Source organism: Tardiphaga sp. 37S4 (assembly GCF_021044645.1).
Taxonomy (GTDB): Bacteria; Pseudomonadota; Alphaproteobacteria; order Rhizobiales; family Xanthobacteraceae; genus Tardiphaga; species Tardiphaga robiniae.
This window is the reverse complement of sequence record NZ_CP088008.1, coordinates 520536-577697: the sequence shown is the minus strand read 5'-3', so window position 1 is coordinate 577697 and position 57162 is coordinate 520536. Positions and strand designations below refer to the sequence as shown.

The window sequence follows — 57162 nt, the reverse complement described above, 5'->3', positions numbered from 1 at the left end:
CGCGGGATCCTTGACTGAACTACGCGCGCTCGAAGCCGCCAAGGCCTGCTGCACCGAGCTGCCACGGACGGCGTCCGCCAAGCTGAATGTTTCGACACCGATATCTGCGGACCGGCTCTTCTGCCTGGCCAACATTCTGAAATAGGCTTCTATGATCGCCTGGAAGCGTTGATTCTTGGCCGCAACGACGGTTGTGTCGTCACCGTCTGTATTCTCTCGCGACGATGCGACTAGGATTGGTATTGCGGTCTTGAATTCGCGAATAGCTTCCTCATCGCGTCCTGCTCGCATCAAGCCGATAGCAAGGGTTCCGCGCGCCGACGCCGTATCAAAATGGCTCTCGCCTACGCGTGCGATCTGCTTCTTGACCAACTGGTCAGCCGCGGAAATGCCCGCCTCGATCTGGCCCGAAGCATAGAGCGATGCGATACGCGAGCCGTTCAGTTCGAATACCTGACGCCGCATCGGCTCCCAGTTGGCGATTGCCCTGTCTATCTGGGCATAAACTGCGACGGCGTCACGACTCTTGCGCTGCAAGTTAAGGACGCCGCCAAGCTGTGAAAGCATCTGTACGGTTTGTGGCGCTTCATCCGGAACGCCCGTTGTCTTGCCGATATCGAGTGCCACGCGCAGCAGCTTTTCGGCGTCGGAATGGCGCCCCTGTTCGACCAGGATGCCCGCAAGACCTGCAATGAAACGCGGCGTCGCGTAATGATATTTGCCTTGGTCCTTCAACCGGGACAACAGCGCGCGACGTGCATCGGATTCGGCCTCCGCAAGACGGCCCTGCCGGGCCTTAGTGCGTGCAAGACTGAGCGTGATAAAATCGATGGATTGAAGCAATGCCGACTCCGTCGGCGGATTCTCGCCACTGAGAAGGCCCTTCATGCCTGCGCGCTTGCGGGCTTCCGCAATGCGAAGCGAAGCCTCAGCCTCCTTAAACTGTCCACGTGCCTCGAAAATGGCAGCATTCCCGAGCTCGATCTCCGCCTCCCAATTCTGGCCGTAACGCGCATACGCTGCGCGCATGGAAGGATGGCCACTCGTTCGCGCCTCCTCGATCGCCGGGCGGCTGCGGCGCATGTAGCCTTCTGCCTGAACGATATCGCCCATCTGGATCAGCGAATTGGCAATCGAGCGATTAGCTGTATGTACGAACCCCTTCGCACCCGGCGTGTTCGCGGTGTCGCGCAGTAGCCGCTGATATGTTTCGAGCGCCTTCTTCGGATCGCCCGCACTGCCGTACTGGACAGCCACTAGTTGAACCAGGCGCGCCATCAGTCCGGGCGGAGCAGCACCGCGGCCCGCCTCAATCCCTTTTTCAAGATCGGAGATGGAATCCGTTAGCCGACCGAGCTGGCTTCTTGCGCCCGCACGGTCGAGATAGAACTGCGCAAGCGAGACGCGCGAAGCTCCGCCGGGAGGCTTCACGTCTGCTTCGGCCCTCAGTTGCTCGATCTTTTTCTCGTCCGGCTTCTCGGTATCGAGGATCGCCGTGATATCGGAGATCGAGCGCGGCGGTGCGACAAAGCCGACCGGCAATGCCGTTTCCGGAGCGATCTTCGGCGTGACATCGGCGGGGACGGCGACGGCGACATTGGCACGCCCGTTTGCCGCGTTCAGTCTCGACATCACACAAGAGCGTACTGCGGGAGTGGCCTTCGTCCGGCATGCCTCCAGGCTGCCGCCGCCACCGCGCATGCAGGACATCACAATTGGCTTTCCAACCGACATCCGGCACTGCTCGATCGCAGCTTCCTGCGTGAGCGCAAATGCCGCCTGCGACAACACCGCGAGCGCTGCGCTGATGAAGAGCGTCGCCGATGCGCATAAAGCCACATGCCAAATTATCAATCGCTTGGAAATGACCGCTTGCATGATCACGGCTCCAAAATAACTTATCAAAATATGACGTGATCCTAGCCGCAAACCAATTTGATCGACAAGCGCGTTGAGGCAGGTTCCGCATGGAACCAGGGTTCATTGTAGTAAAGCTCGGAGACGAGATGGCGACCATTTGCCGAGTGTCTTACGTTGCACTAGTGTTGATCGCAGGTACCGCCGGCCTGTTGACGAGCTCTCTGGCGGAAGATTTTGTCCCGCCGTTACGTATGCTTCCTTCTGAAATCGCCAGCCGCGCCGCGTCATTCGCGAAGGATCTCACCTATCCGCAGCCGGTCAAGGCGGGAGATGAACCGACTTCGTCCCAAGCTGCGTTTCTGAAGCCTGACGGCGATGGCCCGTTTCCTGCGCTGGTGATGGTCCATCAGTGCGCAGGTGTGAACCAAGCGATCGTCCTCTGGGCGCGCGAAGCTGTCAGCCTTGGCTATGTCGTTCTCCTGATCGACAGTCTGACGCCTCGGCAGGTTAGCACGTTGTGCTTCGGGCCGCGAAACGGCGTCAATCTATTCCGCGGAGCAAAGGACGCATTTCAAGCGGCGGACCATCTCCGTCAATATCCGTTCGTGGACCCGACTCGGCTATCATTCGTCGGGTTCTCTTGGGGAGCGATGGTTGGCCTTATCGTCTCCAGCGCAAGGTACGCGGAGGCGCTGGGCGGTCGCCCGTTCGCATCCGTTGCAAGTTTCTATCCCGGGTGCTTCCGCGTTTCGCGGCCAAATACGCCGAGCTTTGACATCGTCAGCGATGACATGAACCAGCCGACACTGGTTCTCATGGGCGCCACCGACAATGAAACCCCCGCCAGCGAATGCGTTGAAAAACTGCATGAAGCCAAGTCAGCTGGCTCAGCCGTAGAATGGCATGTCTACCCTGACACTGGCCACTGCTGGGACTGCCGGCAACTCGACGGTCGTAGCAAGACGGATTTACGCGGGAACCTAATTTCTTATAAGTTTAGACAGGACGTCACGACAGACTCATCCAAGCGGTTATTTCAATTCCTAGCCGCTCCGCACCGGGGCAAATAACTGTGGTGACAGACTCTCTCCACAGGAATAGACCCCCGCTCCTCCGACACTGAAGGACTGGCATCTGCGAGGCGCCCTGACTGCAACCGTTCAGGATTGGCGAGAGGCGGTAGTTAGAACGATTTCCTTTCAATACAACCGGATCTTAAAGGACCTACCCGCTCTGGCGGGACAGTTCCGGTACGGTTAATTACAGCGGTATCTGGTTAATCCCATTAGCGGCGATCGCCACGGAGGTTGATGGTGAACGCAGAAACGCCCGTCGCTATCTTTTTTTTGTTGCCTGCCAGGTAGTCCAAGCTAACCAGACGAATTTTACGCTACCCAACAGGTGGCTTCTGTAGCAATCTAAGTTATACTTTTTGGAATTTTGATAGTGACCGTCATACGCCTTTTGATCGCGGCTGGGCTCTACTGCACGTTGGTTACAGCGGCTGCGGCAGAAAAACGAGTCGCGTTGATCGTGGGAAACTCCGCCTACAGTCATGTCGGAAGACTTGCGAATCCGGCGAATGACGCGGCCGCCATCGAAACAGTGTTGAGAAAAGCCGGTTTCGATACGGTCGATTCGCGTCGTGATCTTTCCATAAGTGACACGAGAAAAGTACTGCGGGACTTCACGGCAAAGACGCGTGATGCAGACGTAGCCGTTATCTATTACGCGGGACACGGTATTGAAGTCGACGGCATCAATTACATTATTCCGATCGACGCGACTCTTGAGCAGGACACGGATATCTACGATGAAGCGGTCTCGCTCGACCGTATCCTTGTCGCTGTTGAGCCCGCCAAAAAGCTGCGGCTGGTAATCCTTGATGCTTGTCGCGACAACCCGTTCGCCAAGACCATGAAGCGTACGTTGGGTTCTCGCGCGATTGGCCGAGGCTTGGCAAAGGTTGAGCCTACCACGCCCAATACCATGATTGCGTTCGCCGCCAAAGCAGGTTCGACCGCTTCAGACGGCGCGAGCCGCAATAGCCCGTTTGCCACCGCACTCGTGGATCACCTGCCTAAACCCGGACTGGACCTGCGTAAGGCTTTCGGCTTCATTCGCGACGATGTGATGAAAGCTACCGACAACAAGCAAGAGCCCTATGTTTACGGGTCCCTCGGCGGCAACGACGTGTCGCTAGTGCCGTCGGGTGCGGTTCTATTACCGACTGCAGTTGCCCCCCCATCTTCATTGCCAGGCTCCACCAATGCCGATGCCCGGCGTGACTACGACGCCGCAGTGACGATCGGTACCCAAGCGGTTTGGGAGGCGTTTATTGTCGATTATCCGAGAGGCCTATACACGGAGCTCGCCAAGGCGCAGCGCGCAAAGTTATTGGCCGAGGAAGCTCGCAGCGCCGCGGCCGAGCGATCACGTATCGCTGACGAAGAGAAAGCCCGGCTCGCTGCCGACGGTGCGCGTGCGGCGGAACAAGCGAAAGCAGCGAAAGCCGCGAAGGCAGCCGACGAGGTTCGGATCGCTGCAGAAAAGAAAAAAGCAGCGGAAGACGCCAAGCTAGCCGAAGCAGAGCGTGCCAAGACCGCCGCCGTAGCGAAGGCTGCAGAAGAGGCGCGCGTTGCAGCGGAAAAGAAAAAAGCGGCGGAAGACGCCAAGCTGGCCCAAGCAGAGCGCGCCAAGATCGCCGCGGTAGCGAAGGCTGCGGAAGAAGCACGCGTTGCGGCGGAGAAGAAACACGCTACCGATGGCCCAAATCTACCGGAGAGGAAGCGCGAAGCTGACGGACGCCAGGCGATCTCGCCGAATTTGGATACGGACAGACCTACTGGGCCGGTGGCCAGCGTTGCATCCGATTCGAAGTTCGAAACTTCATCACGATCTGCCGAAAATGCAATTGATATACCTCGTCAAGTACAAGCAGAGCTGCGTAGAGTTGGTTGCAACACCGGAGCCGTTACCAGCGAGTGGAACGGCGCCGCCCAGCGCGCACTCGGTCTCTTTAACAAGCACGCCGGCACCACCCTAGATGTGAAACTTGCAAGTCTTGATGCGCTCGATCTAGTCAAAAGTAAAACCGGCCGCATCTGTCCGCTGGTCTGCGAAAGCGGCTACAAGGCCGATGGCGATCGCTGCACGAAAGTAACATGCCGCGCCGGCTATGAGGTTGGAGACAACAACGCTTGCGAAAAAATCGAAGTCAAGAAGCCGCCGACAAAGCGCGCCCCTTCAACGACCCAGGTAGCGGCGCCCGCAGCGCCGTCCGCGCAAATCATTTGTGGTAATGGTGGCTGCCGCCCAATCGGCAAGGGATGCAAACTAGTGCAGACGCGCAATGGATACGCCGGAAACTTCGAAGTCTGTAACTGAGCACAAATCCGAAATTCCTGTACGCGCCGCGCCGGCGCTGGAGATGTGTCAATCGCTTCGCCGCAGGAGGTGTTCACAATTCACACACGAGCGCGAGCATGAACGTCCGTTTTGCGCCATAAGCGGTCATGGAAATCTTGCATTCGTTCCGTGCGAGACGCGCGCCGCCGACGCTCTGGCCAACAGATTGCGCGTCTCTCTACTATCTCTTATCAGGCAATATTATAGCGCGGAGCTGGCTTGCCGGTTTGAGTCGCGGCGAAAAGTGCCGAGCGTGCCTCGTCGTACCTATCCCAGAGAGTCGCGTCGGCGACCGACGGCCAAGTAACCTTCTCGCCGTTGTCTAGGCCCGACAATGCCGCATCAACCATGTTCTCAGTCGTCATCACCGCTTCCTGGTTGAGTGCCGAGAGAGGAATTCCGGAGTTGTCCCATATCTCAGTTGCGGTTGTAGCCGGGTTGACCAACTGAACCCTGACACCGGTGCTGGCGAGCTCTTCTTGAAGGCCGCGCGTAAAATTTATAACAAAGCCCTTCGTGCCGCTGTAAACAGCGCTGACCGGCAGCGCGTGAATCCCGAGCACCGAAGCAATGTTGATGATCAAGCCGTCATTCGCCTTCACGAAGGCCGGCAGAACGGCATGGGTGAGGCGCGTCAAAGACGTCATGTTGAGCGCAATCTGCGCGAGCGAGTCTTGAAGGAGAGACTGTGCAAGCGGTTTCAGCCGAGCCAAACCAGCATTGTTTACCAGGATTCGGACTGTCGGATTGGTTGATAGAACGCGCTCAACCTTGGCGATGTCATTATCCTTTTCGAGGTCAGCTTGAAGCGATTCTACGTTTACGCCGTGAGCTTTCCGGATCTGGTCGGCTAACCTGCGTACCGTCCGGGAGAAAAGTCAGGATCAGCTTGATCTGCAGGCCTGCCACCGGGTTCGCTCTCGGCTGGTCTCCCGCCGAACAGCGACCATCAACCAGATTCGAGCCTTCCTCATCGAACAGGGCATTGCCGTGCGAACCGGCTCGCGCGCCTTGCGCACCTCACTATTCGAGATTCTGAAGAACCGCAAAGACGAGATATCGCCGCGCATGAGCGATCTGATCATCGGGCTCCATGAGGACTGGCTCCGGCTCGACGAGCGCATAGAGACGACCACGCGCGAGATCGAGGAGATCAGCGAGCACGAGGAGAACTGCACCCGCCTCATGAGTGTGCCTGGCGTTGGGCCATTAATCTCGACGGCCATTGTCGGAGCGATCGGCACGGGTGAGGCTTTCAACCGAGGCCGGGATTTTGGCGCCTGGCTTGGGCTGGTGCCGCGACAGTACAGCACCGGAGGGCGCTCGATCCTGGGCGGCATCTCCAAGCGCGGCAGCCGATACCTGCGAACCCTCTTCATCCAGGCTGCCAAGGTCCTTTTGATGCGACCTCAAAACTGGGCGAAGTTCAGCTTCGGAGAGTGGCTGACCAATGCCGCGCCGAGGATGCATCGCAACAAGCTCGCCGCCGCTCTGGCCAACAAGCTCGCCCGCATTGCCTGGAGCGTGCTCTATAGCGGAAAGGCCTTCGACACCCACAGACTTGAGGCCGAAACCATCTAGGCTCTCGACCTCCAAATCAGTTCGCGATTGAAAAGCTGCATGGACCGGATCGATCGACGTGCTCAGAGCCTGGTGGCGCAAATGGTTACTCGAAAACCTGTCCGCTAATGAGGCCAAAGGTGCGTGCGTATCCCCATCAAGGCCACGGCCCGCGAGCCGATCAACAGGCCGGATACATATCAGCGACTTCCGCTATCCACGCAAACTTTCACTTGCGATCAGCTGCCGGTCCATACATTTGCGCCATGAGCTACCAGCCAAGCGTGGTTCAGACTGTATAGAAAATTCATGTTTCTTATACAGTCGTCGTCTGGATAGCTTTTGCGTATTTCTTATACAGTCAGAAACCGGGTAGATCTTCCATATTCTCCATAACAGTCGGCCTGCCCCCAGCACAGGCACCGATCTTTCGCCATCGGCATCGAGATTATTTAGAAGTCCGCTTTGCGCCAAGAGCCGCCCTCGCGTCACACCTCTAGTCCTTTAGGCCGTATGACCTGAGCCGGCCAATTTGCGGCGCTCGAAGCCCAAATTTCCCCGCGGGAAGAAATGTGCGGCCGCGCGCCAACTTGGAGGAAGCGCGCGGCCGCGGCGCCGCGAGAGCTACGACAGCCTCGTGGCGGACTACTTGCGGCGAACCGCTATCGTATTTTGCGGGCGAAGCCGGCTTCGCTACCCAATGATCGCTTTGACCTCCAGATATTCCTCGAAGCCGAAAACCCCGAACTCGCGCCCGTTGCCAGACTGCTTGTATCCTCCAAACGGCAGGCTGCGGTCGAATGCAGCGCCGTTGAGGTAAACACGCCCTGCGCGGATGCGATTGGCGACGGTGCGCGCTCGGTTGCGATCACGCGATTGCACGAAGCCCGCCAGCCCGAACGGCGTATCATTGGCGATCTCGATGGCCTCATCCTCGCTGTCATAGCTCATGATGGACAGTACGGGACCGAACACCTCCTCGCGCGCGATTCTCATTTGGGACGTCACGTCGCCGAACACGGTGGGGCGAATGTAATATCCGCGATTGAGACCAGCCGGCCGGCCCGTTCCACCCGTTACCAGGGTCGCGCCCTCGTCGATGCCGGACTGGATCAGGTCCTGCACTTTCTCGAACTGTGACTGGCTCACCAAAGGTCCCATGGTGGACGCCGGATCGAGCGGATCGCCAAGACGAATGCTGCCGACGGCTTCACTTGCCGCGGCGAAGGCTGCGTCGCGCTGTGCGCGCGGAATCAGCATGCGCGTGGGCGACTGGCAGTTCTGGCCAGCATTTGTGTAGCAGGCGTGAACGCCCTGTATCACGGCAGCTTTCAGATCGGCATCCGGAAGGATGATATTGGCGGACTTGCCGCCCAGTTCCTGCGCGACACGCTTGACCGTATCCGCGGCCAGCTTGGCCACCCGGACGCCGGCCGTTGTCGATCCGGTGAACGACACCATGTCGATCTCGGGATGGCCGGCGATTGCCTCACCCACCGTCGGACCATCGCCGTTCACCACATTGAACACACCCGCTGGGATGCCGGCCTCATGCACAATCTCGGCGAACAGCATGGAGCTGAGCGGCGCGATCTCGCTGGGCTTGAGAATGACCGTGCAGCCGGCCGCCAGCGCCGGCGCAACCTTGGACGCCACCTGGTTCAACGGCCAGTTCCAAGGCGTGATCAGGCCGCAGACGCCGATCGGCTCGCGACGAACGACCCCGCCTCCCATCGGTTCTTCGAACCTGTAGTCCGCAAGCACGCGCGCAGCTTCCTCGAAATGAAACAGCGCAACGGTCGCCTGGCGCTCCGTCGCAAAGGTGATCGGTGATCCCATTTCCAGCGTCATCATCCGCGCCAGTTCCGGCAGACGTGCCCTGAATCCCTCGATGATCTTCTGAAGATAGACGAGGCGATCTTTCACGCTCACTTCGGAATATGTCGCGAAGGCGCGGCGGGCGGCCTGCGCGGCCCGGTCCACATCCCGGCGAGAGCCCAGGCTAATCCGCGCGAAGGCCTCCTCCGTCGCAGGATTGAAAACTTCAAGAGTTGACGGTGTGACGGGATTCACCCAGGCGCCGTCGATATAGAATTTCAGCTTGTCCATCTTCTCCATCCGTAACGCCTACATAGCCATTGTGTTTGGAGCTCGCGGCCCCGCCGTAGCTATCTCGCCGCAACTCCCGCCGCCGAGTGCTTTAGAGGTGCCTGCCCTCGTCCACGGGCACGACGATCCCCGTCGAGCTAGTCAGGCTGACGATGCAGGCCATCACCGCTCTTGCGACATCGTCGGGCGTCGTGATGCGGGCAAGCGGGAGTTTTTCGGCGACCCACTGCAACTGTTCCCGCGTCCGGCCGGCGACGAAATCCGTATCCACGCCGGCCGGCGAAATGGAAAATACCCGGATTTTCGGTGCGAGCACTTTCGCGAGCGCGATCGTCAACGCGTCGACGCCCGCCTTGGCGGAGAGATAAGCGAGGCTGCTTCCCAGCCCCGTGCGGGCGGCAATGGACGAAATGTTCACAATGGCAGCGCCGCTGCCGCGCTCCAGCAATGGACGGAAAGCGCGCACCATGGCGAAAGGCCCCCGCAGGTTGACGGTCACGGTCCGGTCGAAGATCTCGTCGGTCAGTGCGTCAAGATCGTTGGCGGGCACTGGCGTCGTGGCGCCTCCACAATTGACCAGTACATCGAGCCGGCCGTACTCCTTCTCCACCCGCGCCGCGGCTTCGGCGATAGAGGATGGATCGTCGATCGCGATGCGCAGAGCGAGATGCCCGGTACCCTGCAGCCCGCTCACGACATCTTCCGCCAGCTCCTTGCGGCTGTTGTAGCCGACCACGACAGCCGATCCGCTGGCGGCGAGCCGCGCCGCTGTCGCCTTGCCAATCCCGCTGCCGCCGCCCGTGACGAGCGCCACTGTGGGAGTCGATAGCGCGGGAACATCGATGCGGATCATGTCGGTCACTCAATCACTCCCGATCGTCAGACGACGAGCCCGGACCAGCGCAAGCAGGATAACGCTGCACTGCGCGGTGCCGGCCTCGCCCTTGCTACATTGCAATTTTTGCCGCCTCGATTACCGGCCGCCACTTGGCGAGTTCGGCCGCGACGAATGCCTTGAGATCGTCCGGCGATCCACCGACGCCCAGCAATGCATTCTGCCCGAGAATAGCCTTTCCCTTTTCACTCTGAAGAAAGCCGTTCACGATGCTGTTCAACTTGGCGACGATCTCTGGCGACGTCCCGGTCGGCGCGACCATGGCGTACCACGCTGATGCCTCGAAGCCCTTGAAGCCCGTCTCCTGCACCGTCGGCACGGCCGGCAGTTGCGCGGCCCGCTGGCTGGTCGTGACGGCAAGCGCCTGAACTTTTCCGGAGGTAACCAGCGGTACATAGGTCGGCATGAAGTCGATGACGATATCGATCTGACCGCCAAGCAAATCTGTCATCAGCGGTGATGTGCCGCGATACGGCACGTTGGTCATCTTGACGCCGACGGACCTCTGCACCAATTCCGACGTGATGTGCCCGAGCGTGCCGTTACCGGGATGTCCCACATTGACCTTGTCGGGGTTCTGCTTCGCATAAGCGATCAGCTCTTCGAACGTCTTCGCTGGAAAGTCGGCGCGCGCGGTCACGATGAGCGGGGACTTAGCGACGAGAACGACCGGCGTGAAATCCTTTTCGGAATCATAGGCCAGCCCCTTATACATCAGCTTGTTGAGCGCAATCGGCGCAGGCGTGCCAAACAGGAGCGTGTAGCCGTCAGCGCTCGCCTTGGCCACGGCCGCACCGCCAATGCTACCGCCTGCCCCCGCACGATTGTCGACGATGAACTGCTTGCCGAGCGCCTCGCTCAGTGCCTGGCCGACCGCGCGCGCGAGCGTATCGACGGCGGATCCTGCCGGAAACGGCACGATCATGGTGACGGTCCGTTCCGGCCACCCTTGCGCGGCGGCGTTGTGAATGGGCGTCAGGGCGAGCACGAGACCGCACAGGCCGACTAGCAATGCACGCATGTTTCCTCCGATTTTTAAGATGCAGGCTGTGCCCACTTGTTCAGCGCCATCTTCCGCAGCGCTTTCCCTGTTCGATGTCCTACAATCAAACCGCTATCGAAGTTGCGGAATGTGCCGCCGTTCCGCTGTACGGCATGGCTCGCTCACGCGCTTGCGTGAACAGTCCCCCGGCACGTCTGCCGGGGGCTCTTGTTTTCAACACCGCCCCAGTGGTCGATCAGGCTCAGAACGATCGCAGGATCTGAACCGCGCCGTTGTAGAGGTTCTGATCGCGCACGGCGTAGGATGTGCCCGCCGGCTTGCCCACGACGTTGCCGGTGTAGGTGCCACCCAGGCTCTGATCCATGCGGCTGTAGATGAATTCCGCCGAGAGCGTCAGATTTTGAACGGGCGTCCAGGCTGTTCTGGTGCCGACCTGCGTGGTGGCAAAGTCGAAGTTGTTGCTGGTCCCGGACAGAACGCCGGCGGACGAAGCCGCTGCCGAGGACGAACTGGTGCCGAAGCCCCGCGTGGTCGAGGCGAATGCCCCTGCCAACAGAGCATTGCCCGCGTCGCCGTAAGAGATGTGGCTGTAGTTGGCGAAGAGAGAGGTGCGCCACGCCGGGTTCCAGTAATGCTCGAAGAAGCCGCTGACTTCCCAGGCCGAGCTCTGCACGATCTGGCCGCCGGGCGCATAGACACCATCGAGAACGTAGCCGAAGCCGACCGTGTTGCCATCGAACTTGGCGAACCGCCCGCCACCCAGCGTATCCACCGTCCCAGCGAAGACGTATTTCGCGGCGCCCTTGGCGTAGGAGGCTTCCAGCTTGAGGCTGTCGCCCGCGCCCGTCGGCAGGTTCTTGAACTCGACAGCGCCGCTTACGGCGAAGCCATAGGCATCGTCAGGGTGGCCGGAGGGTTCATTGGTGTAGTATTGCGCCGTCGCCTGATGAAGGGCTGCAGCGAGATGCAGCGTGCCCCATGCCTGATCGAGGCGCAGGTTGCCGACAACGTCCGGCATATGGTTGCCGCCCGTGGCATTGCCGAGGAACGTGTTCGACGACGAACCGTAGAATGCGCCGGTGAACTGCGAGGCACCGGGCGCCACGATGAACGTGTTCACGTTCCACAGGCCGGCATTGCGATAGGGCGACGCATTCTCGAGCGAGATGGTGCCGGAGACGCCGTTGCCGAACGACGCCGTATAGGCCAGCTGCGGGATGCCGGTCGCGTTGTTGGAGCCCGCGAAAAAGCCGGAGGCGATCGTCGGCTTGGCGAGCGCCCATTGCGGGTCGAACTGCGAGACGGCCTTGCCGAAGGTGAAGCCTGCGAACTGGATGAACGCGAAATCCACTTCGACGTAGCCACCGGCGATGCTTTCACGTCCTTGCGCGAAATCGAAATGAATGTTGGAGAATGTGCGGAGCAGACCGTATTCGGTCGCTGTGCGCGTATCGGTGGTCAGCGTCAGGCGCGGCTTGGTGTTGAAATAGTCCTTCGTGTAGAGATTGTTGCCGCCGGCGCCGCCGAACCAGTACGGCACGTCATAATTGCTCGCAGCATTGAAGGCGGTATCGATGCGAAGTGCACCGCCGATCTTGATGCAGGTGTCGGTGCCCGGGATGTAATAGAAGCCCGCGCCGTAAAGCGAACAGATCTTCACATACTCGACCGCCTTGGCCTTCACCGGAAGATCGGCTGCGTATGCACCGCCGATCGCGAGAATCCCTGCCGCCGAGCCGAGAACAAGAGTCTTGATAGTCGTCGTCATTATAGCCCTCCGAATTGCCGTCGTTTCCTCAGTGAAATGTTACTTGGCCGCCCACCGCCGGCTCGCGTTCGTTGTACGCGAGGGCGTAACGCTGTTTTGATATAGGATATTGATGGAGAGATCGGCCTGTCAACGATGGCGGCGAATTTCGGGCCAATGATGAACGGAGTGTGTCATTCGCGTTGCATTGACGCACAAACGAAGGGTACCGTTTCGTCATCGCGAACAACTATCAAAACGCATGCGCGCCGCACGTCGAGAACGATGATAGCGAGCCCGCCAATGGAGCTCGTATCGCCTCGCTGCGAACTGCCGGCGATCGATTTAGTGAGTCGCTCCGCAAGATGCCGCGCGCTGCGGCTCGCGCGCGCGGCGATATCATTGGGCGTGTAGGGCAGCGCATCCATGGTCGGCGTATGAATGCCGCCGAACTATTGTCGAACCGGCGTCGTTCGATCCCGCAGCGGATGCGGACTGCTGTTTGGCGCGCTCCGTCAGCTCACGCCGCCATCGGCGATGATCGTACGCCCGGTGAGCCATTTCGCCTCCGGCGACGCGAGGAATAGCGCAACACCGGCGATGTCGTCGGTCTGCCCGACGCGACCGAGCGGCGTCATCGCCGCGATCCCTGCGCCGCGCTCGGCCAGGATCTGCGTCGTCATGTCGGTCTCGATCACGCCGGGCGCGATCGTGTTGACTGTGATCCCGCGCGGGCCGAATTCCTTGGCGAGCGCATGCGACAGGGCAGCAACCGCCGCCTTGGAGGCCGCATAGATCGAGGTGGTCGGGATCGGCCGGGTAGCGAGTGCGGAGGAGAAATTGATGATCCGTCCTCCCGGCGCGGTCAGATGCGGGAGCGCCGCCTGAATAACAGCGATCGTGCCGAGGACATTGGTATCGAAGGTGGCGCGGAACAGCTCGGGGTCGACCGCCTCGAACGGCCGATATTCCGCGATACCGGCGCAGTTGACCAGAATGTCGAGATGCCCGAACCGCGCAATGACCTGTGCGACCATCGTCCGCGCCTCGTGCGGATTGGAAATGTCACCAGCAACGCCGATGCCTTGTGCCCCCAACTCGGCGATATCACCGAGTACCGCATGCGCCGCCGCGGACTCATTGCGGTAGCCGATCGCCACACGACAGCCCGCGCCGGCAAAACGCCGTGCGATCGCAGCTCCCATCCCGCGCGACCCGCCCGTGACCAGCACGACCTTGTTGCTCAACGAATCCCGGTCGGGCCGCCCTTGATCGCTGGTGCTCATGACCTGCCTCTTTCCGTGGGAGTGACTACTGCGATGCCGGCGTGCGGCGCCATGTCTTCGACTGCCTTTTGCAATCGCAGGCTCCATTGCCTCAGATACACTTCGCGGCCTTCGGCATCGACGCGCGGCGCGGCGTAAGCGACGAAGGGTTCAAGAGCTGTCATGCCAAGATACTCGATCATCAGGCGCTGTGCCGGCCACAGCACAGTCTGGATATCGCCATAAGCGTCGCCAGCCGAGAACCGTTGCCGGGTGCCGCCGGTGCTGAGGCACAGCAGACCGCGCTTGTCGGGAAAGAAGCCGCTGTCGAAGCGGCGGCCATCGGCATAGGCGAAGCCAAAGGCAAGGACGCGGTCGAACCAGCCCTTCAGAATGGCCGGCATGCCGCCCCACCAGATCGGATAGAGCCAGACGACAAGATCGGCGTCGCGAAGGCGCTGCTGCTCACGCACGAGGTCGGCCGCGAAACCGCCGGTGCCATGCGCATGGGCCTGTTCGGTCTGATAGTGAAAACGTCCCGCGTCCGCCACGGCATTGAAGTCGTGTCGGCCGGCGACCGGATCGAACCGTTCGGCATACAGATCGGACACCACCACCGCGTGGCCGGCCTGCCGCAATGTCGCGACACCGGCATCCTTCAGGGCACCCGTGAAGGAGGTCGGCTCGGGATGCGCATAGATCATCAGGACGTTCATCGCGATACTCTCGCAAGCGACATCATTGGATCAGGCGCTCTTAGCCCGGCCGGCGAACAACCCACTGGGGAAAAACAGCAGCACGATGAGCAGCACCGTCAGCGCCACGATGTTCTTGAAGCCCGCGCCGAAGAACACGATGGCACCGGACTGGATGACGCCAAGGAAGATGCCGCCGATCAGCGCCGCCGGCGCACTGCCGAAGCCCCCGATGATCGCCGCGATGAAGCCGTTGATGCCGAACGGCCCGCCGACGCTGTACGCCGTATATTGCGTTGGCGTGATGAGAATGCCGGCTGCGGCGCCCAGCGCTGCACTGAGTGCGAAGGACACGATCAGCATGCGCTCGACGGGAATGCCGAGCAATGCGGCGGCCTCGCGGTTCTGCGAACAGGCCCGCAAAGCGCGTCCCATCCGCGTGCGGTTGAAGAATTGCGTCAGAGCGAACACCATCAGGGCGCCGCAGCCGAGCACCCAGAACAACTGATAGCCGATCGCGATCGGCCCGATCTTCAACGGCCCGCCGGATGTGAATTCAGGGTAGGTCCGCGGCTGATCGCCCAGCGTGAGAATGACGACCTGTTCGATCAGAAGCTGGATAGCCAGAGTCGCGAGAATGATCGCGAACAGCGGCGCTTTGCGACGCCACATCGGATTGATGATGGTGATCTGGACGAGAACACCGATGCCCGCGACCAGGATTGTCGACAGCACCGCCGAGACATAGATCGGCAGGCCGAATTGCGTCAGCAGCGTATGTGCGAACATGCCGCCGAGCATGACGAACACGCCCTGCGCGAAATTGACGATACCGCTGGCGTTGTAGATGACGCAAAATCCGATCGCGACCAGTCCGTAGATTAGTCCGATACCGACGCCGTTGACCAGACTCTGAACGAGTTCGACTGCGCTAGGCATTGGCTGCCTCCTCTACGCCGAGATAGGCGGCAATGACTTCGGGATGGACCTTGATTTCGTCCGGCGTGCCTTCGGCGATCTTTCGTCCGAAATCGAGCACCGCGATCCGGTGCGCGATCCGTGTGACCAGTCCGACATCGTGTTCGATCAGCAGCACCGTGGTGCCTTGGCGGTTGATCTTCTGGATGATGTGCGCGAGCGCGTCGGTCTCCTGCGTATTGAGACCGGCGGCGGGCTCGTCGAGCAGTAGCAGCCGCGGCTTGGATGCGAGCGCGCGTGCGACTTCGAGCAGTCGTTGTTGACCATAGGGCAGCAATTCGGCATCGAGATCGGCCTGCGCGCCAAGCCCGACGAAATCGAGCAGTTCGCGCGCCCGCTCGTGAACCTCGGCTTCCTGCCGGCGAAACCAGGATGGCCGCAGCAGTGCCGCGGCGACGCCGCCGCGGGTCGCGAGGTGGCAACCGACCTCGACATTCTCGGCGACGGACATGCCCTTGAACAGCTGCACGAGCTGAAACGTCCGGATCAACCCCATAGCGGCGATCTGATCCTGGCGCATGCGGGTGGTGTCGCGGCCATCGAATGCGATGCTTCCCGAGGTCGAACTCAGGAAACCGGAGATCATGCTGAAGAACGTCGTCTTGCCCGCACCGTTCGGGCCGATGACCGCGAACAGGCTGCCTTGCGGCACGTCGAGATCGATCTCGTTATTGGCGAGCAGCCCGCCGAAACGCTTGGTCAGACCCTTGACCTTGAGGAGCGCCATGGTCACGCCTCCCCTTTGTCTTTGCGCGGGCGAAACAGTCCACCGAGCGCCGACAGGCCCGTGGGCGCATAGATCAGCATCAGCAGCAGCACCAGCGCATAGGCGATGTCCTGGAAGCGGCCGGTGCTGCGGAAGATCTCCGGCAGCAGAGATGCAACAATGGCGCCGACGACCGGACCGATCAGCGTGCCGACGCCTCCGACATAGAGCATCGTAAAGGTCACGATGACCATCTGCGGGCCGAACACTTCGGGACTGATGAAGCCAACCGTATGCGCGAACAGCGATCCGGCGGCCGACGCATACAATCCGGCGATGACGAAGGCGATAAGCTTGAAGCGCGAAATCCGAATGCCGAGCGCAGCGGCGCCGTTCTCGCTTCCGGAAATGGCGCGCAGTCCGCGGCCGAAACGGGAATCGCGCAGGCGCTGCGAGATCCAGAAACCGACCAGCAGCAGCCCACCGAGGCAGAGCAGCTTCAGCCGTTCGTCCTCGACGGTCAGGCTGCCGATGCCGAGCGGTGGAATGCCAGCATAGCCCATATAGCCCTGGGTCAGGCTGGTCCACTGGACCGAGATGTCATAAGTAATGAGGCCCAGCGCGAAGGTCGCCATCGCGAGATAGTGGCCGCGCAGACGCAGCGTCGGATAGCCAATCACCAGCGCGGCTATTCCCGCCACGCCCATCGAGGCGATCAGGGCAAGCACAGGCTCCCAGTTGTACTGCACACAGAGAATGGCGCTGCCATAGCCGCCGATGCAGGCGAAGGCGTTCTGGCCGAACGAGGCCTGCCCCGTATAGCCCATGAAGAAATTCAATCCGAGGCAGAAGATGCCATAGATCATCGCGAGCTGCATCACCGTCAGCAGATAGCCGCCATAGATCAGCACGGCGACAAACAGCAGCGCGCCTGCCCCAAGCAGGCCGATGGAGAACCGGTCGAGACGCGCAACCGGCTTAGGTGAAGTAATAGCGAGCAAGGTCATGGTGCGATTCAATCTCGTGCGTCGGCAACTCGGCCCGAACGCTTCCAGAGGCAAGAATGTAAACGCGCTGGGCGAGTTTGAGCGCCAGCGGCGCTTTCTGCTCGACCAGCAAGATACCCAGACCCCCCTTGTTGAGGGCGCCGAGCGTCGACAGGATTTCGGAAGCGACGCGCGGCGCAAGGCCGAGCGACGGCTCGTCGAGAATGAGCAGTTTTGGATCGGCCATCAGTGCCCGGCCGACAGCCAGCATCTGCTGCTCACCGCCGGACATGGACGATGCGGTCTGGTCGATACGCTCGCGCAGCCGTGGAAACAGGGAGAACACCTTCTCCAGCTGCCGCTCGCTGTGGGCCTGCGGTCCGGACAGTTTGTAGGCGCCGAGTTGCAGATTCTCCCGCACGCTCATGTCACCGAACAGGCCCCGCCCTTCCTGCACCATGATGATACCGAGCCCGGCCAGCTCATGGGTGCGTAGATGAGTGACATCCCGGCCGTTGAACACAATCTGCCCGGTGCTGGCGATCAGCCGCGTGATGGCGCGAAGCAAGGTGGTCTTGCCGGCTCCGTTCGGTCCCAGAATGGTCACGAACTCACCGGGCGCCACATGGAGCGCGGTCGACCGCAGCGCTTCGATATGACCGTAGCGGGCCGTCAGATCGCGGACAGCGATCAGGGGGACAATGTCCGCCATCGCCGTCACTTCTTGAGAACCAGAACGCCGTCCTTCACGAAGGCGATCACGTAGGGATTCTTGATAATCCCGATATGGTTCTCCGCGCTGAAGTCGTAGGACGCGCCCGCACCGTCGTAATGGCCGAGTTTCTCGAATGCATCGCGTACGGCCGTCCCATCGGTCGAATTCGCCTTCTTCATGGCGGCAGCCATCATCATGATCGAGTCCCAGGCGCGCGAGGCCTGTGCGTTGTCGGACTTGCCGAACTTCGCCTTCATCGCCCTGACGAACGGCTCCGCAGCCGCGCGGGCGGTGGGATCTGTGATAACGTTGATGTCGTCGGCTGCCACCTGAATAAGCGGCGACGGGATCAGATACTGGTCGCCAAGCACCTTGCCCGCCGAGAGCAGAATATCGAGCTCGTTGATACTGCCCAACATCAGCATCTTGGTCAGGCCGAGGCTGCGGATGTTGTTGACGACGGTTACCACCGCATTGCCTTGCCCCAGCATGATGATCGCCCCGGCGCCAGCCGCATTGATGCGCCCGATCTGAACGCTGAAGTCGGCGTCGTCCTGCTGGTAGGACTCGTTGGCCACGACGGTCAGTCCGAATTCCTCGGCGCCCTTTTCCGCTAGGCCGCGCATCAAAAGGCTGTACGGGCTCGGATCGGAGAGGATTCCGACCTTACGGATATCGGTCTTGTCCTTGAGATACCGATAGCGCGCATCCACCTCGAATTTGGGTGGCGGCAGGAACTGGAAGGCCCACTTCTGCTCATCCGGCTGGCGCGGCAGAATGGAACAGAGAAACATCGGCAACTTGGCTCTGGAGACGAAGCTCGCGGCGGCAAAGTTGCCGGCCGAGATGCAGCCGCTGTCGAAGGCGGCGACCTTGTCGTCTGTCATCATTTTCCGATAGACGACCACTGCCTGCTGCGGCGTCGACTTGTTGTCTTCGATCACCAGTTCGAGCTTCTTGCCCAGGACGCCGCCTTGCGCATTGACCGCCTCAATGGCGATCTGCATCCCGTCACGCCAGTGACCGTCGGTCGCCGACCCGTATCCCGTCAAACCCAGCGACGATCCGATCTTGATCGTCTGCTGCGCTGACGCCGGCAGTGCCAGCGCGAGCGCGAACAGCGTGGCGCAAATTGACGCCTTGTGTGGTCTCATGTCTCCGTCCCCCTGTCTGTTTTTTCAGCTTGAGCGCTGATTGCAGATTGATCGATCTAACGCGTGCTCATCCAACCTTGTCCCGGACATCGCGCAGGGCGGCAGTCGCCGCCTGGCGCAGAAAGCCCTGATCCGACGAGAGCACGAAGACGTTGGCGCCGAGCGAATTCAACCAGGCGGCCTCGCTCGCATTGCCAACATAGACGCTGATCGGCTTGTTGGCCTTGCGTGCTGCCTCCGAGATGCGTTCGACTGCGCGCAACACATCGGGCGGATCTTTCGATTCATCGCCAAAGGCCGCGGTCAGGTCGCCCCGCCCAATAAACAGCGAGTCAACGCCGTCGACGGCGGCGATGGCGTCAATCTCGTCCAGCGCCACCGGATCCTCGATCTGGGCTACGAACACCATCCGGGCATCCGAATCCGCAATGTGCCGCCACATCGGTATGCCGGAATAGCGACCCGCACGTGTGCTGGTCGCAAAGCCGCGGCTGCCGCCACGATACCGCAACATTGCCGCCACCTCGCGCGCATAGGCCGCGCTCTTCACATGGGGGACCAGGACGCCGGTGGCGCCGCAATCCAGCACCGAGAGAATGGCCTCCGGTCCCGGCACCCGAACCAGCGCCGGCGTGTCGGTTGCCCGCGCAGCCATCAGCGCGATGTCGCTGCTGGTGCGATCGAATGGACCGTGCTCCTGATCGATCACGACGAAATCATAGCCGATATCGCCGAGGATTTCGGTGCCGTGACCGGTCGGTGTCTTCAGAAACGTGCCGACAAGTTTCTGGCCACCAAGCATGCGTTGCCGGAATGTGGAAGCAGTTGTCATCTTTGATAATCCTGTTGCCGTTGCTGGGTGGACTGCCGGTTACGGCATCGGATATTCATCGGCGTTCAGAATCCAGCCGGGCTTCTGCGAGAAGTCGAGCCGCGGCGGACAGAAGATGTCGACGAGCTGGTTGAAGTCACTTCCACAGGCCTCGGTGGTGTGAATCGAGGGCGGCGGAATGACGGCGATGGACGGCGTCTTGCACAGTTCGTGATCGTCCTTGCGCCAGTTCTTCTTGTTGATCGTCCAGGGCCAGCGCAAATGGTGAATGAACTCCCCCTCAACCGCGAGCGAGCACTGCTCGAAGTCGTCGTGATGGTGCGGCGACAGTTTGCTGGGATCGCGGGGGCCGTTATAGCCGTCGAGATAGTTCACCATGATGGTGGTGCAGCGCCAGATACGACCGAAGCGGCCCGGCTCCGGCGGCACGTCGAGGCTGTAGACGCGCAGACGAAAGCCATCTTTCGGCGCGGGCCACGGCTCCAGCGGTGCGACGTAGGGCTTGGCCGTGGCATATGATGCTGCATTGGCGCATTTCGCCGCAAGATCCTCCGACCGCGTGGTGAAGATGCGAACGATCTTGCCGGCTTCAATGATCTTGATGCTTGACCGTCCTGGCGGCACGAAGGCCAGCGACCGGCCGTTGACACGCTTGGTGCCCTCCGCCGTGGTGATCTCCACGACCACCTTGGGGTCGGACAACAGCACGACGTATTCGTCCGGCTGCTCCTCACGCGCCAGCACACCGCCGGCTTTTCCCTCCGTATGCACGAGTAGGAAGTTCTGCCCGCGCCCATACCAGCTCCTGCCTGACGGCCCATCCTCCTGCGGCGGCTCGTCGTAGAAGCGGAGATATTCGGCCTGACCGAAAGGACCTGCCGGCGCGGCGCCTGCGGCTGCGGGCGCAAGCTTGGCCCTCGGATCGGTGGTGTCGTACATGTGGAATCTCCCTTGGTGTCAATTCTGGGAGCCGGCGTTTCACGATGCGCCGGCCTGAGCCTGTATCTTGTCCGGAAGGCTAACTGGCCCGCGCCGCAGCTACATCCGCTTCGATGCCAAGCGCGCGCGCGGTGTTGCCGGAGACCATCTTGCGGATCTGATCGTCGTCGTAGCCCAGATCCATACAGAGCCTGATGCCGCGGCGGAATCCGTCGAGCGGGCTGAAGGTTCCGGTCTGGCCAAGGTCGGAGCACAGCATCGTCTGCTCCACGCCCGCGGCCTCAATCTGGTCGCGCAGATCCTCGGCCTCACGGCTCTTAAACTTGCAGCCGTCGAGGAACATGCAGAGCGAGTGCTCGACGAAGGCCCCCATCGCCGCGATGCCTTTAACGTCGTTCAACGACGCGTCGACGATGTCCTCCGGATGAGTGAACACCAGACGCTTGACACCGCGGCGCTGCGCTTCTTCGAAGATCAGCCAGGTCTCGCTGACGTGCAGGTGACCGCTGGCCAGCACCATGTCGTTGCGCGCGACGATATCGAGAATTTCCTTCATGTCGTCGCGTACCGACTTGTCGTCGTTCAGCACCGGAATGGCGGTAACCGGTCGCATCCGCTCGGTGGAAGCCGGGTGCACCCATTGAGCAGACGCCTGCCATCGCAGATGGTTTGCGGCGGCCAGCGTGGGAAGCCAGACGATCCTGCCACCCAACGCAGCGGTGTGCTCAACCGCGTAGGGGTTGAGACCGCCCACCACATTATTGAGCACGATGCTGGAATAGATCTTCGTCTTCAGCTCGGGAAAGTGCTGCCGGATCAGCTCGGCCGTCATGACACCGCTGTAGTCGTGATCCTTGGTAACGACCGCGGCGAAACCCGCCTGCGAGGCCTGCCGAAGCAACGTGACGTGGTCGATGCCGCGCGGCGCGATGGACGGCCCGCTATGCACATGCGGATCAATCGCGCCTTTCAACAACGCGTCGATGCGCGCCTCGACCTTGGGATCAGCTAACTCTGTCATTCCCTCACCGCATTTTGTCCCGACTGCCTTGAAGACCGTCGATCTCGTTGACGTTCTCGAGCGCGGAACGCTGTTTCATTTAAAGATAGTGGTCGGCGCACGGTCGTGTCAATAGTTTCGGGGCATATGTCCGCGACGCTCAACGCATCAATCACATTGCACTTGCATTCCAGTTCGCTACGTTGTTCAGCACAGGCGAACACGAATTTGAGAAACGATGAGCGATTCAGCATCAACCGGCGTCCACTCCGTGCAACTGGCCATCGACGTACTGGAAGCCGTTGCATTCTCGGACGATGAACTGGGCGTGACGCAGATCGCCGACCGTCTGGGCATGACTAAGGGATCGGTGCATCGGCATCTGCAGACGCTGGTCGACCGCGGGTATCTCACGCAGAACTCCAGCACCTCGCGCTACAGCATCGGTCCGAAGGGCCGGTTGCTCGCCCGGCACGCGCCTGATGCGGATCTCATTCAGCTCGCGGAAGGACCGATGCGGCAGTTGCGCGATGCCCTTGGCCATTTCGTCGTTCTTTCCGAGATGACGCCGCGCGGCGCATTGATCCTGCACAAGCTGTCGGGCACGGCGGCGATTGAACTCGGCGTTCGCCCGGGGAGCGAATTGACCTTCCATGCGTCGGCGCAGGGAAAGGTCCTGCTGGCTTTCGCCCCCAGCCCCATGAGGGCGCGCGTCCTCGCGCAGCCCTTGCAGCGTTTCACCGACAAGACCATTGTTTCCGTCCGCAAGCTCGAACAGGAATATCTGGAGATCGTGCGTCTTGGTTTTGCCACGGCCCCAGAGCAGAGCTTGATCGGGATGAATGCGGTGGCCGCGCCGATCTTCGACGCGCAGGATGCCTGCATCGCCTCGGTCGCCATCGTGGCATCGATTCAGGTCCTGCCGGAGAAGACACGGCCGTCCGACGTCGCCCAGCTCATCGAGGCGGCACGCCAGATCTCGCACAAGCTCGGGCACGGCCGCGGCGCTCATCAGCCACCACCCGTCAAGCGCAGCGCGCGGACGGCGCGCCCGCGTTAAAGCTGATCGGCAATGTATTTTCTCCAGTTGTCGGTGCGCAGCGGCATGTCGGCAAATGTCTTGCGCTGGTCTGCAGCCCTGCCAACCAGTTCGGCAGCGGTCATCCGCTTGCCGCGCAGGTAAGCGTCGAGTTCATCCAGCGCGGATGACAGCACGGCCGCGCCGCGCAGCATCACGGCCGATGCCATCTCCACCGCGCTGGCGCCAGCGAGCATCATGCGCGCGACATCGAGACCGTTGCGTGCGCCATTGGTCGCAATCAGCGGCTTGTCGGCGCCAAGCTGTTGCCGCGACACAGCCAGCCAGTGACACGTCAGCGGCAGATTCCAGTATCCTCCGACGCCCAGCGTCGTTCCCAGAAACGGCTGCATCGTCTCGACGTCAGGCACGAAGCCGAGCAGCCGCCCGGCCATCACCACGGTTTCGCCGCCCGCGAGACATGCGGCATCCGCCAGGTCCGGCACGCGCTCGCTCTGTCCGGTGATCTTGACCCATAGCGGGATGCCGATCGCCTGCCGTACCGCAGACACGATCATGGACACCCGCTCGGGATCGAGTTCGGTGGACACCACACCTTTTGCCTGGCTGGCATAGGGCGTGCCGATATTCAGCTCGAGGACGCGCAGGCCCGCCTGCTCGACCTGCCTGGCCATCTCGACCGTTCGCGCGAGGTCCGCAACGATCAGGCTCGCGACCGCATAGGATTCGACCTGGCTGGCCTCGCGATCGAGCTGGACCGTCTGATCGAGCCACGCATCGAAGCTCTGCGGCGTCAGGCCAGAGCGACAGGCGATGAATGCCGTGTCAGGCGCGTTCGGCGTCCACGCCATTTCGCGCCACTCGCTGTCGAGCAGCATGTATTCGGCGCGCTGCAGCTGGTCACGGCCGCGCTCGGATTCGTTGATGGACTTGACCACCACCGCGCCAACGCCGGCGCGCAGCGCACGACGTACGCCTTCGGGGTCGATATGGTGCTCCGCGGATCCGGCGATCAGCGGATTCTTGAGGGCCGTTCGGCCGACGGTAACGTTGAGACGCGTCATCCAGCAGACCTCCGTCAGCTTGCCGCTAGGCGAGTGGGAAGGCCGATGATCTCCCGCGCCTCGCGTGGCGATGCGATCGCTCCGCCGAGTTCCTCGACGATGCGACGGGCCTTCTCCACCATGGCAGCATTCGATGGCGCGAGTTGTCCGCGCGACAGATAGACGGCGTCTTCCAGACCAACGCGAACGTGTCCGCCGCACAGATAGGATTGCGCGACATTGTGGAATGACGTCTTGCCGATGCCGATGGCGGTGAACTGAGCATCCGGCGGCAGCATGTTGCGGGCGTAGATGACCGTCTCGGGACTTGGCTGGAAGCCATAACGAACCCCCATGACGAAGGAACAGAGTACGGGCCCGTCGAGTGTGTTGTCCTTCAGCAGATCATTCATCAGCGCAATATCGCCGGAATCGAACAGCTCGATCTCCGGCTTTACCCCGGCCTCACGGATCACCTTCGCCATCCGCCTAACATTGCCGGGCGTATTGATGACGACTTCCCTGCCCGAATTCATGGTGTTGAGATCGAGGGTACAGATATCCGGGCGAAGCGCGGCGATGTGCTCGACACGTTTTTCAGGTGCAATCAGCGTCGTTCCCGCCGCTGCGACGCGTGGCTGGTCCGTGGATGGAACGAAACGGCCGCCGGGGCCCGTGGTGATGTTGAGGATCAGCTGGGTGTTTTTCGCGCGTATCCGGTCGACCACGTCCCGGTAATATTCGAGCTCCATCGAAGGCTTCCCGGTGGAAGGCTCCCTCACATGGATATGCACGATGGCGGCGCCGGCCTCGGCCGCCCCGAGACAGGCCTCGGCGATTTCCGCCGGCGTGATCGGCAGATGCGGTGTCTGCTCCGGCGTGGTCAGATTGCCGGTGACGGCGCAAGTGATGAAAACCTTTTGACGCGGCGCCTGCATCGCCCGTGCTCCTGTTCATTCTGCGGCCGTCGACATGACGGCCGGTCTCATTTTAATTCTTACGGTGATGCTCTTTGGCAGCGCGTACCGTTAAGACGGCAGACGCTCTGGCGATCCGATTTCCTCTGCCAGCGCGTTCAACGTCGCGGACAGTGCGCGTGGAATATCTATCCGGCCGCCATCGCTCTGGCGCTTCGTCCAACTGCGTTCACCCGGCGTACGCGGCGGCGCCTGCGCGCGCGACGCGCGAATTTTCGCGAGCTCGGCGGACGCTTCATTGCGGAAGTCTTCGACCGAACGGAAGTGTTCGATATCGATCGCCAGAAACAGCAGCGAACACAGAAACGGCTTCGAAAGGTCGCCATAGAGCGGCGCAACCTCGTCGCCGCCGGGCCCCTGCGACAGCAGGCTGCACATCAGATTGATCGCCAGCGACAGGCCGAAGCCCTTCGCGCCGCCCGACGGCAACAGCATGCCGTCGATAGCGGCCTTGGCATCCGTCGTAGGCTCCCCGTTGCGGTCGACGGCCCATGTCGGCGGGAGCGGCTTCCCTTCCCGCTCATAGACACGGATCTTGCCGAGCGCAGCTTCACTCAGCGCCATGTCCAGCACAAACTCGGGCCCGTCGGACACCGGAAGAGCGATCGAGAGAGGATTGTTACCGACCAGTTTCTCCAGACCGCCAGGAACCGGCATCATCGGCTTGGTGTTGCACATGGCGATGCCGATGCAATCACGGGCACTTGCCTGGCGTGTATACCGGGCCGCCGCGCCGAAGTGAAAACTGTTGCGAACCGCCACGACACCGACACCCATCTCTTTACTGCGCTCAATGGCCATCTGCATGGCCGCGTCACCCGCCAGATGGCCGAACATGCCCCGCGCATCCAGCACAGCCATTGCCGCGCGACTCTCAACCACGATCGGCTTCACAACGGACGACACACTCCCGAGGCGAAGCCGGCGAATATACATGTCGGCCTGCGACAGACCGTGCGACGGCAGGCCGGCCACATCGGCATCGACCAGCGCGCACGCCATCTGCCCGGACGCCAGCGACGGAAGACCGGCGCGCTCGAACAGATCGGCGAGAAACTCCTCGGCCGCCGCGACCGGCATTGACAGGACATCACTCATCACGTCGTCTTTCGTGCTCTAGTTCGGTCGACCGTCCGGCACCACATAGGCAAGGGCCGGATCGACGATCAGCACGACCTTGCCGATCTGCTCATTGGCATCCATCAGGGCATGCGCCTTGGCCATGTCCTCCAGCGGAAATGCCGCACAGATGCTGAGCCGCATCCGCCGATCCTCGAGCAATGGCCAGACCTCGCGCATCAGGGCCTTGGCAATCCAGCCCTTGTATTCCGGCGGACGCGGCCGGATCGTCGACCCCGTCAGCGTCAGCCGGCGGCGCACGATCTGCCGGACATTGATGTCGGCGCGTTCACCGAGGTGGCTCGCGATCAGGACAAGGCGACCATCGAAGGCCAGCAGTTCCAGCTCCAGATTGGTGTAAGGACCAGCCTGCGAGTCGAGGATGACGTTGATGCCCTGCCCCTGCGTCGCTTCCACCAGCGGCTTGACCCAATCGCAGCGATAGTCGAGCGCGATCTCCGCGCCGAGATCGCGACAGATCTGACGCTTGGTTTCCGACCCGGCCGTGGCGAAGACACGCGCCGATCGCAGCAGCTTTGCGATCTGGATGGTCGCCATGCCGACACCGCTGGTGCCGCCCTGTACGAGGATGCTCTCACCCTCCGCCAGCTTGCCGAGAAGAATGACGTTGTTCCAGCAGGTGAACAGCACCTCGGGAAGTACCGCCGCTTGTGCGAAGTCGTATCCCCGAGGGACCGACATGCATTGCACGGCAGGCACGCTGCAATACTCCGCATAGCCGCCGCCGGTGACGAGCGCGCAGACCGCACTGCCGACCCGCGGCCAGTTCACATCCGGCGCTGTCGCGACCACAATACCGGCAATATCGAGGCCTGGAATCTCCGTTGCGCCGGGCGGCGGCGGATAGAGTCCGCGGCGCTGCTGGATGTCTGGCCGGTTCACGCCGGCCGCCACCACACGCACCAGCACTTCGCCGCGCGCCAGAGTCGGCAAGGCCTCTTCGCCAAGCGCCAGCACCTCGGGACCGCCGAAGCGGGCGATCCTGACCGCCCGCATGTCCGACGGAAGCGCCGTCATGACACGACCTGCCGGCGAGCGGCAGCAGCCGCAACAGTGACCTCACTCTCGCCGTCCGTCTTCGGCAGGACGCGCCATGTCAGCAACATCGCGAATGCGCTGGCGGCCAGCAGACCCAGGCTGAGGGCGGGTACCGACATCGCAGCCAGCGCACTGCCCGACAAGCCCGCGACCCAGGGCATGAGATTCTGCGCGGCAAAGCCCCCGAGACTGCCGATCGTGCTGATGGCTGCAATCGCCGCCGCCGCATGCGCTCCCTTGAAGATCTGCGACGGCAAATACCAGAAGCATGGAAACATGAGCGAGACGCATGGGGTGCCAACCGCGAGCGCCACATAACGCATCCAGTTCTCGGTCAGCAGGGTCGAGGTGAAGAACGCCCCCATCCCGCACAAAGCGATCACCGCCATGCCGATCAGCACTGTGCGGTGCTCGCGCAGATGGCGCGGGAGCCAGACCAGGACCGCGGCAGCCACAGCCCATGGCAGTGCATTCAAGATACCATTCTGCGTGCCGGTCGTGCCGAATCCTTTGACGACCGTTGGCAACCAATAGATGATTCCGTAGAGTGACAGCGTGATCAGCGTGTAGACGAACGAAAACCACCACACCCTCGCGTCGATCAGGACGCGGAGCGGACTGGTATGCATGGTGGTGGCGATTTCATCGCGGCCGAGCGCGGCCGCCAGCCGCTCCTTCTCCTCGGACGACAGGAAACCGGCCGTCTGCGGATTGTCGGGGAGATAGCGCATCACCAAAACGAACAGGATGGCCGCGGGCGCACCGGTGGCGATGAAGACCCACTGCCAGCCGGCGAGGCCAAGCATGCCATCGAAATCCAGCAGGATGCCGCCAAACAGCGAGCCGAACATGTTGCCGAGCGGACTGCCGATGGTGAGAAGCGCCACGGCCTGCACGCGGTAGCGCTTGGGAAACCAGAGCGTGAGGTAGAAGATGATGCCCGGATACGCCCCCGCCTCGGCCACGCCGACCAGAAAGCGCACCGCCGCAAACATCGAGCCGGTCATGCTGAAACCCAGCAGCACCGTCAGCATGCCCCATGTCAGCAGGATACGCGCAAACCAGAGCCGCGCGCCGAACTTATGCGCGGCCAAGGCGCTCGGGATTTCAAAGAACGAATAGCCGATAAAGAACAGCGAGGACGCCAGTCCGTACATGGTCTCGGACATGCCCAGGCTGCTGGCCATCTGCAGTTTGGCGTAGCCGACATTCGACCGGTCGATCACGGCCAGCATCATCATCGCCATCACAAGCGGCATGACCCGCCACATGATGCGATTCATCAGGGCTTCTTCGCTTTCGCGATCCACGTTCATGGTTTCCTCGTCGATCTTGTTGGCCGACCTTCCCCGGTCGTTCTTGTCAGGATTCTATTGAGCGGCGCGCTTCGCCGGCAGATCGAGAAATGCCGCCGCGTTCTCGCTGATCAGTTTCTTGATCGTGGCGCGCGGCATCTGCAGATCGAGCAGCATCTGCGTGATGCTACGGAAACCATCCACCGGACGCTGCGAACCGAGCAGGCCCAGATCGGACGACAGAATGGTGCTCTCCACGCCGGCGACCTCGATGAGGTGGGCCAGATCGTCTCCGCTGAACTTCTTCGACTTGCCTTCGATGAACATGCAGATGGAATGTTCCATCGTCACGCCGAGCGCGACCAACTGGCGGATATCGCTATCGGCAAAGCCGACCACGTAGGTCGGATGATTGACCATCATCTTCTTGACGCCGCGGCGTTTGGCCTCCTCGAAGAGGACGTGCTGTTCCGAGACGTGGAGGTGACCGCCAGCCAGGATGATGTTTGCCTCCGCGATCAGATCGATGACCTTCTTCGTGTCATCCGTGAGCTTGCCGTTGGCGTCCAGCGCCGTGAGCGGGATCGGATCCAGCATCTTCTGGGATGTCTTCGGGAATGTCTTGGCCTGACCGCTGGCCTGAACGTTGATATGGTTCGCCGCCGAAAGCGTCGGCATCCAGACGATCTTGCCGCCGAGCTTGATCGCATGATCGACCGCGTGCGGGTTGATGCCGCCCGACGCATTGTTCAGCGCCACGCCCGAATACAGGCGGACGCCGGACTGCGGAAACAGTTTTTCCAGAATGATGGCATGCGCCATCCCGGGATAGAAGTGATCCTTGTACAGCACCGCGCGAAAACCCGCCGCGGCAGCGTCCTGCATCTCCTCATAGTGATCAAGTATCCGCGGCATCGCGGCAGGCCCGCTGTGGCAATGCAGATCGATCGCATCGACCAGCAGCTCCTCGACCTCCTTCGGACGCGAGAGCGGCGGGAGCGCGACAGTGTCAGGATATGAAACGGAATTCTCGGCCATGATGGCTGCCCTTCAGTGGATGCTGGTTCTGAGAAAATGGCGATCTGCCGATGAATGGCGGGGCCGCAGCCCACGCCTCATCGAGCGGCACTCCCGCGTCGGCGCGTACGCGAAAGATCGCAATAGCGCCCGACGTTTTCCGGATATGGCAGGTGAACTAATTGCCACGCGATACTGGTGGGGCGCGACGACGCCATTGGCGCGCTGACCTCTCCGCAAGACACGGCACTTCCTCCCACGACACGGTTGCGCTTCGGTGGCCTGAACGACACCGGCACATTCTGTTGGGCCGATATTGCAACCAGCCGGGCCATTTGCCATATCTATTCGCCAGCGTTCCGCAGAGTGGAATCTTGGTATGGCCCCCCGTTCACCGAAGGTCGAAGCAGCAGCCCGCACGCTCATCCTGCTGGAGGAGTTGAACCGGCATCGCGTCGCCTCGATCCAGATCCTTCATCTCGCGACCGGCCTGCCTAAATCGACCATCGTTCGGCTGATGAAATCGCTGTGCGCCATGGGCTATGCCGCCAATGACCGCAGGCAAGGCGGCTACACGGTGGCGTCGCGCGTCAAATCCCTGAGCAACGGCTTTCACGGCGACCCACTGGTGGTCGAAGCCGCGCGACCCTGGGCGCTGTCCTTTACGTCACAGCATCAGTGGCCGTTGGCGATTGGCGTTCTCGACCACACGTCCGTGGTCGTGCGCTTCAGCACTATTGCGGACAGTCCGGTGTCGCCGTTCCACGGAACGATCAACATGCATCTCAGCCTGCTGCGCCGCGCGCTCGGTCGTGCCTATCTGGCATTCTGCCCCATCGGGGAGCGCCTGATGCTGCTCGACCTACTTTCACGATCGACGATTGATGAAGATCAACTCATCGGCGATCGTGCTCAGACATTGTTGATGCTGAGATCAATCCGGAAGCAAGGCTATGCCGAGCGGGATCGCGCCGTCGACCCTCGCTCATCCGGGACGATCGCCATCCCGATCATGAGTGGCGACAAGGTGCTTGCGACGGTTGGTATGACTTATTTCATCTCTGCAATCGATCGACGTGAGTTGCTCAAAACCTTCCTGCCCAGCCTTCAGACCTTGGCAGAGAACATTTCTCGAAGCGCAGCTGCCCTCAAGTGAATACGATCAATAGCACCGAGATTTCCACGAAGGTCGCTGGACCCGATGATGGCGACGCCACGTCAAGTACGGGTCAGATCAAATAGGTCAAATTTGCATCTCGACGTCAGCTTTGCGCCAAGAGCGGTCCAGTTGGGTTTCTGAGAGCTTCGACTAGCTTTTCATGGGCTAATCATTCCGCATATTAACGTTGTCTTGAGCCAAAATTTCTTCGTTCTCGGCTATCCCGGTCCAGGCTAGTGCATCCCGAAAGCAGAAGTGCCGATTTATCGGGCTCAGGCTCGGCTTGGGCCTGCCGCGCCAGTTGCGCGGCTTTATATCGAAAGGCGAAGGATTGCTTCGTGGTCTGCACGCGCAACATTCTGTTTGTTCGGGTACCTAGGCTTTTTCGGCGATGACATGATTATGCAGCACACCGATTCCGCTGATCTCTACTTCAACAGTGTCGCCGTCTTTCATCCACAGCGGCGGAAAGCGCTTCGCACCCACACCGCCGGGCGTGCCGGTGACGATCACGTCGCCCGGCTCGAGAGTCATGATCGTGGAACAATATTTAATCAGCGCTGGGATGCCCGTGATCAGCAGATCCGTCGTTGATCTCTGAACGACCTCGCCGTTGAGCCGGGTCTGCAATGACAGTTTCGACGGGTCGGGAATCTCGTCGGCCGTCACTAGCCACGGTCCGAACGACCCGGTTCGCGCGAACGTTTTTCCTGCAATGAATTGCGACGTATGGCGCTGCCAGTCCCGGATGCTGCCTTCATTGTAGCAAGCGTATCCGGCAATCGCGGCCAACGCGAGATCTTCTGCGATGCGACGACCTCCGCTGCCTATCACCACGGCCAATTCGCCCTCGTAATCGAAATGATCGGATTCCAGCGGCTTCACGATCGGTTGCAGATGACCGACCTGGCTTTCGGGGAAACGGACGAAGATCGACGGATTTTCAGTGACCGTACGCCCGGTTTCCGCGACATGATCGCGATAGTTGAGACCGATGCAGATGATCTTACCCGGGTCGGGGATCACTGGAAGGAAGGCGACATCATCGAGTTTCCAGTTCGGCGCAGCCTGCTCGACAATGCGCTTCGCTTCGCCGAGCGCATCCGCCGCGAGTAGCTGCCGTAACGACGCGATGCCGCGCTCCCTGAAATGCGGGCCGAGTTCGACGATGCCCTGGTTCTTTATGCCGCCGAAGCGAGTGACGTTGTCGGCTTGGAACGATACGAGTTTCATGATCGGTCTCTCTGAGTTGAATGAAAAAATGATCTGGAGCGCTCATGCGGCGCAGGATTCCCGGTGCAGTGAAGGCGGAAGGTGGAGCGCGTGGGTGAGCAGGCTTGCTGCATCACCCGGAGTCGCGGCCACGGCGAGCACGTATCGATCCGGCCGGATGAGCGCGGCGCTGATATTGCCCTGATCCAGCCAGTCCCGAAGCGGACCGTCGTCATCGGCCGCCACGAATGCCACGCCCTGCTGCCGGCATCGCCGCCGCAGCGTTTCCTCGGCGCCGATGTCGCCGGCACGCGCGATCAGGGCGAATCCATATCCGACGTGATCGTCGAGAAGGCGGCCGTCCGACATGCGCGGTTGCGGCCCGGGCATCCCGATCGGGCAAACGCCGTCCGGCGCCAGACCCGGGCCCAGACGGGGCTTGATCGAACTCATGCGGACCGGCTCGGCGGTGGCCGACGCGCCCGGCAACGCGCGCTCGACGGCGCGGGTATTGATCAATCCGCCGAGACGCACGGCAAGCTCGATATATTCGGTGACATGCGGCACGCGTTCGCTGGCGTAGGTATCGAGCAACGCATCGTCAGCGCAGCCCCCGATCACTGCGATCAGTTTCCACGCCAGATTGCTCACATCGCGGATCCCCGCACAAAGCCCCTGACCAAGAAACGGCGGCGTCTGATGGGCGGAATCGCCGGCAATCAGCAAGCGGTCCCGTCGCCACCTGCGCGCCACCACCGAATGGAACATGTACACGGCGGCGCGTTCGATGTCGGCATCGTCCGGCGTGATCCAGCGCGACAGCAGTTGCCAGATCTTTGCGGGCTCGATCAGCGCGGCGTTGCTTTCGTCATCGCGCGCCGTGATCTCCCAGCGGCGGCGTTGTCCCACACCGCGCACATAGGTCGCGGGCCGCTCCGGTTCACAAAACTGGATGCTGTGATCGCCGAGATCCGGCCTGTCGCGCTTCAACAGGCAATCCACCACCAGCCAGCGCTCGTGAAAACCCAGATCGGTCGATGTCGAACCGATCAGACGCCGAACCAACGAGCGCGCCCCGTCGCAGCCGACCACATAGCGCGCACGGATTTGTTCAAGTTGGCCCGAGGCAAGATCCTCGAAGCGCAACGTTGCGCCGTCCGCGTCCTGATCGATCGCGAACACATCGCGACGGGTGAGCACCGTCGCCTCGGGCAGCGTCTCAAGCTTGTGGCGCAGCACGCGCTCGAGGTCCGGCTGATGAAAGCGGTAGCTTTCGTGCCAACCCTGCGGCCCGATCGTCGCCGGCCGAGACCAATCGAGCATGCACCGGCCATCGGCATCGACGAACAGCATGCCGGGGGACAGGCAGGTGGACGGCAGGACGTCGGCGGCGATGCCGATCGTCTGAAAGACACGCATCACTTCGTCGTCGAAGTGAACCGCGCGCGGCAGCGGATACGGTTCGGCCTCGCGTTCCAGCACGGTGATGGAGAGACCGGCCTGGGTTAGCAGCAGCGCAAGCGTGGCGCCGACCGGCCCGAGGCCAACAATTGCCACATCGACGGTTTTATCGCTGACGGACATTCCGCTACTCCGCCCGCACCACGGAGTCGAGCCAGGCGCAGTTTGCCGGGTTGGGAACGCGGACGCCGCGGCGGGCAGCATCCAGCCGCATGTCCCGCATGCGCTTGCGTTGTTCCTCCGCCATGTAGAGCCGCTCGTGGCCCCACAGGCTCGGGCCGTCATGGGTCTCGAACGGCTCCCAGGTGTTGGGATCGATGACCTGCGCGCCCCAGCCGTATTCGACAAAAAAGTCCGACGGCGAGTGCGCATAGAACGACGTCATGTGATCGTTGGTGTGGCGTCCCAGCGTATAGGCGACGCGGCCCTCGTCGAGTTGGGCCAGATCGTAGCCCTGCCCGACATCGTCGAGGCTCTGCAGTTCAACCATGAAATGGTGGAAGCTCTGCCTGCCGGACCCGACCATCGCAAAGGAGTGATGGCGCCCGTTGATGTGGAAGAAATATAGCGGATAGGGCTTCAAGCCATAGTCCGTCACACTGAAACCGAGGACATCGCGATAGAACAACATCGCCTGCTCGATATTGTCGACGTTCAGGACCACGTGGCCCATGCCCAGCGGTCCGGTCTTGAACCCGGAAATCGGCCGGCCGGGACTGAACGGGTCGCTCGCGATCTCTGGCGTGTGGAAGATCTCGACGCGGTGCCCGTTGGGATCGGTGAAGACGATCAAGTCGGCGACGCGGCGTTCGTCCGCGAGCGCCCGCGTGCCGCGCCTGACCCGGACGCCATGCGCATCAAGCCGCGTAGCCATCGCTTCCAGGTCGTCGTGATGATCGACCTCCCAGCCCATGAAGCCGAGCCCTTCGTTGTCCGCTCCGGTCACCACAAGTCGCTGCTTGCGATCGTCCATCCTGAAGGTTCGCACGGCCCCGCCCCGGTCGACCGGCTGCATGCCTAGAAGACTGGTGGCAAAGCCACTCCAGTCCTCGAGTTTGGTGGACTGAATGCCGATATAGCCGAGAGACTTGAGAGCCATTGAATATCTCCTGCCGGAAATGCGGTCGGTACCGCTACTGACGCTCGATGCCCCGGGCATCGATGACCTTGTTAAATTCTGCGATCTCCCGCCTCACGCGACCGGCGAATTCCGATGCGGTGCTCGGTGTCGCGTTGGCCCCCAGAGCCCGCATCTCCTTCTGGAATTCCTCCGATTTGACGATCGCGACGACGTCTTGCCGCAACCGGTCGGCGACCTTGGGCGGGATGCCTTTCCGGCCCGCGATACCGAGCCAGGATTCGTATTCGAGCCCCGGCACGACATTGCCAGAAAAGGCAACGTCTCTCATCTCGGCGGGCACCTCTCGGGTCGTGACTGCAAGCGGCCGAACGGTGCCGGCCAAGGTCTGCGGATAGGCGAACGTCATGGTATCGATCATCACGTCGACCCGGCCGCCGAGAAAGTCCGTGAGTGCGGGCGTGCTTCCGCGATACGGCACGTGGAGCAATGACGCACCGGTGGCGGCATTTATCCATTCGCCGAGCAGGTGGTGGCCCGTACCGAACCCCACAGAATAGAAACTGATCGACCCCGGCTTTGCCTTGGCTGCCGCAATCAGTTCATCTAGCGAGTTGTAGGGCGACGCCGGCCGAACGCCGACTACCATGCCGTAGGTCGACACCGTGGAGATCCATTCCAGATCTGCGACGGGATCGAACGGGAGCCTGGCGCGCATCGCAGCTGCCACAGAATGCGCACTCGCCAGCAGCAGCAGCGAATAGCCGTCCGCCGGCTCGTTCATGACCTGCGTTGTCGCGAGCATGCCGCCTGCGCCGGGCTTGTTCTCGACCACCACGGTCTGGCCAAGCCGCCTGGACAGCCGTTCGCCGACCAACCGCGCCGCCGTATCGGAACTACCGCCGGGCGCAAACCCCACCACGATGCGGACCGGCTTATTCGGATACTCGTCCGCCGCCTGCCCGCCCGCCGTCGAAAGAACAGTGGCAAGCACGGCCGCGACCGACCCAATCCATCGTCTTGACGGACAGCGCCACGTCATAGCGCGATCCCTTCTTCCGCGAACACGCGCGTCGCTGCTTCGGTCGACTTCAAGGTGGCGTAGCGCTCGGCACAGGCTGACGGGACCTCGAGCTTGACGCGGTCGACGGCCCAGAACAGCACGTAGAACAGGGCCGCATCCGCGAAGGTCGCCTCGCCGTGCAAAGCGCCGCCCGTTCTTAAATCGCGTTCGGCAACGGCGAGCCCGGCTCTGACCACGTCGCAGCCTTGCTGCTGGATGGCATCATGCGTGGCTGGATCTTCGCAAAATTTGGCCGGACGAAAGATACGCGAGAAGCCCTGCATATGAAGGGTCGAGACCAGGTAATCGGTCAGCTCGGCCGCCCGCAACGTACGCTCGGGATCCGACGGCAACAAACCAGTGCACGGCGCCGACGCAGCGATGTGTTGCGCGATCACCGGAAATTCCGTCAGCACCGATCCATCGTCACGCTGCAGCGTGGGCACCTTGGCCTTCGGGTTGAGAGCTAGATACCAGGGCTGGCGGTTCTCGCCCGTCTTGATGTCGATCTTCTGCCGGTCGTAGGGGTGTCCGATGGTCTCTAGCAGATAGTGGATGCCGATCGAACACGCGCCGGGTGCGTAAAACAATTTCATGCTCGTCCTCTAATGAAGAGTTTGATCTGCGTTGTCGGGACGCCAGGCTAGGGCACGGCGCTGAAACAGGCGCAGCACGGCGTCGGCGAGCAGCACCAGTGCTGCGGTAATGACCATGCCGGCATAAACACCGGTGATATCGGCAACGTTGTAGGAATGGTGGATGTAGTAACCGATGCCGTTTTCGGCCGCGAGGAATTCACCGACCAGCGCCGCATTGATCGCCCACGGCAGCGCCGCCCGCAGCGCCGCCCAGACGAAGGGCTGGGACGAATTCCACAGAACCTCGCGCGCGATCTCGCGCTTGCCGGCGCCGAAGATCGCAACCGTCCGAATCAGGTTCGGTCCGACCGACCGAATGCCTACAAAGGTGGCGACGAAGACAAGGAAGAACGTCATCAGAGCCACAAGCACGATCTTCGACGTCAGGCCGATCCCGAACCACATGATCAGGATCGGGCTTAGCGCGAGTTTCGGAATCCCGACCGTCGTCTTGGCAAACGGCTCGATGACGGCTGACAGCCGCGGCGACATTTGCACGACAAACGGAAGCACTACCCCGAGGCCTGCGCCGATCAGAAGTCCGCCGATGGCTTCCAGCGTCGTTGCCCAGACCATGGAGACGATCTCGCCGGTCCGAACCAGATCGATCACACGTAGTAGGGTCGGCAACGGCCCGGCAATCAAATCCGGAACCCAGCGGGCGAATGCTTCCCACATCAACAGCAAGCCGATTGCAACGCCGCCGCGGGCCAGCGCGAGCCAGGGCATAACGGAGCGACGCAGCTGGGGCTGCGCGATCTCTGGAACGATATGGCTGATGGACTGGCTCATCAGACCTCCGCCCGGATGCGGCTGAAGATGCCAGGATAGTTCGGCTCGGTGACGAGGCTATCGACCGAGCGTGGGCGTGAAATGTCGATTAGGTGCTCGCCGCGAATACAAGCCGGCGACCTCGTCAACGTCAGCGTCCGGTCGCCGAGCGCGATGGCCTCGGTGATGTCGTGCGTCACGAATAGGATGCTCTTGCGACCGAGTTCCCACAGCCGGACCAGATCCTCCTGAATGTGCAGGCGCGACTCCGCATCGAGTGCGCCGAATGGTTCGTCCATCAGAATCACAGGCGGATCGTAGGCCAGCGTGCGGATGATCGACGCGCGTTTGCGCATGCCGCCCGACAATTCGTGCGGATAGTGGTTCTCAAAACCGTTCAGGCCGACAGCGGCGATCAACTCATCGACCCGCTTGCGAAACGAGGCATCGAGCCGGCCCTGGATCTGCAGCGGGTATTCGACATTGGCGCGCAGCGTGCGCCACGGCAGCAGGTTGTCGTCCTGCATGATGTAGCCGATGCGTCCATTTGCGCCCGCGCTCTGACCCGGCCGCGACGGCGCGCTTATGACCTCACCGTGGAGCCGGATCTCGCCCGCCGAAGGCCTATCGATCTGGGCGAGCAGATTCAGAAGCGTCGACTTTCCCGATCCCGATGGGCCAACCAGCGTGACGAACTCGCCTTCGTGCAGCGCAAATGAGAGCCCCTTGATGATCCAGCGCTCGCTCTGCGTCGCTCTGTCGCTAAAGAACCTGCCAAGATCGCGGGCTTCGAGAACGGGTTCACAAGTCATGTCAGGCCGCCTTCGGAGTGCTGGGGTTCATCTGCGGACGCCATGCCAGTAGCTGCGCTTCTGCAGCGGCCACGGCGACATTGGTCAGCGCCACGATCAGCGTCAGCGCCGCGACGGCGGCCAGCGCGCCGGTGATCTCGAAGTTGCCGGCCGAGGACTGGATCAAGTAGCCGAGGCCGCGGTTTGAGGAGATCAATTCGGCGATCGCCGCACCGCCGATCGACAGCGGCAGGGCAATCTGGACCGCCTGGAAGACGAACGGCGTCGCTGAGGGCAGCACGATGGTGCGCAGCAATTGCGCTTCGCTGGCGCCGGCGACCTTTGCCATCCGCAGCAGGCGTGGATCGACGGCTCGCACTCCCTCAGAAGTACTGAAGAAAACCAGGAAGAAACTAACGCTCGCGACCAGCGCGACCTTGCTCCAAATACCGATCCCGAACCAGACGATGAAAAGCGGAATGAACGCGATTTTTGGCAGCCCGTAGCCGATCATGATGAAGGGATCGAGCACGGCGGCGAGGAACACGTGCCGCCGCAGCACCAACGGCAGCAGCAAGCCGGGCACCGCTCCGATTAAGAAGCCGAGCGCCGCCTCGAGCACGGTGTAGCCGACATGACCGAGCAGCACGCCGGATGCGATCCAGACATAGATCTGCTGCACCACCAGGACCGGAGAGCTTATCTGCTCTGGCCCGGCCCAAGCGCTTCCTGCCTGCCAGACGGCAGCCAGTGCAGCCGCAAAGATGATGCGATCCCACATCTCTCAGCTCCAGATGGCGTTAGTTGGCGGATGCCGGCGAGTACAGCTCGCCGGCAGGCGGAACCTTGGCATCCTCCGGGATGATGCCGCTGATCCTGTCGAAGGAGACGACGTTACGATACATGTCGTCGGTCAGTTCGAGGTCGGACCGCGCATATTTCGCGAAGATCTCGAACGACTGCTTCAGCGCGCCGGGCTCCATCTTGTCGAAGGTCTTGCCGAGCGCCGCGAGGCTCGCGGTCGGATCGCTCTTCATCAAGGCGACGGCCTTCCTCAGCGCCGCGACGAAACCACGGCAGATCGCCGCCTGGGCCTGGCAATGATCCGGACGCACCAGAACGACGTTGTAGGGAAACGTCTTCATCTCCGGCAGGTCGACGTCGGGACCCGACACCCACATCACGCCGCCGTCGGCGACCGCCGTCAGGGAGAACGGCGGCGAGAACGCCATCGCGTCGATCGTCCCGCTCTTCATTGCGGCGACCATCGCCTGCGGCTGCAGAGCCGTGATGGTGAAGTCTGTTTCGGGATTCATGCCCGCCTTGCGGGCAAGATAACGCAGGAAGCTGTGCGGCAGACCGTTCACCGCATCGATACCGATGGTCAGTCCCTTGAGCGCCTTGACCTTGTCGAGGGCGCCTGCGGAGGCCATCGACCCGAGTTTGTCGGCGACCGGCTTGCGCACGATGATATCGGTCGTGAAGCGATCCTGGGTATTGGCAATCGCGACAAGCTTCTGGTTGCGCGCGGCTGCCGCGATCTGAATGCCGCCGGAGATCAGCGTAAAATCGGCGCTCTTGCCGAGCACAGCCGGAATGACACCGGGCCCGGCGACATAGATGATCTTGGGGTCGATCCCCTGTTCGCGAAACAGCCCCCGCTCGACGGCGATGTAAGCCGGCGCGAACAGCAGCGACTGCGCCGGCAGCGCCATCGTCACGGCGGTCTGCGCCTTCACGGCGCTGCCGCCCGACGCGAACATCAGACAGGAAACTAGCGCTGCAAACCGCGCTTTCTTTACCGAGTAGCTCATGACGTCCCTCCCCTTGATGTTCAGCTACCTGTCTTTTGCAGATATGCTTCGTGTTCCGGATGTCGTCTCGGCGTCCGACAGAGCGCGACGTCCAATGCTTCATCGACAATGTCGGGCAGCTCCGCGTGCGGGTCTGTAGTCCGGAAGGTCACGTAACCATCGGGCCGAACCAGCACGGCGCCGCCCTGCGCGAGCCCGTACAGCGCACGGAATTGTTCGGACGGATCGTCCAGGTCACCGCTTGCGCCGATCGACCAGGCGCCGCCCCGCAACTGCCGAGCGTCGATGGCCTGCATGAATGGAGCGTGCCAGACCTTGAACTCCGGCGTCGTGAACAACGTGAACTGCCCGTAGCCGATCAGATCGATGGTCGAAACGGGCTGTCCGCCGCGCTCCAGCCAGATGTGCGGCGCGCGATGACCGGGGCGGCCATCCGGCGTGTAGTCGATTACCGAAAACGGCGGAGCCGACGTCCCGTCGCTGACGAAGGCTCCCCTTGGATAGACGTGGCCAAAAGTCTGGCCAAGATAATCGAAATGCTCCCGAAGGCTCGGCACGACGTTGCGAATATGAGCTTCCGCCGCATCGCGGCCATCGCCGTCGAGGCTCCTCGCCATCGCGCTGTCAGCCGTCGCCATACCGGACAAGCCAAGCTCCGCCATCTTCAAGGCATTGGCGACACTTTGCTCGATGTTGATCTGCGCAATCGGCCGCCGCTCCGTATTGTAGCTGTCGAGCAGTGCGCCCGGCGCCCGTTCGCGCAACACCAGCGCCAATTTCCAGGCGAGATTCTGAACGTCTGCGATCCCTGTATTCATACCTTGCCCGCCCGTCGGCGGGAGCGGATGGGCCGCATCGCCCGCCAGGAAAATCGGTCCCGCATTCATGCGGTCGGCCAGCCGCGCTTGCATCCGCCATGGCATGATCGAATGGATTTTGATGTCGATGCTGTCGAGGCCGATTACTTCGTGCAGGATGTCGGCGCAGCGATCCGGCGTGAAATCAGCTGCCGTTTCCTTCTGCTCATCGAAAGCGAAATTATAGGTCCAGCGACGGCGCCCATCGAGCGCGATCAGGACCCCGCACGTCTGTGCATTATAGATCCACCACAATAGATACGGGCGATCCTCGACCAGCGACCACAAGTCGGCTTCGAAATAGATGCCGATCTGGCGTCCGATCCGGCCGCGCCCGGACATTTCGATGCCGGTCTGTCGGCGAACCAGGCTGCGCGCGCCGTCGGCACCAACCACGAAGGGAACGGCGATTTCGAACGCGCCATCCGGACCGATGCCGACCAGACGCACGCCATCGCCTTCACGCGCAACGCTTTGGATCTCGGTTTCGAAGCGGAGCTCGATATTCGGATCGTTGCGGACCGCTTGCAGCAGGATCGGCTCGAGGCGATCCTGCGGACACGATGCGCGCAAGCTGGGACTAGCGGCGCGATGGGCTGCATCGCGTTCCGTTACACCGCGCGTGCGCAGCACCGCAACTGCAGGCTCGGCGAGCCGTCGCAGGAAAGCAACGCCCTGGTTTCGGTCGGCTGGAAGGCTTTGGGCCACGATGGATTCTTCCAGCCCCAAAGAGCGAAAGATCTCCATGCTGCGCGCATTGACGACATGACCACGGGGATGCGTGGACGTCGTTGCATTCTGTTCGTAGACGATCGTCGCTATGCCCTCATGGGAGAGCAACAAGGCGCACGTCAGCCCCACAGGACCCGCGCCGATAACCGCAACGTCAGGCATCGCTTCCTCCGGCATGACGCGTTCTAAGCCGCATCACCTTCATTGACTGACAGTCAATCCTTAGATTGACTAGCAGTCAAGCCGTATCTCATAGGCTTTGCGGTGCATCATCTGCGCCGAGGACGTGCGCTTGCGCCATTACGACGGGAAACAGCTGCAGGGATGCGGTGATCACACCATCGGGCAGCACACGCCGCCCCTGAATCCACTCCAGGACCAGTTCGTCGTAGAATCCAAGCCACGCCCTCGTGGCGACGACAAGCGGCTCTGAAGGCTCTTCGATGTTGAAAAAGCCGAGAACCAAGTGGATGGCATTGCTGCGGGATTTTTCCCAGATAGCCTGAATGGCGGGCGTGCCTCCGCCGCGCGAGTGAAACACATAGTCCGCCCGCCGCTGGCTGACGGCGTCCATATGGCTTACCAAGAAAGCGCGAAGTTTCGCGTTCGGTGTCTTCGGCCGCCGCGTCGCTTCGATGTGAAGCAGATCGAGGCGATCGGCGGCGACCTGCGAAACTGCCTCATAGAGCTTCGCCTTTGTCCCGAAATAGTGAAAGACAAGACCGTGCGCGACCCCGGCCCGGCGGGCGACTTCCTCAACGGGTACATCTTGAAACGAGGTCTTCGTAAAAAGACTCGTCGCGGCGTCGATGATCTTCCTTCTGGATTCGATACTTCCGGCCTTACTGCTTATTTGCTTCATTGATTTGACCGCCCGTATCACTCCGACATCGCCTATCTCGACCGCATCTACAATGCGAAGTATTTGCTCTAACAGAAAGCAACGGAAAGACTAGATCAGCCCAGCTGTTTCTTAAACGTCCAAATGGCGCCAATGACTTGCCTTTCGCTCTTATCGATACCATGTTCGATTGCCGACAAAAATAGTGTCGAACTCACGCTACTTCCCGGTATCGGGCCCTACCCTCCACCCTATGGAATCCCAAGCAGACCATCGACGTGGTTCGCGCCGGGAAGCGCCACGCGTCTGCCTATGGAAAATTCAGATCAACGATAGCTGCTCTGATCTGCGAACTTAACTTCACGAGCGGCTCTAGTAATGGCTCCACCCATCTGCTTGCGGGTTCAGCCGAGGTAGCGCTAACATTGACGACTTAGATCGGACGTCCTTCGACGACGATAGGGGTTGAAGGTGCCGTCACGTCGGGCTGCCACGTCGCAAAACAATAGTTGTGCCGTTCAATACTCGCGGCGGCCTCCATTATTTCCCGCTCTATTGCTGGCCAGCGTTCTCGCCCCTTTGCGACCAGCGAAGGTGTGAGACTACGAGCCAGGAGAAAAGTGTAGTCGACCCAAATCCCGGCGGCGCGAAACCTGGCGGCCGCAGCTAAGCCGGGGATCGCGATCCCGCCGATCGGATAAGGATACGAAACTTGCGGATCTGTTATGCGCGACTACGTCTCGCGCCACTCGAGTTGCAATATCTTCCGAGGGATCAGGTGCCCCCGTAGCCCGCGTCATGATTTCCAAATCCGTCGCTACGAACACGAAGCGACCGTTCAAACTTGGCGTTTGCGAGATACGCGCGCGTCGCCAAAAGTTGAGAAAACAGCGGGGCCACACGTCATCTCTTCTGCCACTTTCGCGGAGAGGCGGTCGTGCTCGTTTTGGCAGTAGCGCTCGCGCCTAAGACAGCTTCCTTACGTCGTGCGCGTTTCTGAAACCATCATCCCTCACGCTCGGCTTTTATTCCGGGATGATGGTTATGATTTTCGACTTCGTCCATCTGGCGTCGCGTTCTATGTTGGCCGCCACCAAAGGCGCTTGCTCGGCTGCGATAGGCGGAGAGAAGACGTAGCCCTGCACGAAATCGCAATCGAACGCGGCGAGCAAGTCCACCTCCGTCGCCATTTCGGCCCCTTCGGCGACGACACTCATTCCCAGCCCATGCGATAGAGCGATCATCCCACCGAGCAGCTTACGTTTCTCGGGCACGGTTGCAATGCCGTCCACGAATGTCCGATCAATCTTCAGACAATTGAATGGAAGACGCGTCAAATAGCCGAGCGAAGAATAGCCGGAGCCGAAATCATCAAGCGCCAGCTGGACGCCCAATTTCGATAAGGCTGCAAGCGTGCTACTGACTTTCTGCTTGGTATGATCGACAAACAAATTTTCAGTCAGTTCCAGGCAGAGCAGTTCTGAAGGAAGGCCGGTCTCTGCGAGCACAGTTGAAACTACTGCCTCAAAATCCCCACTCCAGATTTGAGCCGGAGAAACGTTCACCGAAATGGATCGTGGCGGCAATCCGGCATCTAGCCAACTGCGCATTTGCTTGCAGGCGTTGCGTAGCACCCAATGGCCGAGATCAACAATGAGACCAGTACTTTCCGCAATGGGAATGAGCTCCGAAGGTGCAATCGGCCCCCGCTCAGGATGATCCCAGCGCAGTAGCGCTTCGAAACCACTTACGCGGCCGGTCTTCAAATCGACTTGTGGCTGGTAATGTGCTTCGAGGCCCCCAGTCTCTACGGCGTGGCGGAGGCGTCGGCCGAGGTCTAGCCTTTGATCAGCCGCCTGAGCGTAAATAGGCTCAAAAAGCTGCGCTCGGCCGCGTCCTGCCTCTTTGGCCATGTAAAGCGCAAGGTCTGCGTTGCGAGAAGCTTTCTCCGCCGTTGCCCCATGTTCTGGCAAGACAGCAATGCCGATGGTGGCGCCAATGCAGGCCTCGCCTTCGGCGAGTTCGACGGGGACCGATAACTTAGCGATAAGCCGATTTGCTAGGATGAGCAGCGCTTTGGCAGACGTGGAGGGCTCGTCCGTCAGCACGGCAAATTCGTCGCCGCCGATCCGGGCAACGAAAGCTTGCGGACCCAGCTCTTGTCTCAGGACATTCGCGACGTGGATCAGCAAGCTGTCGCCAGCGGAATGACCGAGGGAATCGTTGATCTCTTTAAATCGATCAAGGTCTATTAGTAACAGAGCGTCGTGTCCGTTTTCCGAGATCGGCTTCTCGAAAAGACCGGCGAGTTTACGCTTAAAGAGAGCGCGATTGGCAAGTCCTGTCAAAGGATCGGTATAAGCAAGCAGCTCGAGCTTGCGCTCAGCTTCTTTGCGATCCGTGACATCTTGAGCAGTGCCAACTATGCCGACAATCTCTCCGTGAATAATCTCCGCTTTGCATATGACGGCCAGATCGCGCGTCGTGCCGTCAGCGTGCACAATTCGTATGTCTGTGGCTTCCGTCTTGCTGCTGCGAAGAATGCGCTTCTGCATGTTCAGAAGACGATCGGCATCGTTTTCTAGAAAATAAGGCCTGGTACTCTCATCGGTTGGTTCAAAGGTGGTAGGGTCCAGGCCAAGCATTTGATAGAGTTCAAGCGACCATACCGTTCGGCGGGTGTCCAGTCGGTGATTCCAGGTTCCTATTTTGCCCAGGCGATGAGCATCTTCCAGAGCGTGGGTTCGCTGGTCGAGCAACGCGCGGGCTGTTCTGAGCTGTGTGATATCGCTCGCCGTGCCGCGATAGCCTAGGAATGTCCCGTCATCGGCGAAGATCGGCTTGCCGCTCGTGCAAATACTGATCCGCGAGCCATCATTCCCAATCGATGTGTAGACAAAGTCACGGAAGGGGCGCTGGGCTTCCATGTCCGCCCTGTGCAAGGCCATGGAGCCTTCTTCTTCGGGTGCATAAGATAGCTCCCAGCGCGCCTTTCCGCCGGAAGCTACATTTTGTAAGGCTGCATTTCCATCAAGTGACTTAGGATAGGGAAGCAGCCGATGGTCGGGGCCAGTCTCCCAACACCAGTCCGAAGCGGTACTGACGAAATCCGCGAGCCGCTGTTCGCTCTCTGCCAAAAGTCGTAGGGCAGAAGTTTCCGGGGTTACGTCCCGGACAACGCCGAACACCCGCTGAACCTGACCGTTCGGGGCGAACTCTGGTTCGCCATGCACTACGCAATCAAGCTGAGTGCCATCGGATCTGAGAAGTTTCGTCTGTATCGCAAATGGCTGACCCTCCGCCCAACATGCTGAGTAATGGGCCGCTAAAACATCGCGGCTTTCGGGTAGGTAACGCTCTCGCATTGCAGCAATGGGAGCGGAACCATCGGGAGTTTGGAAGTCGTAGAGGGAAGCGAATTCTGCTGATTCCCAGAAATTGGCCGCAGTGGCGCTGTGCGACTCCCAATACCATACGCGAGCCATCCTCATCGCGCGATGCAGCGACCGCTCCTCATGCCAGCGCCTCCGCGCTTCTGGTGCGGGAGGCTGCCCCAATGACAATCTACGAACGGCCATCTTTCCCCACCAAGACGAACGCGCACAATAATAGAACTAGCTTGGTAGCATGCAGCCTTAAACGATTTGAGCGGATGATGCGTCGGTAGGGGCGCGCCCTGCATCTTGGTATAATTTGGGTAAATAGCAGCTGAGAACGTCGAACTGGATTCGGCACCACCTTCCGACCGAACGGGTGTTGCGCCGGTACGTGTGCAAGAAGATATTCCGCAGTGAAGGTTTTGCGACTCTCAGAGAGTTAGGTGTCCGTTTATCCCGCACGTCACGACAAGGCTTCTCGCCGCTTGCGCATCGGATGCCATGCTTTCGAAGGGAAGGGGTACCCATCGCTGCGCCAAATCCTATTGGTGCAGCGCCCCTGGCCGAGGTTTGAGCCCGCCGCCCCCACGGCGGGCTCGTCATCAAGCGTCTCGACCGCAATCGAGATGAATGTCCCTAACTACGTCATGGCTCGACGTTAGCCTAAAAGCCGACCGCCAATTTGGGCTCTTCCAAAATGGGAAGCCGCGCCGCCGGCGCACCGCTCAGAGGGGGAGGATCATCCTCCTCATCGAGGTCTCTCAAAGCACTCAGGATGCGTCCCACCGGGATAGCGGTCGGTGAACCGGGAAGTTGCCTGAGCCACGGACTATTCTCGACGGCAAATGCGTCGGACGCCCATGCCGCCAGCACGCAGCGCTTTTCTAGGCTTGAGAGGACCGGGTTAGCGAGCACCTCTGACGGGTCGCTGTAGGTTGCTGCCAGAAGTGAATTTGCATGAATGTCGAAGAGTGTCTGGTTCGATTTCATGGTCGCCTCCTTTACTCCTTTCTGTTTAAGACGGCGACGAGCGATGTAGAGCGGTCGGCCGGCAGGTCAAGAACATCGCCCTGGCAGAAGCCCAAAAAAATTTGCGACGCCCCCTTGAAACTTTCTCGCAGTTTTTTTTATTTTAGTGCTGCTGGACGCCAGAGGTCGGGTCCAGTGTGAGGCGGACGCCGGGGGTGTCCGGCGCCTGCTCATACCCATCTTGCTCATTGGAGGATTTGGCTATGAAGACTTATGACTTTGCTCCGCTTTGGCGCTCAAGCATTGGCTTCGACCGCCTGTTTGATCTTGTGGATGCCGCACAACGCGCCAACGAGGACAGTTTTCCCCCATACAATATCGAGCGTGTCGGTGACGACCGATACCTCATCTCCCTGGCTCTGGCGGGTTTCTCGCCGGACGAGATCAGCTTGACGGCAGAGCAGAACGTTCTGACTGTCGAGGGCCGCAAAGGTGAACAGAAGCGTGACTTCCTTTTCCAGGGCATCTCCGGTCGCGCGTTCAAGCGGCAGTTCAACCTCGCCGACCACGTCCAGGTAACCAGCGCGACTTTCGAGAACGGCCTTCTGCAGATCAACCTGATCCGCGAGATTCCCGAGGCCATGAAGCCGCGAAAGATCGCCATCAACGCTGGCCCGCGCTCAAACGTCGAGCAACTTGAAGCCAAGGCGGCCTGACGCCTATTCGATCACTTTGTGCAATCGTTCCGCGACGGCTTCGGCCGTCGCGGATACGCGCGATATTCGAATGGTGCGCTGATCGTTCGTGAAATCGCCAGGAGACAGGCATGACGCAGTTCGCATTTCCAGCCTTGGCCGCTGGAGAGGGCCTCACAAATTATCTTACCGCGATTAAGCAGTTTCCTCTCCTCAAACCTGAAGAGGAGTTCGCCTACGCCAGGCGCTTACGCGAAGACGGCGACAGGGACGCTGCCTATCATCTTGTGACAAGTCATCTCCGTCTGGTCGCCAAATTGGCGATGCGCTATCGCGGCTATGGGCTGCCTATCGCCGACGTCATTTCGGAAGGCAACATCGGCCTGATGCAAGCCGTGAAACGATTTGATCCGGCCAAAGGGTTCAAACTTGCGACCTACGCCACCTGGTGGATCAAGGCGACGATCCAAGATTACATCCTGCGTTCCTGGTCGATCGTCCACATAAGCGCCACTTCGACCCAAAAGCGGCTGTTCTTCAACTTGCGTCGTCTAAAGAGCAAGATCGCAGCTCTTGAAGACGCCGACATGCAGCCCGACCACGTCGCAACGATTGCGCATCGCTTGAACGTGCCCGAGAGCGAGGTGATCGATATGAATCGCCGGTTCCTCGGGGACATGTCGCTCAACGCAACGTCAAGAGAGAATGACGAAGAGGGAGCCGAGTGGCAGGAGCGCCTGCCTGATCCCACGTCTAATTTTGAAGAGGATGTCGCGGAACGCAGCGAGCCAAACTGGAGGCGGCAGATCCTCAGGCGAGCACTCGACCAGCTGAAACCGAGGGAGCAGCGAATTATCGAAGCACGATGGCTATCGGACGCCCCGCTTACACTTGATGAGCTGGCCGCAGAATTGAGCGTGTCACGGGAGCGGGTACGTCAGGTAGAAGCCAGAGCGCTGGAAAAGGCCCGAACATATGCAGCATCGCTCTTGAGTGTTGACTCGTAGTGAACGTCGATGTGCGCAGGCTCGCCACACTCCACATGTTCATGCCAATCAATCACAACCAATGAGAGGGAGCAGGGCGCGAGTTACTGCACCATCAGCATGAAATCCGTCTCTCCTACGATGCGGATGGTCGCGCCATTGGCGATCATGCTTTCCGCCTTGCGGTGTTTCGAACTCTTTTCCTGCCCCTTCGTCAACCGCAGATCCTGGTCTCCGACCACGAGAATCGTCGTTTTCTTGGTCACGCTGTCGGCGACATCGCAGCCGGCCGACGCGGCGGCGCTGGCAGCTTGCTGTCGCGCGATCTGAAGCGCGCCCGTGAAAACAACCGTTTCGCCTGCAAGCGTGCCATCAGACAGGCCGGACTGAGCGACTTTTTTGCCGGCATAAGCAGGCGCCTGAATGCGACGCGGAGATGTATCGACCGTCGACGCGTAACCTATGTCATCAACCCATCGATGCAGCGGTGTTCCGCTGGCCTCTATCGCGAGCAACATCAACATTCCAGATGCTCGTGCGTCATCGACGGCCTGATGATGCGTAAACTCGATCCCGAACGATTTGGTAAGGTTCGCAAGACCGTAGCCGCCGTTCCCTCGAAACTGATCCCAAGTCCGTTTCGCGGCTTGGCAGGAATCCACCCAGGTGCACGGTAGCCCGCCCGTCCGGTATCGCCCAGCAGCGCGCGCAAGCGCTGTGCGATCGAAAGGGCTGTGGTGGACTATCACTGCGTTCTCAAGCGCGGCGGCGATGACCGGAATAACCCGCGCCATATTCGGCTTTCCGGCGACCTTTTCGGGTGTAATCCCGTGGATTCTGATGTTGGCCGGGTCGAAGGCGTCCTCGGGATCGACCAAAATGTCGAGAGACTTGAAGACCGCTCCGTCTTTGAAGTGGACAAGCCCGACCGAGCAGATACTGCCGAAATCGGCATTTGCCGTCTCAACATCCAATGCGATGAAATCCTTGACCATCCCCGAGCTCCCCAGCTTGTCTGGATCATTACCCAAGGGCTGGATGAGGACAATGGTCGTTAGCCTGAAAAGCCTTACGATGGCTTCCACAGGGCAGGTATACGGAGGTGGAATCAGGCTGTTTCCCGGTACGGGTATTTGAGCAACGTTATCTGTGATATACTTTCGCCAGAGAATGGGGCCTGCGTTGAATGCTACATCGAACAGTTCAATACGACGTGCAAGAGGTCCAGCCGGGGCTTTGGCGCTGGAACATTTATCCAGGCAATCGCTCGGTACAAGGGCCGGTCAAGTTTCGCTCGCGTGAGCTAGCTGTGGAAGCATGCCACGGCGAGATCAATGACGGCATTGAACGGACGCGCCAGCAGGCAGCTCGGCGGTAGTAGCTCGACCTATCGAGCTCGTGGATCAATCGGTGACTTCTGCTTCCAGGACGTCCTCTTGGCTTCGGTCGCCGTCAGAGCGTAACGTTGCTCGGTAACGACCAGGCGATAGGCCGTGATGTCGATGGAAGAGCTTTGAAAACGCGGCAGTGGTCTCATAGCCGACAGAGGTCGCGATCCGTGCGATCGCCTCGTCGCTTGTTTCAAGCAAGAATGCGGCCTCCGACATCCGGCGTGCGATCAGATAACTGTACATGGACTGACCGACGAGCTTGGTGAAGCGCGCCGAAAACGCCGAGCGACCTAGACCAACCCGCTGCCCGAGGTCATCAAGAGTCCAGGGCCGATCCGGTCGTTCGTGGATCAACCGAAGTGCCGGTCCGATGTGCGGGTCCGCCATCGCGCCCAGCCACCCGCCTTCTCCGGGACCAAGCGACTTGATCCAGTTTCGCAGAACCTCGACGAAGAGCACTTCTGTTAGTCGTGACAACGCGACGCCCTGGCCGGGACGCTCACATGCCGACTCGCTCACCATGCGTCGCAGAATCGCCTCGAGCCACGCGCCATCCTCCGTGGGCTTCAGGAGAAGCACGGGCGGGAGTAAGTCCAGCACGCTGCCGCGTGAGGGCCGCGCCACGGTGAACTTGCCGCAGATCATCGTCGCATGCGGCTGCGCGTTGCCGCCGTGACGAACGACGCCACGATCCGCGGCCGATCGATCGAAGTCGAGAACCGAAAATGGCGTCGTTCGGCGATCCGAATAAATCACATGGGGCTCGCCCCGCGAGATGACAACACAGTCGCCCGCGTCCATGCGGAGTTCTGATCCCTGTTCGAGCGCGAGGGTCGCTGAGCCACGACTGATATAATGAAACATGGCGTACGGGCGTTGTGGCAACGCCAGATTCCAGGGATGGCCGAGCTCGAAGTGGAACAGCAAAGTCCCCCCGAGGCGCACGCGGTCGAGTACTTCGGCGAGGATGTCCATGGCGGCGATGCTAATCTCGCGGACGATCCGACGCAATACTTGGACGATTGGGCTCTACCGTCCAAGACATCTTCATATTAGGTCCTGCCGAAGCGCGCGGACGCATCGTGCAGTCATCCATTTCCGAAGCGGCAGATGGAAGACCCGTGACTTTGCTGGATCGCCTGCCCATCCCCGACCTCGCGTCGTTCGTCATCCAACAGGAGCCATTCATGCGAAATCTTCTGCTTTCAACCGCCGCCGTCCTCATGGCCGGAGCGGCATTTGCCGCCTCCGCCCAGTCGGCCGAACTGCCCAAGGGGGCCGCTCACAACATCGTGCTCGTCCATGGTGCTTTCGTCGACCAGACGAGTTGGCAGCCTGTTGCCGACATCCTCACCAAGAAGGGCTACAACGTCACGCTCGTCGAAAATCCGCTCACCTCCCTTGCCGCTGACGTCGATGCCACCAAACAGGCCTTGGCGAAGCAGAACGGTAAGACCGTTCTCGTCGGCCATTCCTGGGGCGGCGTGGTGATCACGCAAGCCGGCAACGACCCCAAGATCTCGGCGCTCGTCTACGTCTCCGCATTCGCGCCCGACGTGGGACAATCTCTGGCGGATCTCGCCAAGAGCGGTCCTGCGACCGAAGGTGGTGCGGCGATTCATCCGGACGACAAGGGCAACCTCTACATCGATACGAAGGTGTTTCCGTCAGCCGTTGCGGCCGACCTTCCTCCGGAGATCGCCGCGCACCTGGCTAACTCGCAGCTTCCGTTGAATCACGTTGCATTCGAGGCGCCCGTCAACATTGCAGCCTGGCGCGACAAGCCGACATTCTATGTCATCAGCACGAAGGACAAGGTGATCGCACCCGAGGCCCAGAAGTTTTTCGCCGGCAAGATGAAGGCTCAGACGACGGAAGTCGCCGCCAGCCATGCTTCGCTCGTTGTTCATGCGAAGGAAGTCGCGGCGGTGATTGAAAAAGCCGCGCTGGTGAAGTGACAAGACCGCTCCCGGCGCATGCGTGCCGGGAGCGCTGCACTGGTCCCCCACTTGTTACTTCATGCCAAGCATCCGGAGGATGATATGACTGCACTCGACATCACGAGCGAGGACGCCACGCTTGAAACGGCACCCACCCGCTACATCGAAGGCCGCGGAATCCGCTTCGCCTATCGCCGCCTCGGCCCATCGACCGGAACGCCGCTGGTGCTTCTGCAGCATTTCTCCGGCAACATCGATGCGTGGGATCCCGCCGTCGTCAACGTCCTCGCCGCCGATCGCCCTGTGATCGCCTTCGACAACGCCGGAGTCGGTCGCTCGACCGGTCAGACGCCCGACAATGTCGCGGCGATGGCACGCGACGCGGTCGCCTTCATCAACGCGCTTGGCATCTCCGAAGTCGACCTGCTGGGCTTTTCTCTCGGCGGATGCGTCGCCCAGCAGATCGCTGCCGAGCACGGACGTCTGGTCCGCAAGCTCATCCTCGTCGGGACCTCGCCCAAAGGCGGAGAGGAACACCTGCTAGCGGTTCTCCAGGAGGCGTTTTCCCAAACCGATGCGCCCGACCCCCGCCTGCCGCTGTTCTTCACGACGTCGTCCGCCAGCCGCTCGTCCGGCCTGGCGTTCCTGAAGCGGACGCAGGTGCGCAAGGACGACAGGGACACCGACAACGGCAGCGCGGTCACCGATCCGCAAGCCAAGGCGCTGATCACTTGGTGCGCCACACCTGATCCCGAGCACGCCATGCTGCGCGCCATCCGCCAGCCCACGCTTGTGGTCAGCGGTAGCCACGACACTATGCTTCCAGCAAACAATGCCTACGCAATGTTCAAAGAACTCAGTAACGCGCAGCTGGTCCTCTATCCCGATTCAGGCCACGGCGCTCTGTTTCAGCACCACGAGATCTTCGTCAGTCACGTCCGGACTTTCCTGCACGCGTAACCGGCGGCCGCATGATCCCCGACGAGAGGTCGGCGCGATCATACGCACTTTATCCATGAGTATTATTTCGGAGGATAAAATGAAAATAGAGAAAGTCGAAGTCGAACGTTTCAGCCTTACGAGCTCAAAGCCATTCGATGCCGTTGTGGCCACGCTCAAGTCGGCTGTTGGGCAGCCCGACATAGTCGAATTTTTCAACGTGTCGAGGGCGGCAAATTCCTTCTCGGAATTGGAGCGGGTTGTGCAGGGCGCGCTCGGCCGCACGGGTTTGATGCTCTTTGCGGAATTCGACTTGGGCGCCGTTCTCCGTCTCGAATCTGGTGCAGATGGGCCCAACAGTATGCGTTTTGTGGTGGGCAATCCGCTCATCATGAAAGAAATGGTCAAACACGTACCCGATGCTGGATCTTACGCTCCAGTTACAATCCTCATTGATGAACGTCCCGATGGCGTACATCTCTCCTATGACAGAATGGAGAGCTATCTCTTGCCATATGGCAGCGCAGAAGCACTCGCCGTCGCCCGCAACCTCGATGCGAAAATCACGACCTTGCTGCGCGAATGTGCAAACTAAAACTTCCCGATGACGTTTCGGTCGGTGGAAGTGAGCGTCTCAAAGCGGCAGTCGCGCGACGCGAGAACGCAACTTCGTGACGCGAGCGAGACGAATGGCCATTAAACCTGGAAGAGAATTCCGACATGTACAAGAAACGTCTTGCCCTCCTCATCGCGACGGCCCTTTCGACAATGGCTGTCACGGCTGCTCCTGCCGCCAGTGCTGAGCCGCTGGATGCCGCGACCCTTAACACAATCAAATCGCAGTTTGGCAGGCTCATGGAATTGGCCAACAACCACGATTTCAAGGCTCTGCATGAGATGTTTTGGCAATCGCCCTCCACCCTGTTGGTGGCGAAGAGCGCGATCCCGTCCGAGGGGAGCTGGGCCGGCTTTTGGGGCAACCAAGCGATTGATCAAAAGCTGCATGACATCGGTAGCTCCGGTCCCGTCGTGCTCGAGCCAGATTATTCGAAGCTCAAGATTGTCGGCCTAACGCGCGACGTAGCAGAATCCTATGTGCCGATGAACATTACGGTCTCATATGCGGGACAGGATGGAACAGCCAGGCCATTTCTGATGATCATTAATTGGCTTCGCATCGGGAATGACTGGAAGGTCACCTCTGAGATTATTCTGCCGGTGCCGCCGACACCCGCTGCGAAGGGCTAGGAGCGCCAAGCACCTGCTAAGCGATCTCGTCGAGGAGCTCAGGTCGGCTATGACCCAGTCTTCTCACATTTGCGGCAGACGCTCTAGAGATTCAGCGTCCGCTTTGCGCCAGAAGCAGTCATAGGCACAGCTCTGCACCTTAAGTCAGCAGCCCGAAAGCGTGGTTACCCCTGGCGTCGCCGTGGCACCCGTGGCATTGGCAGCCGCCATCATGCCGGGAGCGGCAAGGTTCATCGAGACGGTCTCGTTGCAGGCCGTCGCGTTCGGTGTAGGCATCGTCGCCGACGGGGCGATACTGGTGTCGCCGAGGATGGCAGTCGGCGCCTCAAGCGTGCCGGGTAGGACGCTGGAAATCAGCGGAGTGGTGAGCGGCAACGATGAGGGGTCGCTTGGGCTGGTATTCCCGTTCAGAACACAGCTGCTGGAGTCCAGCGGGCTACCAACCGGCGTGGTCGGGGTGGCCGTACCGGTCGCGCTACCGAGATTCGTCGTCGAGATCGTTCCCAGGGCGGCAGCGGGCGTCGCTGCACTTGGCGCTGTGGTTGGCGCGCAATTGATAACGGTGCCCAGCGTTGTTGGGTCCGACGCCAGCGGCACCGGAGCCAAGCTGGTATCTGCCGCCCCCGGAAGCGTCGCCGCGGAGAACGGACTCGGGCCGTTGAGCGGCGAGGAAACCATCGTACCAGGAGTGGTCGGAAGCCCCATCGACGTCGAGCCCATGGTCGAGACCTGCGCCAGAACCGCGTCGCAGCCTAACAGCGATAGGATCAAAACGCCCAGCAGTCGCACCATGGCTACGTTTCCTTTCTTGCTCACGCCGCCTGCTTGTGGGCCTTCACCTTCTGACCTTCGGCCAGATTCACCATGGGATTCAGCACCACCTGGTCGCCGGCCTTGATGCCATTGCGTACTTCGACGGAGGTGCCGAAGTCGCGCGCGATGGTGATCTTGTGCATATGGACGATGCCATTCTCCACAACGGCCACTTGCGTGCCATCGGCGTTGAAGATCACAGCATCTGCGGGCACGATAAAAGCAGACGTCTTGCGAGGAACATGCAGATCCACGGTGCAATAGACGCCCGGGCTGAGCGCCCCGTCCGGGTTGGGGATGTCGACTTCGGTCAACAACGTCCGGCTGCCGGGCTGCAACGCAGAAGCGATCCGCGTGACCGTGCCGTCAAACACCTGATTGGGAATTTCCGGGACGTGGACGCTCGCTTTCACGCCGGGAGTCACACCGAACGCCGCGTCCTGCGGCACGAATAGCTGAACACGGATGACGTTGCTGTGCATCAGCGTATACATAAACGTGGATCCGGACTGAACCAGGCTGCCGTTATCGATATTGCGCTGGGTGATGACGCCGTCAAACGGCGCGACCACGCGCTGATAAGCCTTCTCCTGCGTGAGTATCCGGATCTGCGCCTCTTGCGCGGCGATGTTGGACTGCGCAACTCCGACCGCCGCCTGCTGGGCCGCCAGTGTCAGCCGGTCGTTGTCGCCCTGCTGCAGCGTCAGCCAGCCCTGCTTCACAAGCCTGCTGTCCCGGCCGTTGGTGGCGTCCGCCAGATCGCGGCTGGCCTGTGTCTGCTGCAACGCGGCCTGGTTCTGCTTCAGCGTGGCCTGGGCCTGAGTGATCTGATGATCGAGTTCCGGCGCGGTGATCTCGGCCAAAAGGTCGCCGGCCTTGACCCGATCGCCAATGTCTACATAGCGCTTTTCAACATAGCCGCTGGTGCGGGCAAAGATATTCGCCGCTTCGAACGCCGTGGTGGTGGCCGGCAGCGAGATGTCGTTGCTGCCGGTGCTGTCACTGATAACCGCGACCTTCACGTCCGGGACCAGATCGCGGAGTTCCTTTGCTGTGTCCGCAACGGCTTGCTGCGCCTGCTCATGCCGCCGGAAGCCGAAGCCGAGACCGCCGCCGAGTAACAGCAGGACCGCCAGAGCCAGCATCAGCCGGGCCTTGGAGCGAGGCCGCACCGGCGGCGGATCCGCCTGCCGATTCACCACGGACGGCCCCTCCTGCGTCCGCGCCTCATGCAACCTCTGAATCCCGGTCATGAGCTAGCCTCCTCAAAGACGCCGTGTTGCGGCTGGCCGTCGACACGTTTGCGCAACAGCGAAAACAAATACGGCACGATCAATAGCGTGGTCGGCGTCGCAAACAGCAATCCGCCAATCACCGCGCGGGCGAGCGCTGCATTCTGTTCCTCCCCGGCGCTGCCGATCGCCATCGGAATCATGCCGACAATCATCGCCGCAGCGGTCATCAGCACCGGCCGGATCCGGGTGTGGCCGGCGCGGATTGCGGCCTCGAACGCAGAATGCCCTGCGAGTTGCTGCTCGCGCGCGAAGGTAACCAACAGAATCGAATTCGCCGACGCCACGCCGACCGCCATGATCGCGCCCATCATCGACGGCACGTTCAGGGTGGTACCCGTGATGAACAGCATGGTGACGATGCCGGCCAGCGTCGCCGGCAGCGCTAGCATCACGACGAAGGGATCGCTGAAGTTCTGGTAGTTCACCACCATCAGGAGATAGACGAACACAGCAGCGAACAGCAAACCGATGCCGAGATTGACGAAGGCATCGTTCATGCTCTGGATCTGCCCCAGTACAACAATGCTGTTTCCGGGCTTCATCTCCTTCTGCAAATTGGCCGTTACCTTGTTGATGTCGGCGGAGATCGCGCCGAGGTCGCGGCCCTGTGCGCTTGCATAGACGTCGTAAACCGGCTGCACGTTGGCCTGGTTCAGGTTGGTGGGCAGCGGCTCGCGCTTGAAGGTCGCGACGTTGCTGAGCATTCCCGGCACCGGCTGGCCGCCAACGGTCAGCGTACTCGACACCGGCGTATTGCCGTAGGCGTTGAGCGAATTGACTCGGTATTCGGGTGTCTGCACGGCGAGATAATAGGGAATGCCAGATGTCGGATCGGTCCAGAAATTCGGCGACACCTGCGACGAGGAACTCAGGCTGACATTGATATTCGTCGCGATCGTACTGGCATTGAGTCCCAGCTGCGCCGCGCGGGTACGGTCGATCTCGGTATAGAATGACGGCGCGTCAGTTTCCTGCTGAAGATGCGCATCGACAATGCCGGGGATCGCCGCGATGCGCTCCCGCAGCTTCTGCGCGATAGCAAGGTCACCAGGATCGTAGCCTACGGTTCGGACGTCGATCTGCGCCGGCAGCCCGAAATTCAAAATCTGCGTTACGATATCGGCAGCCTGGAAGTAGAACACCTCTTCAGGGAATGCGGCCGGCAGCACTTCACGCAGCCTGCGGACATAATCCGCCGTAGGCTTGTGACCTTCTTTGAGCTCCACCTGAATAATGCCGTCATTGACACCGATGGTTGAGCCGTCGGTAAAGGCAAGATTATAGGGTCGAGCAGGCAGGCCGATATTGTCGACGATCAGACTACGCTCGCTCTCCGGAACGATCTGGCGGATCTTGTCCTCCACCTGCTGAAAGATTTTTTCGGTGGCGTCGATCCGCGTGCCGGCAGGGGCGCGAACGTGGAGCTGGATCTCGCCGCCGTCGATCAGCGGGAAGAAATCGCGGCCGACCGAGACCAGCATGACGCCGCCGAGACCGATGATTAGCACCGCAGCCACCGGAACGGCGACGCGATTCTTGAGCAACTGGGTTAGCAGCGCGACGTAGCCAGTACGCATTCGTTCGAAGCCGCGCTCGAACGCACCCGACAGCCGCGCGAACAGCCCCGTCGGATGGCCATCGTCTGGGCCGTGCTTTTCGTATCGCAGCAGCAGTCCGATGGTGATCGGGGT

51 protein-coding genes and 1 pseudogene (2 of these 52 running past the window's edge) are annotated in these 57162 nt (G+C 60.9%); 12 read left to right on the top strand and 40 right to left on the bottom strand.

Translation table 11 applies throughout. From position 1 onward, the window contains the following. On the bottom strand, positions 1 to 1632 hold the 5' portion of the coding sequence (locus LPB73_RS02730; protein ID WP_231079526.1) for a CHAT domain-containing tetratricopeptide repeat protein. It extends 1533 nt beyond the left edge of the window; the window shows 1632 of its 3165 coding nt (coding positions 1–1632); the start codon lies at positions 1630 to 1632; its stop codon lies beyond the left edge, outside the window. Positions 1633 to 1699: 67 nt separating this feature from the next. Between LPB73_RS02730 and LPB73_RS02725 the strand changes: the two genes are divergently transcribed. The 3 genes from LPB73_RS02725 (at position 1700) to LPB73_RS02715 (ending at position 5247) form a co-directional block, all read left to right on the top strand. Continuing rightward, complete coding sequence (locus tag LPB73_RS02725) at positions 1700 to 1897, top strand: hypothetical protein (RefSeq protein ID WP_231079525.1); 198 nt, start codon at positions 1700 to 1702, stop codon at positions 1895 to 1897. 70 nt (positions 1898 to 1967) lie between these two features. Continuing rightward, entirely contained in the window at positions 1968 to 2930 is a 963-nt protein-coding gene (locus tag LPB73_RS02720) for a dienelactone hydrolase family protein (protein ID WP_231079524.1), read from the top strand. A 385-nt stretch (positions 2931 to 3315) separates the two neighbouring features. Further along, complete coding sequence (locus LPB73_RS02715) at positions 3316 to 5247, top strand: caspase family protein (RefSeq protein WP_231081048.1); 1932 nt, start codon at positions 3316 to 3318, stop codon at positions 5245 to 5247. Positions 5248 to 5459: 212 nt separating this feature from the next. On the opposite strand, the gene LPB73_RS02710 is transcribed toward LPB73_RS02715, so the two are convergent. Beyond that, positions 5460 to 6110: an SDR family NAD(P)-dependent oxidoreductase gene (locus tag LPB73_RS02710; RefSeq protein ID WP_231081047.1), complete on the bottom strand. Its 651-nt coding sequence runs from the start codon at positions 6108 to 6110 to the stop codon at positions 5460 to 5462. A gap of 10 nt (positions 6111 to 6120) precedes the next feature. Here LPB73_RS02710 and LPB73_RS02705 point away from each other — a divergent pair. Next, a pseudogene (locus tag LPB73_RS02705) lies at positions 6121 to 6849 on the top strand (IS110 family transposase); the annotation flags it as partial. A 672-nt stretch (positions 6850 to 7521) separates the two neighbouring features. Here the strand turns inward: LPB73_RS02705 and LPB73_RS02700 are convergent. The 14 genes from LPB73_RS02700 to LPB73_RS02635 form a co-directional block, all read right to left on the bottom strand. Next, positions 7522 to 8937, bottom strand: coding sequence for an aldehyde dehydrogenase family protein (locus tag LPB73_RS02700; protein ID WP_231079523.1), 1416 nt, complete (start codon positions 8935 to 8937; stop codon positions 7522 to 7524). 91 nt (positions 8938 to 9028) lie between these two features. Further along, on the bottom strand, positions 9029 to 9790 hold the full coding sequence (locus LPB73_RS02695; protein WP_231081046.1) for an SDR family NAD(P)-dependent oxidoreductase: 762 nt from the start codon (positions 9788 to 9790) through the stop codon (positions 9029 to 9031). A gap of 94 nt (positions 9791 to 9884) precedes the next feature. After that, the gene (locus tag LPB73_RS02690; protein ID WP_120286764.1) at positions 9885 to 10853 is read right to left on the bottom strand and encodes a Bug family tripartite tricarboxylate transporter substrate binding protein; all 969 of its coding nucleotides are present in this window, start codon (positions 10851 to 10853) and stop codon (positions 9885 to 9887) included. Positions 10854 to 11076: 223 nt separating this feature from the next. Beyond that, complete coding sequence (locus LPB73_RS02685; protein ID WP_231079522.1) at positions 11077 to 12603, bottom strand: porin; 1527 nt, start codon at positions 12601 to 12603, stop codon at positions 11077 to 11079. A 494-nt stretch (positions 12604 to 13097) separates the two neighbouring features. Continuing rightward, complete coding sequence (locus LPB73_RS02680) at positions 13098 to 13868, bottom strand: SDR family NAD(P)-dependent oxidoreductase (protein WP_120286762.1); 771 nt, start codon at positions 13866 to 13868, stop codon at positions 13098 to 13100. After that, positions 13865 to 14563, bottom strand: a complete 699-nt coding sequence (locus LPB73_RS02675) for an NAD(P)H-dependent oxidoreductase (protein WP_231079521.1) — start codon at positions 14561 to 14563, stop codon at positions 13865 to 13867. The genes LPB73_RS02680 and LPB73_RS02675 overlap by 4 nt, the downstream gene beginning before the upstream one ends. A 30-nt stretch (positions 14564 to 14593) precedes the next feature. Then, a complete protein-coding gene (locus tag LPB73_RS02670; RefSeq protein WP_120286760.1) occupies positions 14594 to 15481 on the bottom strand; it encodes a branched-chain amino acid ABC transporter permease in 888 nt (295 codons plus the stop codon). Next, positions 15474 to 16247, bottom strand: coding sequence for an ABC transporter ATP-binding protein (locus LPB73_RS02665; protein WP_120286759.1), 774 nt, complete (start codon positions 16245 to 16247; stop codon positions 15474 to 15476). The genes LPB73_RS02670 and LPB73_RS02665 overlap by 8 nt, the downstream gene beginning before the upstream one ends. A gap of 2 nt (positions 16248 to 16249) precedes the next feature. Then, positions 16250 to 17233, bottom strand: coding sequence for a branched-chain amino acid ABC transporter permease (locus LPB73_RS02660; protein ID WP_231079520.1), 984 nt, complete (start codon positions 17231 to 17233; stop codon positions 16250 to 16252). Next, entirely contained in the window at positions 17205 to 17924 is a 720-nt protein-coding gene (locus tag LPB73_RS02655; protein WP_231079519.1) for an ABC transporter ATP-binding protein, read from the bottom strand. Before LPB73_RS02655 ends, LPB73_RS02660 begins: the two co-directional genes overlap by 29 nt. Before the next feature lie 5 nt (positions 17925 to 17929). Continuing rightward, positions 17930 to 19081: an ABC transporter substrate-binding protein gene (locus LPB73_RS02650; RefSeq protein ID WP_231079518.1), complete on the bottom strand. Its 1152-nt coding sequence runs from the start codon at positions 19079 to 19081 to the stop codon at positions 17930 to 17932. Positions 19082 to 19148: 67 nt separating this feature from the next. After that, positions 19149 to 19913: an HpcH/HpaI aldolase family protein gene (locus LPB73_RS02645; RefSeq protein ID WP_089265623.1), complete on the bottom strand. Its 765-nt coding sequence runs from the start codon at positions 19911 to 19913 to the stop codon at positions 19149 to 19151. Between the two features lie 39 nt (positions 19914 to 19952). Continuing rightward, entirely contained in the window at positions 19953 to 20852 is a 900-nt protein-coding gene (locus tag LPB73_RS02640) for a hypothetical protein (protein ID WP_231079517.1), read from the bottom strand. A gap of 79 nt (positions 20853 to 20931) precedes the next feature. After that, complete coding sequence (locus LPB73_RS02635; RefSeq protein WP_231079516.1) at positions 20932 to 21825, bottom strand: DUF6282 family protein; 894 nt, start codon at positions 21823 to 21825, stop codon at positions 20932 to 20934. Positions 21826 to 22090: 265 nt separating this feature from the next. Between LPB73_RS02635 and LPB73_RS02630 the strand changes: the two genes are divergently transcribed. Then, positions 22091 to 22912 carry an IclR family transcriptional regulator gene (locus tag LPB73_RS02630; protein ID WP_089265626.1) on the top strand — a complete coding sequence of 274 codons (822 nt, stop codon included), beginning with the start codon at positions 22091 to 22093 and terminating at the stop codon, positions 22910 to 22912. On the opposite strand, the gene LPB73_RS02625 is transcribed toward LPB73_RS02630, so the two are convergent. The 6 genes from LPB73_RS02625 to LPB73_RS02600 form a co-directional block, all read right to left on the bottom strand. Beyond that, positions 22909 to 23955 carry a tRNA-dihydrouridine synthase gene (locus LPB73_RS02625; protein WP_120286756.1) on the bottom strand — a complete coding sequence of 349 codons (1047 nt, stop codon included), beginning with the start codon at positions 23953 to 23955 and terminating at the stop codon, positions 22909 to 22911. The genes LPB73_RS02630 and LPB73_RS02625 overlap by 4 nt on opposite strands. A 14-nt stretch (positions 23956 to 23969) precedes the next feature. Further along, complete coding sequence (locus LPB73_RS02620; RefSeq protein ID WP_231079515.1) at positions 23970 to 24872, bottom strand: 3-keto-5-aminohexanoate cleavage protein; 903 nt, start codon at positions 24870 to 24872, stop codon at positions 23970 to 23972. Between the two features lie 90 nt (positions 24873 to 24962). Further along, a complete protein-coding gene (locus tag LPB73_RS02615) occupies positions 24963 to 26009 on the bottom strand; it encodes an Ldh family oxidoreductase (protein WP_120286754.1) in 1047 nt (348 codons plus the stop codon). An 18-nt stretch (positions 26010 to 26027) separates the two neighbouring features. Continuing rightward, positions 26028 to 27068, bottom strand: coding sequence for an NAD(P)H-quinone oxidoreductase (locus LPB73_RS02610; protein ID WP_231079514.1), 1041 nt, complete (start codon positions 27066 to 27068; stop codon positions 26028 to 26030). After that, positions 27065 to 28405, bottom strand: coding sequence for an MFS transporter (locus tag LPB73_RS02605; protein WP_089265630.1), 1341 nt, complete (start codon positions 28403 to 28405; stop codon positions 27065 to 27067). The genes LPB73_RS02610 and LPB73_RS02605 overlap by 4 nt, the downstream gene beginning before the upstream one ends. Positions 28406 to 28459: 54 nt before the next feature. After that, positions 28460 to 29422: a DUF6282 family protein gene (locus LPB73_RS02600; protein WP_231079513.1), complete on the bottom strand. Its 963-nt coding sequence runs from the start codon at positions 29420 to 29422 to the stop codon at positions 28460 to 28462. Positions 29423 to 29717: 295 nt separating this feature from the next. On the opposite strand from LPB73_RS02600, the gene LPB73_RS02595 reads away from it, so the two are divergent. Continuing rightward, complete coding sequence (locus LPB73_RS02595) at positions 29718 to 30557, top strand: DNA-binding transcriptional regulator (protein ID WP_147421554.1); 840 nt, start codon at positions 29718 to 29720, stop codon at positions 30555 to 30557. A gap of 378 nt (positions 30558 to 30935) precedes the next feature. On the opposite strand, the gene LPB73_RS02590 is transcribed toward LPB73_RS02595, so the two are convergent. The 13 genes from LPB73_RS02590 to LPB73_RS02530 form a co-directional block, all read right to left on the bottom strand. Beyond that, positions 30936 to 31793, bottom strand: a complete 858-nt coding sequence (locus LPB73_RS02590) for a fumarylacetoacetate hydrolase family protein (RefSeq protein WP_120286752.1) — start codon at positions 31791 to 31793, stop codon at positions 30936 to 30938. A 42-nt stretch (positions 31794 to 31835) separates the two neighbouring features. Continuing rightward, a complete protein-coding gene (locus tag LPB73_RS02585; RefSeq protein WP_120286751.1) occupies positions 31836 to 33356 on the bottom strand; it encodes a bifunctional 3-(3-hydroxy-phenyl)propionate/3-hydroxycinnamic acid hydroxylase in 1521 nt (506 codons plus the stop codon). Between the two features lie 4 nt (positions 33357 to 33360). Next, positions 33361 to 34332: a VOC family protein gene (locus LPB73_RS02580; RefSeq protein ID WP_120286750.1), complete on the bottom strand. Its 972-nt coding sequence runs from the start codon at positions 34330 to 34332 to the stop codon at positions 33361 to 33363. Positions 34333 to 34366: 34 nt separating this feature from the next. Then, positions 34367 to 35353 (bottom strand): Bug family tripartite tricarboxylate transporter substrate binding protein, encoded by a 987-nt coding sequence (locus LPB73_RS02575; protein WP_231079512.1) that lies wholly within the window; start codon positions 35351 to 35353, stop codon positions 34367 to 34369. Further along, entirely contained in the window at positions 35350 to 35970 is a 621-nt protein-coding gene (locus LPB73_RS02570) for a glutathione S-transferase family protein (RefSeq protein WP_231079511.1), read from the bottom strand. Before LPB73_RS02570 ends, LPB73_RS02575 begins: the two co-directional genes overlap by 4 nt. A 9-nt stretch (positions 35971 to 35979) precedes the next feature. After that, positions 35980 to 36804: an ABC transporter permease gene (locus LPB73_RS02565; RefSeq protein ID WP_231079510.1), complete on the bottom strand. Its 825-nt coding sequence runs from the start codon at positions 36802 to 36804 to the stop codon at positions 35980 to 35982. Next, complete coding sequence (locus LPB73_RS02560; protein WP_231079509.1) at positions 36804 to 37595, bottom strand: ABC transporter ATP-binding protein; 792 nt, start codon at positions 37593 to 37595, stop codon at positions 36804 to 36806. The genes LPB73_RS02565 and LPB73_RS02560 overlap by 1 nt, the downstream gene beginning before the upstream one ends. Position 37596: 1 nt before the next feature. Next, a complete protein-coding gene (locus LPB73_RS02555) occupies positions 37597 to 38355 on the bottom strand; it encodes an ABC transporter permease (protein ID WP_231079508.1) in 759 nt (252 codons plus the stop codon). 19 nt (positions 38356 to 38374) lie between these two features. Beyond that, the gene (locus LPB73_RS02550; RefSeq protein ID WP_120286744.1) at positions 38375 to 39388 is read right to left on the bottom strand and encodes an ABC transporter substrate-binding protein; all 1014 of its coding nucleotides are present in this window, start codon (positions 39386 to 39388) and stop codon (positions 38375 to 38377) included. Between the two features lie 20 nt (positions 39389 to 39408). After that, complete coding sequence (locus tag LPB73_RS02545; protein WP_231079507.1) at positions 39409 to 41139, bottom strand: FAD-dependent monooxygenase; 1731 nt, start codon at positions 41137 to 41139, stop codon at positions 39409 to 39411. Positions 41140 to 41227: 88 nt separating this feature from the next. Continuing rightward, the gene (locus tag LPB73_RS02540; protein ID WP_120286742.1) at positions 41228 to 41839 is read right to left on the bottom strand and encodes a TetR/AcrR family transcriptional regulator; all 612 of its coding nucleotides are present in this window, start codon (positions 41837 to 41839) and stop codon (positions 41228 to 41230) included. 1004 nt (positions 41840 to 42843) lie between these two features. Further along, the gene (locus LPB73_RS02535; protein ID WP_231079506.1) at positions 42844 to 45396 is read right to left on the bottom strand and encodes a sensor domain-containing protein; all 2553 of its coding nucleotides are present in this window, start codon (positions 45394 to 45396) and stop codon (positions 42844 to 42846) included. Positions 45397 to 45858: 462 nt separating this feature from the next. Next, positions 45859 to 46185 carry a hypothetical protein gene (locus tag LPB73_RS02530; protein ID WP_120286740.1) on the bottom strand — a complete coding sequence of 109 codons (327 nt, stop codon included), beginning with the start codon at positions 46183 to 46185 and terminating at the stop codon, positions 45859 to 45861. 242 nt (positions 46186 to 46427) lie between these two features. Between LPB73_RS02530 and LPB73_RS02525 the strand changes: the two genes are divergently transcribed. Both LPB73_RS02525 and rpoH read left to right on the top strand, forming a co-directional pair. Beyond that, positions 46428 to 46880 (top strand): Hsp20 family protein, encoded by a 453-nt coding sequence (locus LPB73_RS02525; protein WP_231081045.1) that lies wholly within the window; start codon positions 46428 to 46430, stop codon positions 46878 to 46880. Positions 46881 to 46990: 110 nt separating this feature from the next. After that, positions 46991 to 47866, top strand: a complete 876-nt coding sequence (gene rpoH, locus LPB73_RS02520; protein ID WP_231079505.1) for an RNA polymerase sigma factor RpoH — start codon at positions 46991 to 46993, stop codon at positions 47864 to 47866. A gap of 83 nt (positions 47867 to 47949) precedes the next feature. Here the strand turns inward: rpoH and LPB73_RS02515 are convergent, their stop codons facing one another. After that, positions 47950 to 48840, bottom strand: coding sequence for an exonuclease domain-containing protein (locus tag LPB73_RS02515; RefSeq protein ID WP_231079504.1), 891 nt, complete (start codon positions 48838 to 48840; stop codon positions 47950 to 47952). Between the two features lie 408 nt (positions 48841 to 49248). Next, positions 49249 to 50211 carry an AraC family transcriptional regulator gene (locus LPB73_RS02510; RefSeq protein ID WP_231079503.1) on the bottom strand — a complete coding sequence of 321 codons (963 nt, stop codon included), beginning with the start codon at positions 50209 to 50211 and terminating at the stop codon, positions 49249 to 49251. Positions 50212 to 50423: 212 nt separating this feature from the next. On the opposite strand from LPB73_RS02510, the gene LPB73_RS02505 reads away from it, so the two are divergent. From LPB73_RS02505 to LPB73_RS02490, 4 genes are all read left to right on the top strand, one after another. Next, entirely contained in the window at positions 50424 to 51194 is a 771-nt protein-coding gene (locus LPB73_RS02505; protein WP_231081044.1) for an alpha/beta hydrolase, read from the top strand. Between the two features lie 84 nt (positions 51195 to 51278). Then, positions 51279 to 52136 carry an alpha/beta fold hydrolase gene (locus LPB73_RS02500; RefSeq protein WP_231079502.1) on the top strand — a complete coding sequence of 286 codons (858 nt, stop codon included), beginning with the start codon at positions 51279 to 51281 and terminating at the stop codon, positions 52134 to 52136. 79 nt (positions 52137 to 52215) lie between these two features. Next, complete coding sequence (locus LPB73_RS02495; protein WP_231081043.1) at positions 52216 to 52710, top strand: DUF302 domain-containing protein; 495 nt, start codon at positions 52216 to 52218, stop codon at positions 52708 to 52710. Positions 52711 to 52835: 125 nt separating this feature from the next. Then, positions 52836 to 53363, top strand: coding sequence for a hypothetical protein (locus tag LPB73_RS02490; protein WP_231079501.1), 528 nt, complete (start codon positions 52836 to 52838; stop codon positions 53361 to 53363). 144 nt (positions 53364 to 53507) lie between these two features. On the opposite strand, the gene LPB73_RS02485 is transcribed toward LPB73_RS02490, so the two are convergent. The 3 genes in view from LPB73_RS02485 to LPB73_RS02475 are tightly spaced (at most 20 nt apart) and all read right to left on the bottom strand, a layout consistent with a single transcriptional unit that may run on beyond the window. Continuing rightward, entirely contained in the window at positions 53508 to 54155 is a 648-nt protein-coding gene (locus LPB73_RS02485) for a hypothetical protein (protein ID WP_231079500.1), read from the bottom strand. Between the two features lie 20 nt (positions 54156 to 54175). Beyond that, a complete protein-coding gene (locus LPB73_RS02480) occupies positions 54176 to 55429 on the bottom strand; it encodes an efflux RND transporter periplasmic adaptor subunit (protein WP_231079499.1) in 1254 nt (417 codons plus the stop codon). Beyond that, on the bottom strand, positions 55426 to 57162 hold the 3' portion of the coding sequence (locus LPB73_RS02475) for an efflux RND transporter permease subunit (RefSeq protein WP_231079498.1). 1446 nt of this gene lie beyond the right edge of the window; 1737 of the gene's 3183 nt are visible here — the last part of the coding sequence; its start codon lies off the right edge, out of view; its stop codon occupies positions 55426 to 55428. The genes LPB73_RS02480 and LPB73_RS02475 overlap by 4 nt, the downstream gene beginning before the upstream one ends.

What these genes read in the sequence shown, in the direction of transcription:
- LPB73_RS02490 (WP_231079501.1), top strand. Translation starts at nt 52,836, where the DNA reads ATGTACAAGAAACGTCTTGCCCTCCTCATCGCGACGGCCCTTTCGACA.
- LPB73_RS02680 (WP_120286762.1), bottom strand. Translation starts at nt 13,868, where the DNA reads ATGAGCACCAGCGATCAAGGGCGGCCCGACCGGGATTCGTTGAGCAAC.
- LPB73_RS02510 (WP_231079503.1), bottom strand. Translation starts at nt 50,211, where the DNA reads ATGGACATCCTCGCCGAAGTACTCGACCGCGTGCGCCTCGGGGGGACT.
- LPB73_RS02525 (WP_231081045.1), top strand. Translation starts at nt 46,428, where the DNA reads ATGAAGACTTATGACTTTGCTCCGCTTTGGCGCTCAAGCATTGGCTTC.
- LPB73_RS02650 (WP_231079518.1), bottom strand. Translation starts at nt 19,081, where the DNA reads ATGAGACCACACAAGGCGTCAATTTGCGCCACGCTGTTCGCGCTCGCG.
- LPB73_RS02515 (WP_231079504.1), bottom strand. Translation starts at nt 48,840, where the DNA reads ATGGTCAAGGATTTCATCGCATTGGATGTTGAGACGGCAAATGCCGAT.
- LPB73_RS02485 (WP_231079500.1), bottom strand. Translation starts at nt 54,155, where the DNA reads ATGGTGCGACTGCTGGGCGTTTTGATCCTATCGCTGTTAGGCTGCGAC.
- LPB73_RS02625 (WP_120286756.1), bottom strand. Translation starts at nt 23,955, where the DNA reads ATGACGCGTCTCAACGTTACCGTCGGCCGAACGGCCCTCAAGAATCCG.
- LPB73_RS02535 (WP_231079506.1), bottom strand. Translation starts at nt 45,396, where the DNA reads ATGGCCGTTCGTAGATTGTCATTGGGGCAGCCTCCCGCACCAGAAGCG.
- LPB73_RS02560 (WP_231079509.1), bottom strand. Translation starts at nt 37,595, where the DNA reads ATGACTTGTGAACCCGTTCTCGAAGCCCGCGATCTTGGCAGGTTCTTT.
- LPB73_RS02685 (WP_231079522.1), bottom strand. Translation starts at nt 12,603, where the DNA reads ATGACGACGACTATCAAGACTCTTGTTCTCGGCTCGGCGGCAGGGATT.
- LPB73_RS02555 (WP_231079508.1), bottom strand. Translation starts at nt 38,355, where the DNA reads ATGTGGGATCGCATCATCTTTGCGGCTGCACTGGCTGCCGTCTGGCAG.
- LPB73_RS02575 (WP_231079512.1), bottom strand. Translation starts at nt 35,353, where the DNA reads ATGACGTGGCGCTGTCCGTCAAGACGATGGATTGGGTCGGTCGCGGCC.
- LPB73_RS02620 (WP_231079515.1), bottom strand. Translation starts at nt 24,872, where the DNA reads ATGCAGGCGCCGCGTCAAAAGGTTTTCATCACTTGCGCCGTCACCGGC.
- LPB73_RS02645 (WP_089265623.1), bottom strand. Translation starts at nt 19,913, where the DNA reads ATGACAACTGCTTCCACATTCCGGCAACGCATGCTTGGTGGCCAGAAA.
- LPB73_RS02590 (WP_120286752.1), bottom strand. Translation starts at nt 31,793, where the DNA reads ATGAAACTCGTATCGTTCCAAGCCGACAACGTCACTCGCTTCGGCGGC.
- LPB73_RS02585 (WP_120286751.1), bottom strand. Translation starts at nt 33,356, where the DNA reads ATGTCCGTCAGCGATAAAACCGTCGATGTGGCAATTGTTGGCCTCGGG.
- LPB73_RS02675 (WP_231079521.1), bottom strand. Translation starts at nt 14,563, where the DNA reads ATGAACGTCCTGATGATCTATGCGCATCCCGAGCCGACCTCCTTCACG.
- LPB73_RS02565 (WP_231079510.1), bottom strand. Translation starts at nt 36,804, where the DNA reads ATGAGCCAGTCCATCAGCCATATCGTTCCAGAGATCGCGCAGCCCCAG.
- LPB73_RS02720 (WP_231079524.1), top strand. Translation starts at nt 1,968, where the DNA reads ATGGAACCAGGGTTCATTGTAGTAAAGCTCGGAGACGAGATGGCGACC.
- LPB73_RS02505 (WP_231081044.1), top strand. Translation starts at nt 50,424, where the DNA reads ATGCGAAATCTTCTGCTTTCAACCGCCGCCGTCCTCATGGCCGGAGCG.
- LPB73_RS02670 (WP_120286760.1), bottom strand. Translation starts at nt 15,481, where the DNA reads ATGCCTAGCGCAGTCGAACTCGTTCAGAGTCTGGTCAACGGCGTCGGT.
- LPB73_RS02605 (WP_089265630.1), bottom strand. Translation starts at nt 28,405, where the DNA reads ATGAACGTGGATCGCGAAAGCGAAGAAGCCCTGATGAATCGCATCATG.
- LPB73_RS02655 (WP_231079519.1), bottom strand. Translation starts at nt 17,924, where the DNA reads ATGGCGGACATTGTCCCCCTGATCGCTGTCCGCGATCTGACGGCCCGC.
- LPB73_RS02640 (WP_231079517.1), bottom strand. Translation starts at nt 20,852, where the DNA reads ATGTACGACACCACCGATCCGAGGGCCAAGCTTGCGCCCGCAGCCGCA.
- LPB73_RS02500 (WP_231079502.1), top strand. Translation starts at nt 51,279, where the DNA reads ATGACTGCACTCGACATCACGAGCGAGGACGCCACGCTTGAAACGGCA.
- LPB73_RS02540 (WP_120286742.1), bottom strand. Translation starts at nt 41,839, where the DNA reads ATGAAGCAAATAAGCAGTAAGGCCGGAAGTATCGAATCCAGAAGGAAG.
- LPB73_RS02725 (WP_231079525.1), top strand. Translation starts at nt 1,700, where the DNA reads ATGCAGGACATCACAATTGGCTTTCCAACCGACATCCGGCACTGCTCG.
- LPB73_RS02600 (WP_231079513.1), bottom strand. Translation starts at nt 29,422, where the DNA reads ATGGCCGAGAATTCCGTTTCATATCCTGACACTGTCGCGCTCCCGCCG.
- LPB73_RS02530 (WP_120286740.1), bottom strand. Translation starts at nt 46,185, where the DNA reads ATGAAATCGAACCAGACACTCTTCGACATTCATGCAAATTCACTTCTG.
- LPB73_RS02665 (WP_120286759.1), bottom strand. Translation starts at nt 16,247, where the DNA reads ATGGCGCTCCTCAAGGTCAAGGGTCTGACCAAGCGTTTCGGCGGGCTG.
- LPB73_RS02695 (WP_231081046.1), bottom strand. Translation starts at nt 9,790, where the DNA reads ATGATCCGCATCGATGTTCCCGCGCTATCGACTCCCACAGTGGCGCTC.
- LPB73_RS02580 (WP_120286750.1), bottom strand. Translation starts at nt 34,332, where the DNA reads ATGGCTCTCAAGTCTCTCGGCTATATCGGCATTCAGTCCACCAAACTC.
- LPB73_RS02660 (WP_231079520.1), bottom strand. Translation starts at nt 17,233, where the DNA reads ATGACCTTGCTCGCTATTACTTCACCTAAGCCGGTTGCGCGTCTCGAC.
- LPB73_RS02690 (WP_120286764.1), bottom strand. Translation starts at nt 10,853, where the DNA reads ATGCGTGCATTGCTAGTCGGCCTGTGCGGTCTCGTGCTCGCCCTGACG.
- LPB73_RS02550 (WP_120286744.1), bottom strand. Translation starts at nt 39,388, where the DNA reads ATGAGCTACTCGGTAAAGAAAGCGCGGTTTGCAGCGCTAGTTTCCTGT.
- LPB73_RS02480 (WP_231079499.1), bottom strand. Translation starts at nt 55,429, where the DNA reads ATGACCGGGATTCAGAGGTTGCATGAGGCGCGGACGCAGGAGGGGCCG.
- LPB73_RS02615 (WP_120286754.1), bottom strand. Translation starts at nt 26,009, where the DNA reads ATGAGTGATGTCCTGTCAATGCCGGTCGCGGCGGCCGAGGAGTTTCTC.
- LPB73_RS02545 (WP_231079507.1), bottom strand. Translation starts at nt 41,139, where the DNA reads ATGCCTGACGTTGCGGTTATCGGCGCGGGTCCTGTGGGGCTGACGTGC.
- LPB73_RS02700 (WP_231079523.1), bottom strand. Translation starts at nt 8,937, where the DNA reads ATGGACAAGCTGAAATTCTATATCGACGGCGCCTGGGTGAATCCCGTC.
- LPB73_RS02570 (WP_231079511.1), bottom strand. Translation starts at nt 35,970, where the DNA reads ATGAAATTGTTTTACGCACCCGGCGCGTGTTCGATCGGCATCCACTAT.
- LPB73_RS02630 (WP_089265626.1), top strand. Translation starts at nt 22,091, where the DNA reads ATGAGCGATTCAGCATCAACCGGCGTCCACTCCGTGCAACTGGCCATC.
- LPB73_RS02495 (WP_231081043.1), top strand. Translation starts at nt 52,216, where the DNA reads ATGAAAATAGAGAAAGTCGAAGTCGAACGTTTCAGCCTTACGAGCTCA.
- LPB73_RS02610 (WP_231079514.1), bottom strand. Translation starts at nt 27,068, where the DNA reads ATGACGGCGCTTCCGTCGGACATGCGGGCGGTCAGGATCGCCCGCTTC.
- rpoH (WP_231079505.1), top strand. Translation starts at nt 46,991, where the DNA reads ATGACGCAGTTCGCATTTCCAGCCTTGGCCGCTGGAGAGGGCCTCACA.